General features: G+C 55.4%; 60 protein-coding genes and 3 tRNA genes (2 of these 63 running past the window's edge). 24 read left to right on the top strand and 39 right to left on the bottom strand.

The window, feature by feature from the left end; translation table 11 throughout:
• The 6 genes from HII27_RS01080 to HII27_RS01105 form a co-directional block, all read left to right on the top strand.
• Positions 1–181 carry the 3' end of a multidrug effflux MFS transporter gene (locus HII27_RS01080; RefSeq protein ID WP_185666127.1) on the top strand. The gene continues 1,046 nt to the left of window position 1, outside the view, so the window shows 181 of its 1,227 coding nt (coding positions 1,047–1,227); its start codon lies off the left edge, out of view; it ends in the stop codon at positions 179–181.
• A 176-nt stretch (positions 182–357) separates the two neighbouring features.
• Positions 358–1,113: a hypothetical protein gene (locus HII27_RS01085; RefSeq protein WP_185666128.1), complete on the top strand. Its 756-nt coding sequence runs from the start codon at positions 358–360 to the stop codon at positions 1,111–1,113.
• Positions 1,114–1,206: 93 nt separating this feature from the next.
• On the top strand, positions 1,207–2,247 hold the full coding sequence (gene hflK / locus HII27_RS01090; RefSeq protein WP_185666129.1) for a protease modulator HflK: 1,041 nt from the start codon (positions 1,207–1,209) through the stop codon (positions 2,245–2,247).
• A complete protein-coding gene (gene hflC / locus HII27_RS01095) occupies positions 2,244–3,245 on the top strand; it encodes a protease modulator HflC (RefSeq protein WP_185666130.1) in 1,002 nt (333 codons plus the stop codon). The genes hflK and hflC overlap by 4 nt, the downstream gene beginning before the upstream one ends.
• A gap of 116 nt (positions 3,246–3,361) precedes the next feature.
• Positions 3,362–4,312, top strand: a complete 951-nt coding sequence (locus tag HII27_RS01100) for an SPFH domain-containing protein (protein ID WP_317983830.1) — start codon at positions 3,362–3,364, stop codon at positions 4,310–4,312.
• A complete protein-coding gene (locus HII27_RS01105; RefSeq protein WP_185666131.1) occupies positions 4,309–6,216 on the top strand; it encodes a heavy metal translocating P-type ATPase in 1,908 nt (635 codons plus the stop codon). The genes HII27_RS01100 and HII27_RS01105 overlap by 4 nt, the downstream gene beginning before the upstream one ends.
• Before the next feature lie 41 nt (positions 6,217–6,257).
• On the opposite strand, the gene HII27_RS01110 is transcribed toward HII27_RS01105, so the two are convergent.
• From HII27_RS01110 to HII27_RS01130, 5 genes are all read right to left on the bottom strand, one after another.
• Positions 6,258–6,935: an anti-sigma factor gene (locus HII27_RS01110; protein ID WP_185666132.1), complete on the bottom strand. Its 678-nt coding sequence runs from the start codon at positions 6,933–6,935 to the stop codon at positions 6,258–6,260.
• Positions 6,932–7,480 carry an RNA polymerase sigma factor gene (locus HII27_RS01115; protein ID WP_185666133.1) on the bottom strand — a complete coding sequence of 183 codons (549 nt, stop codon included), beginning with the start codon at positions 7,478–7,480 and terminating at the stop codon, positions 6,932–6,934. Before HII27_RS01115 ends, HII27_RS01110 begins: the two co-directional genes overlap by 4 nt.
• Before the next feature lie 59 nt (positions 7,481–7,539).
• On the bottom strand, positions 7,540–8,100 hold the full coding sequence (locus HII27_RS01120; protein ID WP_185666134.1) for a fasciclin domain-containing protein: 561 nt from the start codon (positions 8,098–8,100) through the stop codon (positions 7,540–7,542).
• A 93-nt stretch (positions 8,101–8,193) separates the two neighbouring features.
• Positions 8,194–8,712 (bottom strand): phosphoribosyltransferase, encoded by a 519-nt coding sequence (locus HII27_RS01125; protein WP_185666135.1) that lies wholly within the window; start codon positions 8,710–8,712, stop codon positions 8,194–8,196.
• A gap of 87 nt (positions 8,713–8,799) precedes the next feature.
• Complete coding sequence (locus HII27_RS01130) at positions 8,800–9,213, bottom strand: hypothetical protein (protein ID WP_185666136.1); 414 nt, start codon at positions 9,211–9,213, stop codon at positions 8,800–8,802.
• A 74-nt stretch (positions 9,214–9,287) separates the two neighbouring features.
• Between HII27_RS01130 and HII27_RS01135 the strand changes: the two genes are divergently transcribed.
• Positions 9,288–10,085 (top strand): DeoR/GlpR family DNA-binding transcription regulator, encoded by a 798-nt coding sequence (locus HII27_RS01135; protein WP_317983828.1) that lies wholly within the window; start codon positions 9,288–9,290, stop codon positions 10,083–10,085.
• A gap of 121 nt (positions 10,086–10,206) precedes the next feature.
• Here the strand turns inward: HII27_RS01135 and HII27_RS01140 are convergent.
• The 3 genes from HII27_RS01140 to HII27_RS01150 all read right to left on the bottom strand — a co-directional run bounded on the left by HII27_RS01140 (position 10,207) and on the right by HII27_RS01150 (position 10,446).
• Positions 10,207–10,283, bottom strand: a tRNA-Val gene (locus tag HII27_RS01140).
• 4 nt (positions 10,284–10,287) lie between these two features.
• Positions 10,288–10,364: transfer RNA gene (locus HII27_RS01145), tRNA-Val, on the bottom strand.
• 5 nt (positions 10,365–10,369) lie between these two features.
• Positions 10,370–10,446: transfer RNA gene (locus tag HII27_RS01150), tRNA-Val, on the bottom strand.
• Positions 10,447–10,714: 268 nt separating this feature from the next.
• On the opposite strand from HII27_RS01150, the gene zinT reads away from it, so the two are divergent.
• Complete coding sequence (gene zinT / locus HII27_RS01155) at positions 10,715–11,362, top strand: metal-binding protein ZinT (protein WP_185666137.1); 648 nt, start codon at positions 10,715–10,717, stop codon at positions 11,360–11,362.
• Between the two features lie 59 nt (positions 11,363–11,421).
• Here zinT and mdtK read toward each other — a convergent pair whose 3' ends face one another.
• On the bottom strand, positions 11,422–12,795 hold the full coding sequence (gene mdtK / locus HII27_RS01160; protein ID WP_185666138.1) for an MdtK family multidrug efflux MATE transporter: 1,374 nt from the start codon (positions 12,793–12,795) through the stop codon (positions 11,422–11,424).
• 251 nt (positions 12,796–13,046) lie between these two features.
• Here mdtK and HII27_RS01165 point away from each other — a divergent pair, with 251 nt between their 5' ends.
• On the top strand, positions 13,047–13,685 hold the full coding sequence (locus HII27_RS01165) for a riboflavin synthase subunit alpha (RefSeq protein WP_185666139.1): 639 nt from the start codon (positions 13,047–13,049) through the stop codon (positions 13,683–13,685).
• Between the two features lie 42 nt (positions 13,686–13,727).
• Here HII27_RS01165 and HII27_RS01170 read toward each other — a convergent pair whose 3' ends face one another.
• Together HII27_RS01170 and HII27_RS01175 are read right to left on the bottom strand one after the other, a co-directional pair.
• On the bottom strand, positions 13,728–15,683 hold the full coding sequence (locus HII27_RS01170; protein WP_191091954.1) for an NAD(P)/FAD-dependent oxidoreductase: 1,956 nt from the start codon (positions 15,681–15,683) through the stop codon (positions 13,728–13,730).
• A gap of 17 nt (positions 15,684–15,700) precedes the next feature.
• Positions 15,701–16,942 (bottom strand): L-lactate MFS transporter, encoded by a 1,242-nt coding sequence (locus HII27_RS01175; protein WP_185666140.1) that lies wholly within the window; start codon positions 16,940–16,942, stop codon positions 15,701–15,703.
• Positions 16,943–17,148: 206 nt separating this feature from the next.
• On the opposite strand from HII27_RS01175, the gene HII27_RS01180 reads away from it, so the two are divergent.
• Entirely contained in the window at positions 17,149–17,697 is a 549-nt protein-coding gene (locus HII27_RS01180; protein WP_185666141.1) for a PadR family transcriptional regulator, read from the top strand.
• A 36-nt stretch (positions 17,698–17,733) separates the two neighbouring features.
• Here HII27_RS01180 and cfa read toward each other — a convergent pair whose 3' ends face one another.
• Both cfa and punC read right to left on the bottom strand, forming a co-directional pair.
• Positions 17,734–18,882, bottom strand: coding sequence for a cyclopropane fatty acyl phospholipid synthase (cfa, locus tag HII27_RS01185; protein WP_185666142.1), 1,149 nt, complete (start codon positions 18,880–18,882; stop codon positions 17,734–17,736).
• 297 nt (positions 18,883–19,179) lie between these two features.
• Complete coding sequence (gene punC / locus HII27_RS01190; RefSeq protein WP_185666143.1) at positions 19,180–20,373, bottom strand: purine nucleoside transporter PunC; 1,194 nt, start codon at positions 20,371–20,373, stop codon at positions 19,180–19,182.
• A gap of 113 nt (positions 20,374–20,486) precedes the next feature.
• On the opposite strand from punC, the gene punR reads away from it, so the two are divergent.
• Positions 20,487–21,398, top strand: coding sequence for a DNA-binding transcriptional activator PunR (punR, locus tag HII27_RS01195; protein ID WP_185666144.1), 912 nt, complete (start codon positions 20,487–20,489; stop codon positions 21,396–21,398).
• Between the two features lie 17 nt (positions 21,399–21,415).
• Here the strand turns inward: punR and purR are convergent, their stop codons facing one another.
• Entirely contained in the window at positions 21,416–22,441 is a 1,026-nt protein-coding gene (gene purR, locus HII27_RS01200) for an HTH-type transcriptional repressor PurR (RefSeq protein WP_185666145.1), read from the bottom strand.
• A 294-nt stretch (positions 22,442–22,735) separates the two neighbouring features.
• On the opposite strand from purR, the gene cydH reads away from it, so the two are divergent.
• The gene (gene cydH / locus HII27_RS01205) at positions 22,736–22,825 is read left to right on the top strand and encodes a cytochrome bd-I oxidase subunit CydH (protein WP_185666146.1); all 90 of its coding nucleotides are present in this window, start codon (positions 22,736–22,738) and stop codon (positions 22,823–22,825) included.
• A gap of 160 nt (positions 22,826–22,985) precedes the next feature.
• Entirely contained in the window at positions 22,986–24,152 is a 1,167-nt protein-coding gene (locus HII27_RS01210; protein WP_185666147.1) for an MFS transporter, read from the top strand.
• An 80-nt stretch (positions 24,153–24,232) separates the two neighbouring features.
• Here HII27_RS01210 and sodB read toward each other — a convergent pair whose 3' ends face one another.
• The gene (sodB, locus tag HII27_RS01215; protein ID WP_185666148.1) at positions 24,233–24,814 is read right to left on the bottom strand and encodes a superoxide dismutase [Fe]; all 582 of its coding nucleotides are present in this window, start codon (positions 24,812–24,814) and stop codon (positions 24,233–24,235) included.
• A 123-nt stretch (positions 24,815–24,937) separates the two neighbouring features.
• Positions 24,938–25,759 (bottom strand): C40 family peptidase, encoded by an 822-nt coding sequence (locus HII27_RS01220; RefSeq protein WP_185666149.1) that lies wholly within the window; start codon positions 25,757–25,759, stop codon positions 24,938–24,940.
• Between the two features lie 343 nt (positions 25,760–26,102).
• On the opposite strand from HII27_RS01220, the gene HII27_RS01225 reads away from it, so the two are divergent.
• On the top strand, positions 26,103–26,447 hold the full coding sequence (locus HII27_RS01225; protein WP_035896299.1) for a Grx4 family monothiol glutaredoxin: 345 nt from the start codon (positions 26,103–26,105) through the stop codon (positions 26,445–26,447).
• 65 nt (positions 26,448–26,512) lie between these two features.
• On the opposite strand, the gene rnt is transcribed toward HII27_RS01225, so the two are convergent.
• From rnt to HII27_RS01245, 4 genes are all read right to left on the bottom strand, one after another.
• Positions 26,513–27,160 (bottom strand): ribonuclease T, encoded by a 648-nt coding sequence (rnt, locus tag HII27_RS01230; RefSeq protein ID WP_185666150.1) that lies wholly within the window; start codon positions 27,158–27,160, stop codon positions 26,513–26,515.
• A gap of 104 nt (positions 27,161–27,264) precedes the next feature.
• Positions 27,265–27,672, bottom strand: a complete 408-nt coding sequence (gene gloA, locus HII27_RS01235) for a lactoylglutathione lyase (protein ID WP_185666151.1) — start codon at positions 27,670–27,672, stop codon at positions 27,265–27,267.
• A gap of 76 nt (positions 27,673–27,748) precedes the next feature.
• Positions 27,749–28,846: an alkene reductase gene (nemA, locus tag HII27_RS01240; protein ID WP_185666152.1), complete on the bottom strand. Its 1,098-nt coding sequence runs from the start codon at positions 28,844–28,846 to the stop codon at positions 27,749–27,751.
• A gap of 55 nt (positions 28,847–28,901) precedes the next feature.
• Complete coding sequence (locus HII27_RS01245; protein WP_185666153.1) at positions 28,902–29,498, bottom strand: TetR/AcrR family transcriptional regulator; 597 nt, start codon at positions 29,496–29,498, stop codon at positions 28,902–28,904.
• Between the two features lie 142 nt (positions 29,499–29,640).
• Between HII27_RS01245 and HII27_RS01250 the strand changes: the two genes are divergently transcribed.
• Together HII27_RS01250 and HII27_RS01255 are read left to right on the top strand one after the other, a co-directional pair.
• A complete protein-coding gene (locus HII27_RS01250) occupies positions 29,641–29,880 on the top strand; it encodes a DUF1289 domain-containing protein (protein ID WP_185666154.1) in 240 nt (79 codons plus the stop codon).
• A gap of 50 nt (positions 29,881–29,930) precedes the next feature.
• Positions 29,931–30,827, top strand: a complete 897-nt coding sequence (locus tag HII27_RS01255) for an aldo/keto reductase (protein WP_185666155.1) — start codon at positions 29,931–29,933, stop codon at positions 30,825–30,827.
• Positions 30,828–30,869: 42 nt separating this feature from the next.
• Here HII27_RS01255 and HII27_RS01260 read toward each other — a convergent pair whose 3' ends face one another.
• From HII27_RS01260 to HII27_RS01270, 3 genes are read right to left on the bottom strand one after another with little or no spacing between them, the layout of a single operon-like run.
• Positions 30,870–32,894, bottom strand: a complete 2,025-nt coding sequence (locus tag HII27_RS01260; protein WP_185666156.1) for an FUSC family protein — start codon at positions 32,892–32,894, stop codon at positions 30,870–30,872.
• Positions 32,891–33,751: an efflux RND transporter periplasmic adaptor subunit gene (locus HII27_RS01265; protein WP_185666157.1), complete on the bottom strand. Its 861-nt coding sequence runs from the start codon at positions 33,749–33,751 to the stop codon at positions 32,891–32,893. Before HII27_RS01265 ends, HII27_RS01260 begins: the two co-directional genes overlap by 4 nt.
• 9 nt (positions 33,752–33,760) lie before the next feature.
• Positions 33,761–33,997, bottom strand: a complete 237-nt coding sequence (locus HII27_RS01270) for a DUF1656 domain-containing protein (RefSeq protein WP_185666158.1) — start codon at positions 33,995–33,997, stop codon at positions 33,761–33,763.
• A gap of 195 nt (positions 33,998–34,192) precedes the next feature.
• Here HII27_RS01270 and slyA point away from each other — a divergent pair, with 195 nt between their 5' ends.
• Positions 34,193–34,633, top strand: a complete 441-nt coding sequence (gene slyA, locus HII27_RS01275; protein WP_185666159.1) for a transcriptional regulator SlyA — start codon at positions 34,193–34,195, stop codon at positions 34,631–34,633.
• Between the two features lie 55 nt (positions 34,634–34,688).
• On the opposite strand, the gene HII27_RS01280 is transcribed toward slyA, so the two are convergent.
• On the bottom strand, positions 34,689–36,047 hold the full coding sequence (locus tag HII27_RS01280) for a sensor domain-containing diguanylate cyclase (RefSeq protein WP_185666160.1): 1,359 nt from the start codon (positions 36,045–36,047) through the stop codon (positions 34,689–34,691).
• Between the two features lie 233 nt (positions 36,048–36,280).
• A complete protein-coding gene (gene slyB / locus HII27_RS01285) occupies positions 36,281–36,748 on the bottom strand; it encodes an outer membrane lipoprotein SlyB (protein WP_185666161.1) in 468 nt (155 codons plus the stop codon).
• A gap of 262 nt (positions 36,749–37,010) precedes the next feature.
• Here slyB and anmK point away from each other — a divergent pair, with 262 nt between their 5' ends.
• From anmK to pdxY, 5 genes are all read left to right on the top strand, one after another.
• Entirely contained in the window at positions 37,011–38,135 is a 1,125-nt protein-coding gene (gene anmK / locus HII27_RS01290; RefSeq protein ID WP_185666162.1) for an anhydro-N-acetylmuramic acid kinase, read from the top strand.
• A 93-nt stretch (positions 38,136–38,228) separates the two neighbouring features.
• Positions 38,229–38,552: a C-type lysozyme inhibitor gene (mliC, locus tag HII27_RS01295; protein WP_185666163.1), complete on the top strand. Its 324-nt coding sequence runs from the start codon at positions 38,229–38,231 to the stop codon at positions 38,550–38,552.
• A 57-nt stretch (positions 38,553–38,609) separates the two neighbouring features.
• Complete coding sequence (gene pdxH, locus HII27_RS01300; RefSeq protein WP_035897054.1) at positions 38,610–39,266, top strand: pyridoxamine 5'-phosphate oxidase; 657 nt, start codon at positions 38,610–38,612, stop codon at positions 39,264–39,266.
• 125 nt (positions 39,267–39,391) lie between these two features.
• The gene (gene tyrS, locus HII27_RS01305; protein WP_185666164.1) at positions 39,392–40,666 is read left to right on the top strand and encodes a tyrosine--tRNA ligase; all 1,275 of its coding nucleotides are present in this window, start codon (positions 39,392–39,394) and stop codon (positions 40,664–40,666) included.
• Positions 40,667–40,730: 64 nt separating this feature from the next.
• Positions 40,731–41,591: a pyridoxal kinase PdxY gene (gene pdxY, locus HII27_RS01310; protein WP_185666165.1), complete on the top strand. Its 861-nt coding sequence runs from the start codon at positions 40,731–40,733 to the stop codon at positions 41,589–41,591.
• 94 nt (positions 41,592–41,685) lie between these two features.
• Here pdxY and gstA read toward each other — a convergent pair whose 3' ends face one another.
• The 13 genes from gstA to blr form a co-directional block, all read right to left on the bottom strand.
• Complete coding sequence (gene gstA, locus HII27_RS01315) at positions 41,686–42,291, bottom strand: glutathione transferase GstA (RefSeq protein WP_185666166.1); 606 nt, start codon at positions 42,289–42,291, stop codon at positions 41,686–41,688.
• Between the two features lie 148 nt (positions 42,292–42,439).
• Entirely contained in the window at positions 42,440–43,945 is a 1,506-nt protein-coding gene (gene dtpA, locus HII27_RS01320) for a dipeptide/tripeptide permease DtpA (RefSeq protein ID WP_185666167.1), read from the bottom strand.
• Positions 43,946–44,536: 591 nt separating this feature from the next.
• Positions 44,537–45,172: an endonuclease III gene (nth, locus tag HII27_RS01325; RefSeq protein WP_185666168.1), complete on the bottom strand. Its 636-nt coding sequence runs from the start codon at positions 45,170–45,172 to the stop codon at positions 44,537–44,539.
• Entirely contained in the window at positions 45,172–45,870 is a 699-nt protein-coding gene (locus HII27_RS01330; protein WP_185666169.1) for an electron transport complex subunit E, read from the bottom strand. The genes nth and HII27_RS01330 overlap by 1 nt, the downstream gene beginning before the upstream one ends.
• A 3-nt stretch (positions 45,871–45,873) precedes the next feature.
• Positions 45,874–46,494: an electron transport complex subunit RsxG gene (rsxG, locus tag HII27_RS01335; RefSeq protein WP_185666170.1), complete on the bottom strand. Its 621-nt coding sequence runs from the start codon at positions 46,492–46,494 to the stop codon at positions 45,874–45,876.
• An 8-nt stretch (positions 46,495–46,502) separates the two neighbouring features.
• Positions 46,503–47,555 carry an electron transport complex subunit RsxD gene (gene rsxD / locus HII27_RS01340; protein WP_185666171.1) on the bottom strand — a complete coding sequence of 351 codons (1,053 nt, stop codon included), beginning with the start codon at positions 47,553–47,555 and terminating at the stop codon, positions 46,503–46,505.
• Positions 47,556–49,688: an electron transport complex subunit RsxC gene (gene rsxC, locus HII27_RS01345; RefSeq protein WP_185666172.1), complete on the bottom strand. Its 2,133-nt coding sequence runs from the start codon at positions 49,686–49,688 to the stop codon at positions 47,556–47,558.
• Complete coding sequence (gene rsxB, locus HII27_RS01350) at positions 49,681–50,256, bottom strand: electron transport complex subunit RsxB (RefSeq protein WP_185666173.1); 576 nt, start codon at positions 50,254–50,256, stop codon at positions 49,681–49,683. Before rsxB ends, rsxC begins: the two co-directional genes overlap by 8 nt.
• The gene (gene rsxA / locus HII27_RS01355) at positions 50,256–50,837 is read right to left on the bottom strand and encodes an electron transport complex subunit RsxA (RefSeq protein ID WP_185666174.1); all 582 of its coding nucleotides are present in this window, start codon (positions 50,835–50,837) and stop codon (positions 50,256–50,258) included. Before rsxA ends, rsxB begins: the two co-directional genes overlap by 1 nt.
• A 77-nt stretch (positions 50,838–50,914) precedes the next feature.
• Positions 50,915–51,355, bottom strand: a complete 441-nt coding sequence (locus HII27_RS01360) for a DUF2569 domain-containing protein (protein WP_185666175.1) — start codon at positions 51,353–51,355, stop codon at positions 50,915–50,917.
• Between the two features lie 83 nt (positions 51,356–51,438).
• Positions 51,439–51,654 (bottom strand): transcription modulator YdgT, encoded by a 216-nt coding sequence (ydgT, locus tag HII27_RS01365; protein WP_185666176.1) that lies wholly within the window; start codon positions 51,652–51,654, stop codon positions 51,439–51,441.
• 286 nt (positions 51,655–51,940) lie between these two features.
• Positions 51,941–53,311 (bottom strand): GH1 family beta-glucosidase, encoded by a 1,371-nt coding sequence (locus HII27_RS01370; RefSeq protein ID WP_185666177.1) that lies wholly within the window; start codon positions 53,309–53,311, stop codon positions 51,941–51,943.
• A 103-nt stretch (positions 53,312–53,414) separates the two neighbouring features.
• Positions 53,415–53,570, bottom strand: coding sequence for a division septum protein Blr (gene blr, locus HII27_RS01375; RefSeq protein WP_185666178.1), 156 nt, complete (start codon positions 53,568–53,570; stop codon positions 53,415–53,417).
• 238 nt (positions 53,571–53,808) lie between these two features.
• On the opposite strand from blr, the gene HII27_RS01380 reads away from it, so the two are divergent.
• Positions 53,809–54,849: an oxidoreductase gene (locus HII27_RS01380; protein ID WP_185666179.1), complete on the top strand. Its 1,041-nt coding sequence runs from the start codon at positions 53,809–53,811 to the stop codon at positions 54,847–54,849.
• Positions 54,850–54,897: 48 nt separating this feature from the next.
• Here HII27_RS01380 and add read toward each other — a convergent pair whose 3' ends face one another.
• The gene (gene add, locus HII27_RS01385; RefSeq protein ID WP_185666180.1) at positions 54,898–55,899 is read right to left on the bottom strand and encodes an adenosine deaminase; all 1,002 of its coding nucleotides are present in this window, start codon (positions 55,897–55,899) and stop codon (positions 54,898–54,900) included.
• Between the two features lie 293 nt (positions 55,900–56,192).
• On the opposite strand from add, the gene HII27_RS01390 reads away from it, so the two are divergent.
• Positions 56,193–56,443: the 5' portion of a hypothetical protein gene (locus HII27_RS01390; RefSeq protein WP_185666181.1), read on the top strand. 199 nt of this gene lie beyond the right edge of the window; the window shows 251 of its 450 coding nt (coding positions 1–251); its start codon is at positions 56,193–56,195; the stop codon falls past the right edge of the window.

A 56,443-nucleotide genomic window follows, 5' to 3' on the forward strand; every position in this document is an offset into this window, starting at 1 on the left:
CTCGGCGCTGATAGGCTCGTTGCAGTACGGCAGCGGGATCGTCTCATCGCTGCTGCTGTCGGTGTTTAGCGACGGCACGCCATGGGCGATGGCCTGGATCATGATGGCCTTTACGCTGCTGTGCTTTGTGATGGTAATGAAAGGCAAAGGCGGAGAGCACCGCACGTTGGCGCAGGAATAAGCCTACGGAATATCCGGTTACATATTGATACGAAAATGGTTGCGGCGGCTTATTATATTCTGTTTTGTATATGATAATGATGTTATATCGTAACGCCAAAATCCGCATCCGTTTGCCATTCCTGCTATTACCAGATGTGTTGCAGCCGGGTAGGCGAAACCATTGGGAGCATCAGGGTGTCATTACCACCGCTATTGCAGAATAAGGCGCCGCATCCGCGCCTGTTTTTGCGTCTTACCATTGCTAGATTTTCCCTCTACGGCGTACTGCTGCTGGTCGGCCTGATTTACGCGTTCCTGCTGTTAATCGCAGGAACCGGCCTCTGGCTACCCACGTTCCGACTGCTGCTGGCTATCGTGCTGGTGGCGCTGGCGTTTGTTGATAACGCCATACGCTATGAGAGCCCAGCCCCTGCGGCGCAAAGCGATGAAGCCCCCCCAGCGAGGCCGCGTCAGTTACTCCCTCCTGCCATACAGAGCTGGCTTAACTATTTCCAAAACCACCTGGCGCTGACCGCGGTGCTGTCGCTGCTGGCGATCTTTTTCGCCGTTTCCGGCCTCGCGGACCGCAGCCCCGCCAGTGAAGCCGACACGGCGATAAGCCGGGTCATCCCCGGCATTCTACTGGTCATCAGTTTCGGCCTGCTGGTTATCGAACGCACCATTGGTTTTAAGACCATCCGCCACTGGCGCTACCAGCAGGAATATGTCGGGCTGACGCGCGTCATGCTGAGCCTGTTGCTCCTGCTGTCCGGGTCGCTACTGCTGGTCACCTACTCGCCGATGCTGACGCTGTGGCTTATCAAACTGGGCTGCCTGCTGGTGCTGCTGGTGGCATTGGAATATTTCCTGCGCGTGCTGATGGTGATGGCCACGCCGTTGCCGCAGGACACCGATCCCCGTTTCCTGACCCGTAGCCTGCTTGCCGCTTAGTATCGCTGGCCGCTACGCCCGCTGGCTTTCGTTCTCGACACGCTGGAACAACGCTTTGGCATCGATCTACGCCAGGTTCAGGCATTTCGTCTGATGGGCAAAACCATCGTCCCGGTGGTTTGTGGGCTGGCGGTGCTTGGCTGGTTGCTGAGCGGATTGACGCAGGTGCCGCTGCATCAGCGGGGCATTTATGAGCGCTTTGGTCGCCCGATGGCGGTGCTCTCGCCGGGGCTGCACGCCGGTCTGCCCTGGCCGTTTGGCCGGGTTCGCGCCGTGGAGTTCGGCGCGGTGCATGAGCTGCGCCTGAGCGATGAGCCGGAGCAGAAGGCGCGTAACGACGTGCCGGACAGCGCAGAAGGCCCGGCGCCGCAGAATAGCTGGCGTTTGTGGGACAGCAGCCATCTGACCGACCAGTCGCAGGTGATTGCCAGCCAGGCCGCCGATAAGCAGAGTTTCCAGATAGTGAACATGGATATCCGCCTTATCTGGCGCGTCGGGCTGAACAATGAAGATGCCCTCAACAGCCAGTATCAGGCGGAAGATTTGCCGGTGCTGATCCGCAGTATTGCCCGTCAGGTGCTGGTGGCGCAGTTTGCCAGCAAACAGCTCGATGAACTGCTCAACGAGCAGCGCGCCAGCCTATCGACGACGCTCAATCAGCAAATCCAGCAGCGCTTAACCGCGCTGGATACCGGCGTTGAGCTGCTCTCTACCCGTATCGAAGCCATCCATCCGCCAGCCGGGGCCGCCGACGCCTATCACGGCGTGCAGGCTGCGCAAATTGCTGCCAGCGCACGGGTGGCACGCGAGCGGGGCTATGCCGCGACGGTGACCAACGGAGCGCGACAAAACGCCGAAACCCGCGAGAACGACGCGCAGGCGTTTGCGGCGGAAAATCTCTCCCGCGCCCAGGCCGCCGCGGCGCAGTTTGCCGCCGACAGCCAGGCCTGGCAGCAGGCCGGTCAGGCCTTTATTCTTGAGCGCCGTTACCACATTCTGAGCCAGACGCTGGCCCATACGCCGCTTCTCATCCTGGATAGTCATCTTCAGGGCACCAATGAACCCGTTCTGGATATGCGCCAGTATCCTGCGCTCTCCGATAGCACTGCACCACAGAAGGCCAGCAAACCATGAAGATCCATTCAATCGTTCCTCCGCAACGTACGGAAAAAGTGGGCGTGCGTCAGACCGTCTCTCCCACGCCGCTGCGTAATAAGCGGGCGCTGCGGCTCGGTATTGCGGCCTTTTTACTGACGCTGGCGGTGCTAACGGCCTGTCTGCTTAACGTCAGCGCGGGCAGCGCGACGGTGGTGACCCGTTTTGGCAACCCGGAGCGCGTGCTGCTTTCACCGGGGCTGGCGTGGCGTTTACCGGCGCCGTTTGAAACGCCAATCAACGTTGACCTGCGCGTGCGTTCTACCTCCAGCGGTTTGCAGGATGTGGGGACACGTGACGGCCTGCGGGTGCTGGTGCAGGCGTGGGTTATCTGGAAGGTGAAACCGGACGACGGCAACGTGCTGCGTTTTATCCGCGCGGTACAGAACCAGCCGGATGAAGCGGCGCGCCAGATTCGTACCTTTATCGGCTCGGCGCTGGAAACCACCACCAGTAACTATGCGCTGGCGGATATCGTCAACGTCGACAGCAGCAAGGTGAAAATCGCCCAGCTGGAGCAGGCGCTTCAGTCGCAGCTAAAAGCACAGTTGCTCAATAGCTACGGTATTGAAGTTATTCAGACCGGCATTGAACGACTGACGCTACCGGCGGTGACCCTCAATGCCACCGTTGACCGTATGCGCGCCGAGCGTGAAACCATCGCGGCGGAGCGTACGGCGGAAGGTAAACGTCTGGCGGCGGAGATTCATTCCCAGGCCGATCGTGATGGGCGCATTGTGGAGGCCGATGCTTCCGTCAAGGCGGCGACGATTGTGGCGAACGCCCAGCGCGATGCGGCAACGATTTACGGCAAAGCCTGGGCCAGCGACCCGCAGCTGTATAACTTGCTGCGCTCGCTGGATACGCTGAGCACCATCGTCAATGGTAATACCCGTATGGTGCTGCGCACCGATGCAGAGCCGTTCCGGGCGCTGGTGCAGGGGCCGGATGATCTCAAAGAGACGGCGAAACCATGATGCGTGATGCGCAGATATCCACGCCGTGGGGGCAGTCGTACCGCCTGGCCTTTTTTGCGCTCTACGCGGCGGCGATTATCGCCGCCTGAGCGTGGCTGTTTTCCAGCATCTACCAGATAGCCCCGGACAGCCGGGCGGTGGTCTACCGCTTCGGTAAACCGGTGCGAGTGGAAGGTGCAGGGCTGCTGTTTGCCTGGCCGTACCCGATTGAACGGGTTGAGCGGGTGCCGGGCTCGGAGCGCATTCTTGAACGCGACGTTAGGGCGTTGCAGCGGGAGCAGCAGCTAAGCCAGATTAACAGCTGGGACCGCGATAACGACGCCGGCGCTGGTGCGGGATACTTGCTGACCGGCGATGCGGGCGTGGTGCAGCTTAACGTGCGGGTGTTCTGGCGGGTCGACGACCCGGTGCAGTTTGCGCTGCAGCGCACGCATATTGAACCCTTGATTGACCGTCTGGCAGAACGCGCGGCGGCGGTGGTGTGCGTGGGCCGCGATCTGGACTCGATTCTGGTGACCCGCCCTGAAACGCTGCAAAACGACAGTCGTGCGGCGCAGCAGCGTATTCAGCTGCGCAGTGATTTTAAGCAGGCGATGGCGCAAAGCCTGACGCGGTTGGCCGCCGGAGGCAACGATCCGGGCATTCGTATTGAGCGTGTGGATATCACCTCTTCATTGCCGGAGAACGCCGTGGCGGCGTTTAACGCCGTGCTGGCTGCCGGACAGCAAGCGGAGCAAGCGGTGGCCAGCGCCCGCACGGCGGCGGCGCTGCGTACCCAACAGGCGCAGCAGCAGGCCGACCGCACGCTGGGCCAGGCGCAGGCACGTGGCCAGGAAATTGTGGCGCAGGCCAACGTGGACACCCGCACCATTGTCCAGCTGGCTCAGGCACGTCATGACGGCACCGATGGCGGGCTGCTCCAGCGCGTCTGGCGTGACAAAGTGGCTCATATTCTGGCGCAGGCGGGGCAGGTGATTACCGTCGCACCGGGTGACGACAGCCGTCTTATCCTGCAAGGCTTGCCGTCGCAGCCGGCTGCGCCAACCAATAGCGAGACAAAACCATGAGCCATCAGTGTAGCCACGGCCATATTCACTTTAGCGGCAATCTACAAACGCCCGCCGAACAGCGGCGTATGCAGCGCCAGTTGACGCTAACCATGGTTACCATCGGCCTGCTGTTGCTGAGCCTGCTCTGGCGGGGCATCGCCCCGGATCAGCCCGGCATTAGCGATATTCTTGCGGGTGTCGCCTGGTTGCTGGTGGCGGTACCGGTATTTCGCGCCGCGTGGCACAGCCTGCTGCACCCGGACCTGCACGGCGTGACCGACCTGCTGGTGGTGCTGGCCATGCTCGGTGCCTGGGCGCTGGGGGATTTAATGACCGCCGCGCTGCTGCCGGTGATCATGATTTTTGGCCATATCCTCGAAGAGCGTAGCGTGATGGGGACCCGTCAGGCGATCGCCGGGCTGAGCAAGCTGACGCTCAGCCAGGCACGACGCGTGCGCGCCAACGGTGAACTGGAGTCCGTTGACAGCCAGCATCTGCAAGCCGGAGATATGGTCGAGGTGCGGCCGGGCGACCGGGTTCCCGCCGATGGGCGAATTCTTTCCGGCCAGGCCAGTCTTGATGTGGCGCACATTACCGGTGAGTCTGTACCGGTTGAAGCGACAACTGGCATGAACGTTTTTGCGGGTAGCATCAACCTGAACGGCCTGCTGCGCGTTGAAGTCAGTCATACCGGCGACCAGTCGACGCTTGGCAAAGTGATCGCGCTGATGAAGGATGCCGAACAGGCAAAACCGCCAATCACCCGTATGCTCGAGCGCTACGCGGGCCACTACCTTATTCTGGTGCTGCTGATTGCGGCGACCACCTGGTTTTTAACCTACAACAGCCAGGCCATGCTGGCGGTGCTGGTCGCGGCGTGTCCTTGCGCACTGGTGCTTTCGGCTCCGGCCACCGCGATGGCGGGTATTGCCGTCGCGGCGCGGCACGGCATTCTGATTCGTAATGCAGCTTTTCTTGAGGAACTGGCGGATGTCGATGCGCTGATCGTCGATAAAACCGGAACGTTGACCCAGGGGCGTTTGAGCTTTGTGGAAGCTGTGTTAGCGACGGATCTCCCACGTGAACGAGTACTTGAACTGGCGGCTGCGCTGGGTGCCACCAGTAACCACCCGGTGAGCCGGGTGCTGGCGGAGACCGTGGCCGCGCCGGGTAACATCGGGTTGCGTGAGGTCGAAGAGATTCAGGGCGTCGGTATTACGGCGACCACCGATGACGGCGTTGCGCTACTCGGACGGCAGGCGCTGTTTACCCGGCATCACGTGCCGGTATCGCCATTACCTGAGCATGAAGGCCCGGTAGTCGGGTTGGCGCTCGATGGCGTTTTCCTCGGCTGGTTCCTGCTGGAAGATACTCTACGCCCGGAAGCGCCTGCGGTGATGGCTGAACTGCAATCGCTGGGCGTTAACCGTGTACAGCTGCTGACCGGCGATCGGCTGGCGGTTGCCGAGCGCGTGGCACAGCAAGCGGGCATTAATGAATTGGCCGCTGAAGCGCTACCGGCGGAAAAATTGCGTCAGGTGCAGGAGATGGTGGATGACGGCTGGCGGCCAATGGTCGTTGGCGATGGCATCAACGATGCGCTGGCATTAAAAGCGGGTGCGGTGGGCATCGCGATGGGCGGCAGCGGTGCGGATATCGCGCTGGCGTCGGCGGACGTAGTGCTGGCGGGCGGTGATTTGCGCCGCTTGCCGAGCGCTATCCGCCTGAGTCGTAAATGCCGTGCGACGCTGCAGGTCAACGTCTTTATTGGGCTAGGCTGGACAATTCTTATCGTCGCCGCGGCGGCGATGGGATTGCTGGGTTCGGCTGGTGCGCTGATTGCGGCGGTGCTGCATAATCTCAGCACGCTGCTGGTGCTGCTCAACACCGGGCGCTTGCTGCAGTTCGATGAGACCCACTAAACCGCGCGTGGCAACACCGCGTTGCCACGCGCGTTCTTGCGCTACAGCGCTCTGACGCTGCCCTGATACACCACCGGGCCGGATGGTCCAGGCAGCGGAGAGCCACCTGGCGGTTCCAGGCTGATGGCCAGTACGGTTTGATTATCCAGCGCCTCGGCGGGGAGCTTGAAGGTATTACCGTCACGCTGGGTGATAAGCCCGAGTGAGCGCGGTGGTGCGCTGCCTTTTATCATCCACAGTTGTAGCGTTTTGTCGTGCGGCAAGGTGACATCCAGCGCCGAGACCTGAAGCGTGGAAACCGATTTATCCAGCATCACCACGAACTGCCGTTCGGACTGCTTGTCGTTAAGAATAGCAATGGTCTGCAGGGCAGGCGCAGCGTCTGGTTTTATCACCTGAGTGAAGATAACAACGCCGCCCAGCGCCGCGGCAAGCGCCCAGCCTAGCCAGAACAGAGAACGGTTTCGCACCGTTGACGCGGCGTGAGTGGTCTGAGGTGGCACCAGATCGCGCGCGATGAGCTGCCAAAGCCCAGGCGAAGGCGCAACCTCGCGGCTGGTGACGTCAATAGCGCTAAACGCCTTCTGCCAGCGCGTGACTTCGGCGGCAAAATCGGCGTCTTCATCCAGACGTTTATCTAGCTGCCGTCGCTTCAGCGGGTCGATTAACCCCAGCACGTAGGTGGCGGCTGACAGTGTTTCTTTCTCTTCCGTGCTCATAGGCCAATACACTCCCTGAGGTGCGTCAACGCGCGGCGGATCCAGCTTTTCACCGTGCCTTCCGGCTGGTTCATCGACAGAGCAATCTCGGTTTGCGACAGGCCGCGATAATAGGCCAGCGCGATACTTTGGCGTTGCTCGGCGGGTAAATGGTCCATGCAGTGATGAAGCCGACGCGCCTCCTGATGCACGTCATCGCCGGGCGGTGGCGCCTGGAAGCTGTCTTCGGCCTCGCTTATCTCCTCAACCGAACAACAGCGATGTTCATGCTTGCGCAAATAATCAATCGCGCGATTCCTGGCGATATGGCAGAGCCAGATTTGCGGTTCGCTGCGCTGCTCGTCGTAATAGATGGCCGATTGCCAGATTTGAATAAAGGTATCGTGGAGGATCTCTTCGGCCCAGTCACGACGTCTGACCATGCGCAGAATGATGCCTAGCAGCTTGGGAGAGAGGAGGTGGTAGAGCTGCGCCAGGGCATCTTTATCGCCGCAGGCTATCTGGTTCATTAATCCGGCATGAATATGAGGCGCATTAGCTGTCATCGGATTCCCTTAAAGGTGCAGCCACACCAAGAGTGGCTGCACACAGTATAGGCAATGCTTTACGGCATCAGCACAGTATCGATAACGTCGATCACACCGTTACTCTGATTGACATCATAAGTGGTGATATTAGCGATATTGCCGCGCACGTCTTTAATCTGAATATTGTGCGGCCCGTTTGCCATCACCCACAACGATTCACCGTTAACGGTTTTCAGCTCAGCCTTCCCGCCGCCGGCTTTAATTTTTTTCTCCAGCGCTTTCATATCGAGCTTCCCTGAAACCACATGATAGGTGAGCACGCTGGTGAGTTTTTGTTTGTTTTCGGGTTTAAGCAGCGAGTCGACGGTACCTGCTGGCAGTTTTTCAAACGCCGTATTGGTTGGGGCAAATACGGTAAACGGCCCCGTGCCTTCCAGCGTTGGCACCAGCCCTGCGGCTTTGACTGCCGCGACCAGCGTGGTGTGATCTTTGGAGTTCACGGCATTCTGCACGATATTTTTAGAAGGGTACATGGCAGCACCGCCGACCATCACCGTGCTGTTGTCCATCATCGCTGCCTGAGCAGCACCGTTGACGATCAGGGTAGAAAAAAGCATCGTTTTAAGAAATTGTTTCATTTTCACTTCCCTCATTGGTTGTTTTAGGAAGGGTTGATGTGCCCTCATCTGTTAATACGAATGAAGAAAGGAAACGGATGCACAAAAAATGAATTATTTTATCAGCCGAGCCACATTGGGCCGATTACGGTATTTGTTTTCCCACGGCATGCCATAGCCCACCAGCAGATCGTCATTCTCCATCTCCCACGCATAGTACTGTTTTACCGGGATTTCCACGCGACCCGGCTTCACGAACAGTACCGCGACCGACACAGAGGCGGGGCGATAGTTTTCCGCCAGGTGCGCAACCAGACGTTTCATGGTGCCGCCGGATTCAATCGCGTCGTCAATCACGATGACGTGCCGGTTGGTGATATCTATATTCTGGTGATAGACGATGGTCGAGCCGTTATGGCGATCGCCCGGCGTATGGGGGCAGGAGATATAATCCATGCTGATATCAAAATCTAACTGCCGGGTCAGGTCGGCGGTGAAGAGGATCCCGCCGGGCACCACGGTAATGAACACGGCATCGCGAAAATCGCGGTTTAACTGCGCTGCTACGTTGCGAACGCCTGTCGCAATCGCTGCTTCATCAAGGATAATTTCGCCGATACGGTGATTGCTCATGTTAACTCCTGGTGTGAATCCATCACAATCGAGCATGATGGCTATGAATAAACGTCACGCTATTGCCCGGAAAATGTCGGCCGACGTTTAGCCGACGGAGATTACCGTATCTTGTAAGATCCCGGCGATGATATCGCGCGCTTCACGGGGCTCGGGAAGCTCGCGGTGTTGCCCGCTGTGGTACTGCGAAAGCCAGTAGGTCAGCATCCCAAGAACCAGACGTACGGCGCGCCCTGGCGCAGGAAAGGTCGCTGAGGCCGCGCGGGTCAGGCAGTCGGTAATGGCTGGTTGAATGGCGATTTGCTGGTCACTGGCATGCTGAATGAGCGCGGCGTACAGCGGTTTCAGACTGCCGCGACGGGATTCGGCGTAATACTTAAGGAACAGATCTTCCGCGCAAGCGACCGGCTGAGCGCTAAACCAGGCGTGGGTCCGCTGCTCAAGCTGCTGTAGATGAGCGCTCAGACCCTGAGGTAAGGTGATGCACACACGATGCTCCATGATGTCGGGAGAGTCCTGCCTGACGGCAACAGTGGGCTAACAGATAGCGCCACTATGATACATTGTGATAGATTGTGCAATATATTGATCGTTTGTGGGAGATTGCCTTGATTGATTATGATGCTTTACCCGATCAGCGACAGGCGTTTATTCACCAACTGCTGGTGAGAACCGGCCGGGTGATTGGGGCCGATGTGGCGCGACAGCTTGGGGTCTCAGAACATACGATCCGCCGTGACCTGCAGGAACTGGCGCGTCAGGGGCTGTGCAAGAAAGTCTACGGCGGTGCCGTCAGTCAGCTGATTGCCTCCAGTTCTCTCGCCTCGCGCATTGAACAAAACGTCTCTGAGAAGTCGCTGGTGGGGCGCAAATGCGCCGAGCTGCTGAAGCCAGAATCCTGCGTTTTTATTGATTCCGGCTCGACCTACCTGGCGATGGCGGCGTTTATCCCTGAGGATATGGAGCTGACGATTGTCACCAACTGCCCGCAAATTGCCGCGGCATTAGGCGCCAGAACCCACGGTGAACTGATTCTTTTGGGCGGCAAAGTGAATCCGAAAACGGGGAGCACGCTCAGCTCAGACACGGTGAATCAGGTGCGGGAGATGGTTTTTGATCAGGCGTTTGTCGGCGTCTGTGGCCTGGATCTGCAGGCGGGGTTGAGCGCGGTCTATTATGAAGATGCCTGTTTTAAGAAGCAGGTTATCGCGCAGAGCAATGAGGTGATTACCGCCGTCACAGCAGAAAAAATCGCCCAGGTAGCCCGTTATAAAGTGGTTTCCTGCGAAGAAATTGACGTGATGGTGGTGAGCCCTGATACCCCGACGGCGGATTTCGATCACGGTAATATCCGCATCGAAAGGGCGGAATAGCGTTTCTTCTGGGAGGGTGAAAACCTTCCCATTTCGCTACACGATAGGCGCGTACGGAATGACGATGGCGTGATGGTTTTTAATGAATGCTTTAGAGGGGTATTGCAGAGTTACAGCAGAATGGTGCGTCTGAATGGACTCGAACCATCGACCCCCACCATGTCAAGGTGGTGCTCTAACCAACTGAGCTACAGACGCATAATGGTGCGTTTAATTGGACTCGAACCAACGACCCCCACCATGTCAAGGTGGTGCTCTAACCAACTGAGCTATAAACGCATTAATGGTGCGTCTGAATGGACTCGAACCATCGACCCCCACCATGTCAAGGTGGTGCTCTAACCAACTGAGCTACAGACGCATTGTTGCTTGCGGCAACGGGGACGAATATTAGCGGCAGCGGCGGTCGGTGGCAAGCGGAAAATGTGTGATTTCACCCGACTGGAGAACTTTTGCCCATATTGCGCGCGTTTTAGCGCGCCTGCTGAAAATCCGTTGATCTCGCAGCATTTTATTTATCCAGCGCTCGCATGTAGGCGATGGAAAATCAGGACGGTCTGTGTGGTTGAGATATGAATTGTTATAATATAACATCTCATTTTTCTCGCATCAGTTAAGGATAAATAATCATGAAACTTCTGGGTAAAGTGACGCTGGCAGTGGGGGCGCTGGTGATGGCAGGGCAGGCATTCGCGCATGGCCATCACGATCACGGACAGCCGTTAACCGCGGTGGAGCAAAAGGCCGCCGAGGGGGTATTCAACGATAGCGACGTCAAGGATCGCGAACTGAAAGACTGGGAGGGTATGTGGGAGTCGGTGAACGCTTTGTTGCTGTCCGGTGACCTGGACCCGGTATTCCAGCAAAAAGCCGATAAAGATAAGCGCAAAACTTTCGCCCAGATTAAAGCGTATTACCGTAAAGGCTATGCCACCGATGTGAATATGATTGGCATCGAAAACGGCACGATGGAGTTCCATTCGGGCGACAAGGTGAGTTCATGCCAGTACCGCTACGCGGGACACAAAATTCTGACCTATACCTCCGGTAAGAAGGGCGTGCGTTATCTGTTTGAATGTCAGGATGCTAACAGCGCTGCGCCGAAGTTCGTCCAGTTCAGCGACCATATTATTGGCCCGCGCAAGTCCAGCCATTTCCACATTTTTATGGGGAATCAGTCTCAGGACGCGCTGTTGGCAGAAATGGATAACTGGCCGACCTATTATCCGTATCAGTTGACCAAAAAACAGGTGGTTGATGAGATGCTGCACCACTAAGTGACAAGGCCGGGCTACATTTGAGTGTAGCCCGGCCAGGCGAAGCGCCGCCGGGATGGTTAACGCGAGGCGCGCTGAAGAATCACCACATCTGGTTGGCGCTGCAGGAAACGCATTCTCAGCATCATCAGCACCGCCGCCGACGTCAGACCAATAATAAAGCCCCACCAGAAGCCCGCCGGGCCCATTCGCGGAACCACGATATCGGTCAGCGCCAGCACGTAGCCGCACGGCAGCCCCAGCACCCAGTAAGCGATAAAGGTAATAAAGAAGATCGAACGGGTATCTTTATAACCACGCAGAATACCGCTGCCGATAACCTGCACCGAGTCAGAAATCTGATACAGCGCCGCTAGTAACATCAATTGGGCGGCAAGCGTCACCACTTCTGGATTATCGTTGTACAGCAGCGCGATATGCGTACGCATCAGGGTGGTAAAAATGGCCGTACACATCGCCATGCACACGCCGACGCCGAGCCCGGTACGCGCAGAAACCTGCGCATCCGGCGTAGAACCCTGCCCAAGACGGAAGCCCACGCGGATGGTCACCGCCGCCGCCAACGACATTGGCAGTACGAACATCAGCGAGCTAAAGTTCAGCGCAATTTGGTGACCAGCAACGTCGACGATCCCCAGTGGGGAGACCAGCAGCGCTACCACGGCGAACAGCGTGACTTCAAAGAACAGCGCCAGCGCGATGGGCAATCCCAGAGAAACCAGACGTTTCAGGATGGCCGTATCCGGGCGGGAAAAACGCTCTTTATTGCGGATATCGCGCATTGAGCCCGCATGGCGGACGTAGTAGAACATGCTGAAGAACATCACCCAGTAGACCGAGGCAGTGGCAACGCCGCAGCCCACGCCGCCAAGTTCCGGCATGCCGAAGTGGCCGTAGATAAAGATATAGTTGACCGGAATGTTAACCAGCAGACCAATAAAGCCCATCACCATGCCGGGCTTGGTTTTCGCCAGCCCTTCACACTGGTTACGCGCCACCTGGAAGCACAGGTAGCCAGGGGCTCCCCATAACAGGGCGCGCAGGTAGCCGACCGCTTTATCCGCCAGCGCTGGGTCAATGTTATGCATTGAGCGGATGATATACCCCGCGTTCCACAGCACGACCATGATTAATACGGAGACAAGCCCAGCCAGCCAGAAGCCCTGACGAACCTGCTGCGCGATACGGTCTCGGCGACCAGAGCCGTTGAGCTGGGCAATCACCGGGGTGAGGGCCAGCAGTAAGCCGTGACCAAAGAGGATCGCTGGCAGCCAGATAGAGGTACCGATGGCGACGGCGGCCATGTCGGTGGCGCTGTAGCCGCCCGCCATAACCGTATCGACAAAGCCCATCGAGGTTTGAGCAACCTGCGCGAGGATAACCGGGATAGCCAGCGCTAATAACTGCCGCGCTTCACTAAAGTACTTCTGCACGTGAACACCTGTATTGTTGTTATTTATTCTCGCCGTACGCCGGGTACGGGAGACAGAAAAGCCGCCTTAACCGGCAGCAAGAAGAATAAATAGAGGATTTGCTCCATTATTGTAGCGAGGATTTGCTTTTAATCTAGTCAAAAAATAGGTGGAGCGCCGGGGAAGGTAGCAACCTGTTTTCTCAACTGCTATTGTGCGTAGCAGACGAATCGGTAGACGTACCGTAATGATTATCAACAGGAGTTAACTGCATGTTCACTGGTATTGTGCAGGGCACGGCAAAAATCGTGTCCATTGATGAGAAACCGAACTTCCGTACCCACGTTGTGGCGCTGCCGGAACACATGCTGGCTGGCCTTGAGACGGGCGCATCGGTTGCACACAACGGCTGCTGCTTAACGGTCACGGAAATTAACGGCGACCAGATCAGTTTCGACCTGATGAAAGAGACCCTGCGTATTACCAATCTGGGCGATGTGAAAGAGGGCGACCTGGTCAACGTTGAGCGTGCGGCGAAGTTCAGCGATGAGATTGGCGGTCATTTAATGTCGGGTCATATTATGACCACGGCGGAAGTGTCTAAAATCCTGACCTCCGAAAACAATAAGCAGATCTGGTTTAAAATCCAGGACCCGACGCTGATGAAGTATGTCCTGTATAAGGGTTTCATCGGTATCGACGGTATCAGCCTGACGGTCGGTGAAGTGACGGCCACGCGTTTCTGCGTCCACCTGATCCCGGAAACGCTGGAGCGCACCACGCTGGGTAAAAAACGCCTGGGCGACCGCGTGAACATCGAAATCGACCCGCAAACGCAGGCGGTAGTGGATACCGTTGAGCGCGTGATGGCGGCAAAAGAAGCGGCAGCGCAGCAGGCTGCGGCGGAATAATCCAAAAATCTGCCCGGCGCAGTTCGCGCCGGGCGTTTTCATCTATACGTCCATCGCCGCATGATGCCCTTGATAGATGGCCGTCGTAATCGTCGATACCTTCACGCAGTCACCAACCTGAGCAACCCACGGCGCGCAGTCGCGCAGTGCTTCAATCACCTCATGGCGTGAACGCTGCCCCAGCGCACAAATCACCGATTTCCCGCTAATGTTCACCTGCTCACCTCGCGCGTTCTCACAGCGTACGCCGTCATCATTAATCGCCAGCGCGCGATGTTCGGTATAGACCGCGATCCCTGATTTTTCGATTTCAGCCAGCAGCAGCGGGCGATGGCGAATGTTGGCATCGGGCGACAGTTGAGCATTCATTTCAACCAGCTTAACCCGCTTATGCTGACGCGCCAGGTGAATCGCCACCTCGCATCCTGCTAGCCCGCCGCCGAGAACCACGACGTCATCGTCGATCTCATCTTGATGGTGGTGGTAATCGTTAATCAGCACCACGTTACGATGATGGATACCCGCAATTGGCGGTACGTTGGCCTCTGAGCCAGCGGCAATAATCAGCGCATCGGGGTGAATGCTGTCGGCAAGTTCCGGCGTCACCGGCGTATTCAGGCGAATATCCACCCCGGCATCGGCGCACAGTTTGCCGAGCGTTTGGCCAAGCTGGTACATCTCGTATTTAAAGTCGATGGCCTGCTCACCGATAAGAATGCCGCCCACTTCGTGGTTCTTCTCACACAGCACCACCTCGTGACCACGGCGCGCGGCGGTCCATGCCGCCTGCAGGCCGCCGGGACCTGCGCCAACGACCAGCACTTTTTTGCGCTGGGGCGCGCGAGGGATCTCAAGGCCGTCGCGTTCGCGGCCAATCAGTGGGTTAACGGTGCAGCGGCGGGTTGAGGTTTCAGCACGTTCGGCCATACAGGTAAAACAGCGCAGGCAGCGAATAATGGTGTCGTCCTGGTTGGCCATCACTTTATTCGGCAGCGCCGGGTCGGCGAGCAGGGCACGCGCCATCTCGACGATATCGGCCTGCCCGGAGGCGATAATCTCCTCCATCATCTGCGGATCGTTAAGGCCGCCGACCGTAGCGACCGGCACGCTGACGTGTTTTTTAATTTCCGCTGCCAGATAGACGTTGCTGCCGTGTGGCAGGAACATTGACGGGTGAGTGAGTCCAAATCCACGCTGATAGGTACCCGCGGAGACGTGCAGGATATCGACATGGCGCTCCAGCAGTTTGGCGATTTCAATCCCTTCCGCCAGGTCGTAACCCCCGTCGAAAAGCTCAGACCCGCTCATGCGAAACTCGATAGGAAAACCGTCGCCCACCGCGCGTCGCACGCTTTGCAGGACTTCAATGGCAAAGCGCACGCGATTCTCCCGCGAGCCACCGTAACCGTCGGTGCGTTTATTAAACCACGGCGAAAGGAACTGGTTGATAAGCCAGCCGTGGCCGCCATGTACCATCACCATCTCGAATCCGGCACGCTTAGCCAACGCCGCTTTCTCACCGTAGGCTTCGACAATCTCAGCAATTAACGCTTCGGTCAGCTCGTGCACCTCGCGTCCATCAGGGCGCGTGCCCTGGCTTGGCCCCCATTGATAAAGACCCTCTTTCTGATTTTTATCCGTCAGATAGGTACCCGCATACTGGCCCGAATGTGAAAGCTCCACGCTGGCAATCGCGCCGTGGCGGCGAATAGCGTCGGCGGTGTAGGTAAAGCTGGCGAGCGAGCCCGGCGTTTGCAGATCCAGATGAAACATATGCGAGCCTTCGGTTTTCGGATGCACCACCAGTTCGCTGACGGTGACGTTCGCCACGCCGCCTTTGGCACGGTTTTCGTAGAAGGCGGTGGAGGCCGGGCCGATGGTGCAGTCGGCAGTGATGTCGGTGCCGCCCATCGGTGCGCCGAACATCCGGTTACGGAAATAGACGTTGCCAATTTTAATGGGCTGGCAGAGGTGTGGGTATTTGCGGGTGATAGACATAGTGTGTTCTCCAGAACTTACTGAAACTGTGCGTGTTTATTGGTCGCGCGGAAGATAAGCGCCAGCAGCAGCGCGGCGACGCTAAAGGCCATGCCGATGGGGAATGCGGCTTTGTAGCTGTGGCTGCTTGCGAAGGTGGCGCTCATGATGGTCGGGCCGACGTAGCCGGCGATGGCGAAGCCGCAAAACATGATGCCGAAATTGACGCTGTTGAAGCGCGCGCCGAATTGATCGGCGGTAAAACCGGGAAAGACGCCCATAAACGCGCCGAAGCACAGGCCGATGATTGAGATACCAACATAAAACAGTAGGTTGTCGCCGGGGCCTGCTAGATAGAGCAAGTAGAGGCCGGGCAGGGAAAGGATGCAGGCCAGCATCAGCGTATTGATGCGGCCAATTTTGTCGGAAACGACTCCGGCGAGCACCCGCCCCAGCACGTTAAACAGAGCCAGTACGGAGACGGCGAGCGTGGCGGCGGCGGTTGACATCCCTATCATCAACCTGGCCAGCGGTGACGCGAGTGAAATGCACATCAGCCCGGCCACGGCGCCGCAGGTCAGCATGACCAGCATCAGATAGAAGTTGGGAGTGCACAGCATCTTCCGCCAGTTTTTGTCGGGGGAGACACCGCCCAGCTTTGTGCCCTGCGCTGCTTGCCAGCCTGCCGGCGTAAAGCCGTCCGGGCATTTTTCCATCACGAAAGCGCAGGCGCAGACGATGACCGCGAAGGTCAGGCCAATAATTTTAAAGGCGGCGAGAATACCCGCCTCAGCGGTAATCCACGCGGCAATGGGGGGGATAATAACCGAACTGATACCAAACAGCGCGGTGGTGATGCCGCCAACGAAGCCGCGTTTATCTGGGAAAAACTTGATTGAGGTACTGATGGTCGCCCCATAGACCATACCGAGGCCCAGGCCGGTGAGGATGCCATAGGCCCACACCAGATGGCTGACTTCGGTGGCATAACCGCAGAGGATCATGCCGCCGCCAAACATCAGACCGCCGATGAAAATCACCAGTTTCGGACCCAGCGTGTCGTTGATTTTACCGCCGGTAATCATGGTGATGGGGCCGACCGAGTTACAGACTACGAACACAATCGCCAGGTTTGCCGAACTGATTGTGCTGCCGTGCAGCCCGGAAAGGTACTCCGCCATCGGGGAGGCGAAAATGCTCCAGGCGTACATCGACCCGACGCAGAGGTTGATAAAGCAGCTGGCGGTGAGGATCCACCACCGTTTCCTTGAGTAATCCATTTTTCATCCTTAACCGTAATTTTGGTGTTCATTAACTAAATCAATATTTTATTAACAAGCTGACACGTTAAAGCAAACTGCTAACGACGCTAATCCACACTAATAAACATGTCAATGTTTACATGTTTGTTTTGACATGTTGATCAAAGCGGATATGACGGCGCGGCGTGGTATACTCAGCGGGGAAAAACATCAGGTAGGGCACAATGAAAGTTTTAACCTATGCCATTCTTGGCTTGTTAAACCGGACGGCGATGACCGGATATGACATCAGCAAAGCGTTTAACCATGAGTTAGCCAAATTCTGGCATGCCAAACACAGCCAGATTTATGGCGAGCTGAAGAGCATGTTTAACGAGGGGCTGGTGACTTACGATATTGAGATCAGCGGCGATATTCTGGAGAAGAAGAAGTACAGCATCACCGAGGCCGGGCATCAGGCGCTGATGCAGTGGCTGCATAAAGATGAGCCAATTGAGAAAACGGCAAAGGACGTGTTTCGGGTGCGGATGTACTTTTCCAGTTATCTGGATCTCACTACCCGTATCCATCTGCTGGAAAATCAGCGGATGCAGCACCTGGAGCGGCTTCACGTGCTGCAAAAAACCATGGAACAGTATCCGCAGGTGCCGCCGCTGGATAGCGATCGTTTTGGCGATTTTATCGTGCTGGAAGGGGCGATTGAACGTCAGGAAGGGATGCTGCGCTGGATAGACCGCTGCATTGGCTATTGCCGAAGCGGCGAAAGGGGATAAAAGCGTCTGCGCCAGTGCGGCGCAGACGTGAAGTGACTAGCGGGCGACGCGCAAACCGCTCTCGACGCCGCGGGAGAACATCACCTGCCAGAGCTGAATATCTCGCGCGCGGAAAGCACCCGCGCAGGCATTGAGATAGTAGCTAAACATGCGTTTGAATCGTTCAGAATAGTTGTCCGCGATTTCCGGCCAGCATTCGAGGAAGCGTTCATGCCATGCCATCAACGTCGTATCGTAGTCAGCGCCAAAGTTGTGCCAGTCTTCCATCACAAAGTGAGGTTCGCTGGCGTGCGCAATCTGGCGTACTGAGGGTAAACAGCCATTCGGAAAGATGTATTTGTTGATCCAGGGATCGACATTATTGTCTGTTTTCTTCGAGCCGATAGTGTGCAGTAAAAACAGTCCGTCGGGTTTCAGATTTTTGTCGACGACGGAAAAATAGGTGTCATAGTTTTTCGGACCAACGTGCTCGAACATCCCGACGGAAACAATGCGGTCAAACTGGTCGTTAAGGTCGCGGTAATCCTGCAGCAGGATCTCGACGTCCAGCCCCTCGCAGCGGGCCTGGGCCATTTTCTGCTGTTCCGCTGAAATGGTCACGCCCTTGACGGTGACGTCGTAGTTTCTGGCCATAAACGCTGCCAGACCGCCCCAGCCGCAGCCGATGTCCAGCACGCGCATTCCGGGTTTTAGCTGCAGTTTTTGGCAGATGAGATCAAGCTTAGCCTGCTGCGCCTCTTCCAGCGTCTGGGCATCTTTCCAGTAACCGCAGGAGTATTGCATATAGGGGTCGAGCATGCGGCTGAAGAGATCGTTGCCCAGGTCGTAATGTTCTTTACCGACCTGCCAGGCACGACGACGGCTTTGCAGATTAAACAGACGCGCGCCGGCAATGCGAAGCGTGTCTTTAATATGGTGAGGGAGTTGCGTTTCTAATCCGGCGCGCAGCACCTTGTCGAAGAAGATATCCAGACGATCGCATTCCCACCAACCGTCCATATAACTTTCGCCAAGACCCAGCGAACCTTCTTGTAACACGCGTTTAAACAACCGAGGATTTCTGACTTGTATATCGCAGGGAGCATTGCCGTTTACTTCAATGCCTGCGCGGCCTAGCAGCTCGCTGACAATACGATACCAGTCGTCATCCGGTACACTAACTTCTTCTATACACGATGAGCTCATAGCTTCTCCATCCCGACCTGATGATCAGAACCTTAAAACAGCGTAGACGCTTTTTTTGGGTTTGTGAGAAATCTCACGAAATTCGTGAGCCTGCTATCCGACGTAGCACAGAGGAAGGGAAGAATCCCTTGCCGAAAGCCAATCCATGGTTCAACGGGAAGCTATCCTGCTCCCGCTTAATAAGTTCAATCTATATTATTTATGTGATGCGGATCCAGTATAGGACGCTAAGTTTGTTGATTCAACTAAAAATCTTAGCGCCCTAATCATTTTCTGGGATATTGATATGAGTGATGTTTAGGCGTGAGAAGTGGCGTGTTCTATTTCACGTTCAGCGCGACGAGCGGCGAGTTGCATCCAGTAGCCGACGCCTGCGAGCAGCACGGTCACCAGCATCACGCTGGTGGTGGTCAGCAGCGGCGTGGCAATCAATGTGGATACCGCAAGGCTTGCCAGGAAACAGAGCCCTAACTGCAGCGTGTTTTGTAATGCAGCAGCACGGCCTGTTGCCTGTGGGAAAGGCTTCAGCGCCTGAGCGACGACGATCGGATAAATCGCGCCGTTGGCAATGGCCATCACGCAGAACGGAATCAGCAGGGCGGTCAACGAGGCGTTTTCTGCCAGACCCACGGCCCAGGTACCCACCACGCTCAGCGCGTAGATAACCAGCAGCCACGGCAGCATCTGGGCACCACGCCATTTTTGCAGCGCGGCGCGACAGCCGTAGCCGCCAATCAGGAAGGCGATGGTTTGCGGCACATAGCTCAGGCCAATGACCGTCGGGCTGTAGCCCATCTCATGTAAGATGAACGGTGAACCGGTCAGCCAGGCGAAGAAGCTCGCCGAACAGGCGGCGTAAATCAGCACGTTGCCGCGATAGTCTTTACTGCGCAGCAGGCGCATAAAGGTCAGCTTTTCTTCGCTAGTGGCATTTTTTTTGTGCGCAGGCTTGAGGCGGAACGCCGGGAGCATCAGTACCAGGGTGATAATAAACAGCGTGGCGAAGATGGCCTGCCAGTCAAAGTGCGCCAGCAGCCAGCTACCCAGCAGCGGGGCGAGCGCCGGAGAGAGCCCAACCAGCGGCATGATGGTGGCAAAAATGCGGTTGGTGCGCTGAGCGGGATAGTAGTCGGTGACCATCGCCTGCCAGGTCACCGCCGCAGCGCAAACGCCGACGGCCTGTACAAAACGCAGGACCAGCAGCGTGGTGCCATCGCGCACCCACAGCATGCCAATGCAGCCGATAGCGAAAATGGCTAACCCGGACAGCAGAATCGGCTTACGACCGTAGCGGTCTGACAGCGGCCCCCAGAGGAGCTGCGCGACGGCAAAACCGGCCAGAAACAGACTAAGACTCGCGCTGACGGCTGACGCCGGCGTTTGCAGGTCTTCCTGAATGGCGGCAAAGGCAGGGAGATACATATCGGTAGCCAGAAAGCCCAATACGCTCAGCCCCGCGAGCCAGACTAAAAATCCTTTCCCAGGTTGCATTAATTTCGCCCTTTTTATCATGAATAAACGATGTCGCTGAGTGTAGAGAGTGCATAACGGCTTGTGAAACGCTAATATTTGCGTCATGCATTCAAAAATTTTGCAGGCAGAAAATGTGGTCTGAATATTCACTGGAAGTGGTTGATGCGGTGGCGCGCAACGGTAGCTTTAGCGCCGCTGCTCAGGAACTGCACCGCGTGCCTTCTGCGGTCAGCTATACGGTACGCCAGCTGGAAGAGTGGCTGGCGGTGCCCCTGTTCGAACGGCGCCATCGCGACGTTGAGCTTACTCCCGCTGGCGTATGGTTTTTGAAGGAGGGGCGGTCTGTTATCAAAAAAATGCAGATCACTCGCCAACAGTGCCAGCAAATTGCTAACGGCTGGCGAGGGCAGTTGGCGATTGCCGTCGATAATATCGTGAAACCGCAGCGAACCCGGCAGTTGATTGTCGATTTCTATCGTCACTTTAGCGACGTGGAGCTGATTGTTTATCAGGAGGTGTTCAACGGCGTCTGGGATGCACTGGCCGATGGTCGCGTGGAGCTGGCAATTGGTGCCACCCAGGCGATTCCGGTTGGTGGCCGTTTCGCGTTTCGTGATATGGGGATGCTCAACTGGCACTGCGTAGTGGCGAGTACCCATCCACTGGCGCAGATGGAGGGCCCGCTCAGCGATGATGTGTTGCGCAACTGGCCGTCGCTGGTGCGTGAAGATACCTCGCGATCGCTGCCAAAGCGAACAACCTGGCTGCTTGATAACCAGAAGCGCGTGGTGGTGCCGGATTGGGCCTCATCGGAAACCTGTATCTCGGCGGGGCTTTGCGCGGCGATGGTGCCGGGACATCTGGCGCAACCGTGGTTGGAAAACGGGGAGTGGGTGGCGCTACAGCTTGAAAACCCGTTCCCGGATGCCGCCTGTTGCCTGACCTGGCAGCAAAGCGAAGCATCTCCGGCATTAAGCTGGCTGCTGGAATATCTGGGGGATAGCGAGACGCTGAATGAAGAGTGGCTGCGGACACCCGAGTAGGGTGTCCGTGGGAACGCTTAGCGGCGGTAGTCGCGGAACGGGCCGTCGGCCACGGAGCGACGTTCGATAAGACGCGGATGCACCTCAATCGACTGCGAGGTCTCGCGTTTGCTGACGATACGGTCCATCAGCATGTTAAACGCCGTCTCACCAAGCGAATCTTTCGGCTGGTGAATGGTCGTCAACGCCGGGGTGAAGAAACGCGAGTTGCGCACGTTATCATAACCGATCAGCGAAATGTCCTGCGGCACGCGCAGACCCATTTCATCTGCGGCGCACAGTGCGCCCATCGCCATGATGTCACCACCGCAGAAGATAGCAGTAGGGCGCGGCTGCTGCGACAGGATCTGCTGCATTGCGCGATAACCAGATTCGGGCTCGAAGTCACCCTGCACAATCCAGTTCTTCGGTACGTTGATCTGCGCTTCTTCCATCGCTTTCATAAAGCCTGCCAGACGACCCGCACCGGTGTTGCGCTCCAGTGGACCTGGGATCACACCGATATCGCGATGACCACGCTCAATCAGGTAACGACCGGCGGTATAGCCGCCTTCAAAGGCGTTATCAATGACCGAGTCGGTGAAGTCCGCTTTGGCTTCGCCCCAGTCCATTACCACCATTGGAATGTGACGGTACTCTTCGAGCATCGTCAGCAGGGATTCCGGATACTCGGAGCACATGACCAGCAGGCCATCTACGCGCTTTTGCGCCATCATCGACAGGTAGGCGCGCTGTTTTTCCAGGTTATTCCAGGCGTTGCCCAGAATCAGGGTATAACCTTTCTCAAAGCAGTTTTTCTCAACGGCTTCGATAATTTCGGCAAAGTAGGCCGCTTCGCTGCTGGTTGCCAGCAAACCAATCGATTTGGTGTGGTTCACCTTCAGGCTGCGGGCAACGGCGCTCGGAGAGTAGTGCAACTCTTTGATCGCCGCCCAAACGGCTTCACGCGTCTCCTCGGCGACAAAACGCGTTTTGTTAATTACATGTGATACGGTTGTAGTGGAAACGTTTGCGCGCTTCGCTACATCTTTAATAGTTGCCATTCCATCTCACTCCAGACCCTGGCCTGCCCCTGATAAAATCGAAAGGAAAACGTTTGCCTTCACACACCCTGACGCAATTTTGTGGATTGCGATTCGCCGGGAAAACGATACAGGACGACAGGAGGGGGTCAATGGCCGGTACGCTTATAAATAAGCGTCGAATTTTGACTTATCCTGACGCAAAGTGGAAGAGTAAAAACCAACATCCTGCTAAATCTGTGAAGATTTTTGCGCAATACTGTGCAAAAATGAGTTAGCTCAGTTTTGCTGTAGCGATAAAAAGGAGAAAAGTTGATGAGTACCGAACTTAAGATGTCACTCACCACCACCGTCATTACCCTTGCGCTGATCGTTGCCGCAAGTTTGACTGCTGTACTGCATTAATTCCTCTGCGAGGGGGCGCCCGCTCCCTCCTGTCTGATTGTTACCCGTTTAGCAATAATCTTTTGCTGTTTTGTACACTTCTGTTTTTATGTGATTGATGTCATGCTTTTGCCCATTATCGACATGCCGCGTCTGTCGTGCGGCCAACCGGAGCATTTGCATGAAAATTAACTTTCCCTTACTGGCGTTAGCCATCGGGGCCTTTGGCATCGGGACTACCGAATTCTCGCCAATGGGGCTCCTGCCGGTGATCGCAAAAGGCGTGGACGTCTCCATTCCCGCAGCCGGGATGCTGATCAGCGCCTATGCCGTAGGGGTGATGGTTGGTGCGCCGCTGATGACGCTGCTGCTTTCACATCGTGCCCGCCGTAACGCCCTGATCTTCCTGATGGCGATTTTTACCCTCGGCAACGTATTGTCGGCGATGGCGCCGGACTACACCACGCTGATGCTGTCGCGGATTATTACCAGCCTTAACCACGGCGCGTTCTTCGGCCTGGGTTCCGTTGTCGCTGCCAGCGTGGTGCCGAAGCATAAGCAGGCCAGCGCTGTGGCGACCATGTTTATGGGCTTGACGATTGCCAATATCGGCGGCGTGCCGGCGGCAACCTGGCTTGGTGAAACCATCGGCTGGCGGATGTCGTTCCTGGCAACGGCAGGCCTTGGCATTATTGCCATCCTGGGGCTGTGGTTCTCTCTGCCGAAGGGCGGGGCGGGTGAAAAACCGGACGTGAAACGCGAACTGTCGGTGCTGGTGCGTCCGCAGGTGCTGTCGGCGCTGCTGACTACCGTGCTGGGGGCGGGAGCGATGTTTACGCTCTATACCTATATTTCACCGGTGCTGCGGACGATAACTCACGCCACGCCAGCGTTTATTACGCTGATGCTGGTGTTGATTGGCGTCGGCTTCTCAATCGGTAACTATCTCGGCGGCAAATTCGCCGACCGTTCGGTGAGCGGAACGCTGAAGGGCTTCCTGCTACTGCTGATGGCAATCATGCTGGCGATTCCTTTCCTTGCGCAAACGCAGGTGGGCGCGGCGTTCAGTATGGTGGTGTGGGGGGCTGCAACCTTCGCGGTGGTGCCACCGCTGCAGATGCGCGTGATGCGCGTGGCACACGAAGCTCCGGGCCTTTCTTCCTCGGTGAATATCGGGGCGTTCAACCTGGGTAACGCACTGGGTGCGGTTGCGGGCGGGGCGGTGATCTCCGGTGGTCTGGGTTACAGCTTTGTACCGGTGATGGGGGCGATTGTTGCCGCGCTGGCGCTGCTGGTGGTATTCCTGAGCGGCCGTTCACGCGGTGAAGAGGCGCTGGCCAGCCAGTAAAAACAAAAACGCAGAAGGGAAACCTTCTGCGTGATACGAGATAACCCGGCGGAGCATGGCGATGCCGGGTTATTTTTTGCTTACGCCGCCAGATTTTCAGCCACAAACGCCCAGTTCACCAGAGCCCAGAAGTGCTCCAGATAGTTTGGACGCGCATTGCGGTAGTCGATGTAGTAAGCGTGTTCCCACACGTCAACGGTCAGCAGTGGTTTCGCATCGGTGGTCAGCGGGGTTGCCGCGTTAGACGTTGAAACGATAGCCAGGGAACCATCCGCCTTCTTCACAAGCCAGGTCCAGCCCGCACCGAAGTTTTTCACTGCGGCATCGGTGAACTGTGCTTTGAATTCAGCGAAGGAACCAAAGGATTTAGCGATCGCATCAGCGACGGCACCGGTTGGTTCGCCACCGGCATTAGGTGCCAGGCAGTTCCAGTAGAAGGTGTGGTTCCAGACCTGCGCTGCGTTGTTGAACACGCCGCCTTCAGAGGTACGGACGATCTCTTCCAGCGTTTTGCCTTCAAACGCCGTACCTTTGATCAGGTTGTTCAGGTTAGTGACATAGGTCTGGTGGTGTTTGCCGTAATGATACTCCAGGGTTTCCACGGAAATGTGCGGAACAAGAGCGTCTTTGGCATATGGTAATGCAGGTAATTCGAACGACATTGCTACTCTCCTTTATTATATTTGTACACTCAATAACCATGTATTAAGTAGGGATAGAGTAACAAATTAAAAGGTGAGATAAAAGATAAGCTTACCCCGTTTATTAACAAACGGGGTAAGTGATTAACGAATTGTCTTTGGTGTCACAACGCGGCGGGCGCCGACGTAGTGACGGACCCAATAGTCTTCGCTCAGTGACGTTATCTGGATGTCCTGGCCGGTGCGCGGAGACTGAATAAATTTACCGTTACCGACGTACACGCCAACGTGATCGGCGGTGCCGCGGCCCTGAGTACGGAAGAAGACCAGATCGCCGCTTTCCAGCTCGCCACGTTCAACCGGGCGGGCATCGCGCAGGTGATACATTTCGTTGGCAGTACGGGGAATACGGATGTTGACCAGATCTTTGTAAGCGTAATAGACCAGACCGCTGCAGTCGAAACCGGTACGAGGGGAGTTACCACCCCAGCGATAAGGTTTTCCTAATTGGCCCATCAGCTTATTCATCGCGGTCTTCTGTACTTTCTGTACGCGAACTTTGTGCGCAGCGGCGATGGTCATCGGTTTGGATTCTACAGAACTGGTGGTGCAGACCTTCTTGTGACCTTTGCGAACCTTGCAGGTCGTGGTGACGCTGGCGGTTTTGACCGCGCTGCTTTTCGCGTGGGTTTTAGCGGAGGCTGTTTTCGATTTGCTGGCGGCTGGAGTCGCTTTCTTCGCTACGGCTGGCGTGGTTTTCTTCTTAGCGGCAACCGGAGTGGATTTTTTCTTAGCGTTAGATTTATTGTCCGCGTTCTTTTTCTTGCGTTCACTGCTTTTTACAGGAAGCGACTTTTGCGCCGTTGGGGTTTTGGCATGCCCTGTAGCATGCGCCAACGGCGTGAAGGATAACGATGTAAACAGCAATGCACAGAGCGTGAACGACCATTTTTTTATCTGCGCCACTGAACAACCCTCTGAGTAAGATGCAGGCCAAATGTCCTTGCCTGGGTATGGTTTACAAAACCCAACGATTCTAATCCATAAAAACACGAAATGTTAATAGTGTTTTTAAGGATAAAACGTTGTTTCGTTAGCAACTGCAAAAAAAAACATCATTTGATACATAATGAGTCAAATAATGAGCAAGCTTTTCATCAGCCTGCCGATAAACTCATATTTATAAAGCAACTTAACGGTTCAGACGATAAAATAGTAATGCGTGAACAAAATGTTATTTTCTGTTCAGGGTCTGAAACGTTACAATGTCAGACTACTGCCGTAAAAAGAAGTTTGAGGAAGCAAGATAATGAGCGAGACAATTGAAAAAATTCAGCGCCAGATCGCTGAAAACCCAATCCTGCTGTACATGAAAGGTTCCCCGAAACTGCCTAGCTGCGGTTTCTCTGCACAGGCCGTTCAGGCACTGTCTGCCTGCGGTGAGCGCTTTGCTTATGTCGACATCCTGCAGAACCCGGACATTCGTGCCGAGCTGCCGAAATATGCAAACTGGCCGACCTTCCCACAGCTGTGGGTAGACGGTGAGTTGGTTGGCGGCTGTGACATCATCATTGAAATGTACCAGCGCGGTGAACTGCAGCCTCTGATTAAAGAGACTGCGGCGAAATACGCTGAAGAGCCGAAAGCAGAATAATCGGTTTGCCCGGACATTGGGCATAGAAATAAAAAAGCGACCTTCAGGTCGCTTTTTTTATGCCGCTATTCTTCAGTCGATATCGGCAGCGGCCAGCCGCCGAGGCGTTTCCAGCGGTTGACGATTTCGCAGAATAGAATGGCGGTCTGTTCAGTGTCATACAGCGCCGAGTGCGCCTGGCTGCTGTCGAAATCCATGCCCGCCGCGGTACAGGCTTTTGACAGCACGGTTTGCCCTAATGCCAGCCCGCTCAGTGCGGCGGTGTCGAAGGTGACGAACGGGTGGAACGGATTACGTTTGAGCGACGCACGATCGGCGGCAGCCATCATAAAGCTGTGGTCGAAGGTGGCGTTATGCGCCACCATAATGGCACGATTGCAGTCGCTATCTTTCATGCCTTTGCGCACCATCTTAAAGATGGCGTGCAGTGCGTCATACTCGCTGACCGCGCCGCGCAGCGGGTTGTTCGGATCGATACCGTTGAACGCCAGCGCTTCCGGCTCGAGGTTAGCGCCTTCAAATGGTTCAACGTGGAAATGCAACGTCGTGTCCGGCATCAGCCAGCCTTGCTCATCCATTTTCAACGTAATTGCCGCTATTTCGAGCAGGGCATCCGTTTTGGCATTGAATCCCGCAGTTTCCACATCAATCACTACCGGATAAAACCCACGAAAACGGTCGCATAGACCATTAAGTTGCACATTGTCGGACATCAGAATCTCTTCACTTAGAAAAAGTAGCGCGCATTATGGCAAATTTTGCCGCGGCTTGGAAAGGCGGGGTAAAAAAACGGGCGCCTTAGGCACCCGTGGAGGAGTTAGTTGCCAAGGCCTTTGCCGGCATCTTTCTCTTCGATCAGTTCGATTTTATAGCCGTCCGGGTCTTCAACAAACGCGATCACCGTGGTGCCGCCTTTAACCGGGCCTGCTTCACGAGTGACGTTGCCGCCGTTCTGGCGAATGCGGTCACAGGCTTCTGCGGCGTTGTCCACGCTCAGGGCGATATGGCCGTAGGCGGTGCCCAGCTCGTATTTATCCACGCCCCAGTTGTAGGTCAGCTCAATCACCGCTTCATCGCTCTCTTCGCCGTAGCCGACGAAAGCCAGAGAGTACTTATATTCGGTGTTTTCGCTGGTGCGCAGCAGCTTCATGCCCAGCACGTTGGTGTAGAAATCAATGGAGCGTTGCAGGTCGCCGACGCGCAGCATGGTATGCAGTAAACGCATGTTATCCCTCGTCCTTACTTATGAATAATCTGGCTAGTATAGCGGCGGAAGGCCGCCGCTATCAATCAACGTGGGATTACAGCGCAGGGTAGTCGGTGTAACCTTCCGCGCCGCCGCCATAGAAGCTTTCCGGACGCTGCGGGTTCAGCTCGGCTTTATGCAGCAGACGAGCGACCAGATCCGGGTTGGCGATGTAGTCGCGACCAAAGGCCACGGCATCGATTAAGCCTTTCTCAATCAGCGCTTCCGCTTTTTCCGGGGTGTAGGCGCCTGCACCGATAATCGGGCCGTGGAAACGAGCGCGTACTTTTTCGCGGAAGGCTTCGCTGTATGGCTGACCGCCGGCCCAGTCTGGTTCAGACATGTGCAGGTAGGCGATACCGCGTTTGCCTAGCTCTTCAATTAAGTAGAGCGCATCGGCTTCTTCGTTCGGGCCGTTGTCGACGTTCTGGAAAGTACCAATTGGCGACACGCGGATACCGATACGGTCTGCACCCCATTCTTTGATCCCTGCATCAACCACTTCCAGCACCAGACGTGCGCGATTTTCGACGCTGCCGCCGTACTGGTCGGTACGATGGTTAGAGGATGGCGACAGGAACTGGTGCAGCAGATAACCGTGCGCGGAGTGCAGTTCAACCAGGTCGAAACCGGCTTCACGAGCGTTAGCAATCGCCTGACGGAAATCGTTGACGATGCCAGGGATCTCTTCGGTTTCCAGCGCACGCGGCATGGAGGTATCAACGCGAGTGGCGTGACCGTTCTCATCGCGCAGCGACGTACGGGTGTTCGCGCTCAGCGCGGAAGGGGCAACCGGCGCTTCACCGTTTGGCTGCAGGCTGGAGTGGGAGATACGCCCGGTGTGCCACAGCTGAACGGCGATGCGACCATCTTCGGCGTGAACGCCAGCGGTGATTTTCTGCCATGCGGCAATCTGTTCAGGGCTGTGCAGGCCAGGAGCGCCCTGGTAGCCTTTCGCCTGAGCGGAGATTTGGGTCGCTTCGGAGATGATAAGACCGGAGCTGGCACGTTGGCGATAGTACTCGGCCATCAGCGGGGTAGGAATGTCACCCGGAACGATGCTGCGCAGACGCGTCAGCGGGGCCATAAACACGCGGTTCGGGGCAGTAACCGCACCCACTTTCAGTGGGGTAAACAGTTTTTCTTGCGACATGGTGACTCCTGAGTAGACCGGTCGTCTAGTGATTAACGAAATAAAAACGCCGGGTTTAGTCCGGCGCGGCAATCAGATTCCTGACGTGCGTCAGCGCGCTTTCAAGCGGCGTTGAACTGCGGGCCATTTTCGCCTGCAGATTTGCGCCCAACCACAGCGAGTAGAGTACCTGCGCCGTGGCTTCGGCTTCGCCACTGAATTTAAGGCAACCTTCACGGCGGCCATTTTCCAGCGCTTGCGCCAGCAGAGCCATAATCTGGCTGGCACCTTTGTTCATTTCTGTGCGCATATCTTCGGAAAGATCGCACACTTCGGCAGAGAGTTTAACGGTCAGACAACCGCTGATAAGACCCTGCTGGCAAAACTGGGTGAGCGTGTGCTGGTAATAGTCCAGCAGGCGGTCACGGTAGTTGCCTGCGCCCTGGGTAAAATGCTGCACCAGGCGCTGGTGATAATCGGCAAAGTGCCGTTCCAGCATCGCGACGCCAAACGCCTCTTTTGAACGGAAATAGTGATAAAACGACCCCTTCGGCACTTCCGCCGTCTTCAGGAGTTCGCTAAGCCCCATTCCGGTAAACCCCCGGTGCATGCAAAGACGCTCGCCGGTAGCCAGAATGTGTTCACGGGTATCATGTTCAATCAATTTGCTCATGCGATGCACTGTAATAGACCGATTGGTCTAATGCAAATGAATTTTTGAAAATGCAGGTTCACCCGCACGATGTGGGAGAAAAGTTGCGCCCCGGTGATTAAACGTCTTCAATGAGAGTATGACGTGGTAAAAGGGGGCTAACGTGGCGGAGCAACTGGAGTTTTTCCCGGTTCAAAGTCCGTGCCGGGGAATTTGTCAGTCGGATGAGCGCGGATTTTGCCGTGGCTGTTTTCGCAGCCGCGATGAACGCTTCAATTGGCAAAAAATGAACGATGCGCAAAAACAGGAGGTGCTGCGGCTCTGTCGTCAGCGTCTGCTGCGTAAATTACGCGCGGGTAAAGCGACGAATACGGAAGATCCTCAGCAGCCCTCACTGTTTTAAGCGCAAAAGTGCGTATACTCAATTCAATTTTTTTTGTTGAGGAAGTGGTTATGGTTCAACGTATTACCCTGGCACCACAAGGGCCAGAATTTTCCCGTTTCGTGATGGGCTACTGGCGTCTGATGGAGTGGAACATGACGCCACGTCAGCTGGTGAGCTTTATTGAAGAGCATCTCGACCTTGGGGTGACGACCGTTGACCACGCCGATATTTATGGTGGCTACGCCTGTGAAGCTGCGTTCGGTGAAGCGCTGAAGCTGGCGCCGCATCTGCGTGAACGAATGGAGATTGTCACCAAGTGCGGGATCGCCACCACGGCGAAGCCGGAACACGCGCTCGGTCACTATATTACCGACCGCAATCACATCATTCATAGCGCCGAACAGTCGCTGCGTAACTTGGCTACCGACGTGCTGGATCTGCTGCTGATCCACCGCCCGGATCCGTTAATGGATGCCGATGAAGTGGCGCAGGCGTTTACCGCGCTGCATCAGAGTGGAAAAGTGCGCCATTTCGGCGTCTCCAACTTTACCCCGGCGCAGTTTGCGCTGTTGCAGTCGCGTCTGCCGTTCACTCTGGCCACGAACCAGGTGGAGATATCGCCAATTCACCAGCCGACCATTCTTGACGGCACGCTGGATCAGCTGCAGCAGTTGCGTATTCGCCCGATGGCCTGGTCCTGCCTCGGCGGCGGTCGCCTGTTTAATGACGATGAGTTCCAGCCGCTGCGCGATGAGCTGGCGAAGGTGGCGAATGAACTGAACGCAGGCAGCATTGAGCAGGTGGTGTATGCGTGGGTGATGCGTTTACCGTCGCAGCCGCTGCCGATTATCGGCTCTGGCAAAATCGAACGCGTGCGCTCTGCCATTGTCGCCCAGTCTCTGGATATGACGCGTCAGCAGTGGTTCCGCATTCGTAAAGCGGCATTAGGTTACGACGTTCCGTAATGTCATTTATGCAGGCGGTTTTTGCCGCCTGCATCCTTTCTTTTACGCCGGCTGTTCGGTCAGCGTGCCGGGCGGCGGTGCCGTTTCCAGCTGTGAAAGCGAACAGTACAGACGCCACAGAATCGAGGCCAGCTCGCGGGCGGCCGGTTGATGGTGGTGGGCCAGGGTGTTACAAATTCGCTGCAGCTCTTCGAGCGTAGTGGCCAGCGGGCGCTGTTGAACCCCGCGTTCACTCATCACATCCCTCAGCAGACTAATACACATATCGCGTACCTGCGACAGCGGGTCCGAACGGGCTTCCCAGGCGCGAAGCTGCCAGACTACGTGCGAACAGTTCAGCAGTACCACGCCCCAGCGTAACAGCCAGCGGCGTGCTGGTTCATCCTGGCTGCTGCTGAGCTGGCTAACATGATGATAAACCAGCGATTCAAATTCATGCTCGCTGTTTGCCGGGTGTCGGCTAAGCTGATCAACAAAGTGACGCCGTAACGCCCGAATATGACGGCGGCTTTTGCGCGCATCTGAACCGGGAGTCAGCACGGCAAAAGCCAGCCATGCCAGACCAACGCCGATGATTTTGGCCAGGTTATCGTTAAGGAAATCGCCAAAATTGTAGACTGGCGGATTGGTCACCGCGATAAATGAACCCATAAAGACGATAAGCGACCCCCACAGCCTTGCCTGTTTGGGCATCTGCAGTTTCAACAGTTGCATGGTTAGCAACAGCGGGAAGAGAAACAGCATGAACTGCCAGAGATCGCTGATTTGCACCATCAGGCCGAATTTGACGCCAAAGCTGAATATCGACAGCAGGATCAAGGTACGCATCAGCAGCGTGAGCGAACTGAACGGTGACGGTACGTTGGAGTAGAGTACACAGCAGATAGCTGCCAGGGTTAAGGCCGCTGCACCCGATTCCCACTGGGTGCTGATGCTTAGCGCGCCAACGCTGACCAGTGCGAAGAAGGTACGGATGCCGCTCCATGCTGCTTCGGCATGGTCGGTATGGCGCATCAAGGCGGGGGCGGCTGGCACGGTAAACTCGGTCACCGCGGTCGCGTTTTCCAGCCGCTGGAGCCAGTGGCTGGTGGTGAGATAGAGGCGGCAGAAGTAGCGTAAACGGTGCCAGAACGCGTGGTGGCGATAATCCTGCGGGTTGCTCGGCGCCAGCGGAGCGATAATTCGCGCGACGGTATAGGCATCGCAGTCGGGTTTCGCCAGCGCCAGCAACAGTTCTTCCAGCACCGGGCGGATGGTTTGCGGCGCCTCCGGCCAGTTCAGCAGCAGTCGACGTAAGCTTGAGATTACGCTAGTCAGTCGTAGCTGTTGGTGCAGTAAATAGTTGAGCAGCGTGTTCTGTCGTCGCAGGCGATAGTGGCTCCAGAAGGCCTGAATGCGCAGCAGATTCATCGTCAGAATTTGGCTGATCACGCTCTGGTGCGCAGTGCGGATGGCATCGGTGGTGACCGGTTGCCAGAGCATGTTGGCGTGTTCAAGTAACCGGGCGTGCATATTTTTAAGCGCCGTCAGCAGGGTACTGCCGTCAGAGGTGCTGGGCAGGATCATCATCATCACCCCGCCGCACAGAATCCCGACAATCACTTCACACACGCGCGCCTGAGCAATGTCCCAGAGTCGGGTGGCATCCACCACATTGATAATAGGAAACGCGATAATGGCACAGGTGTAGCCCGCCAGCTGAAAGGCGTAGGCGACGTTGTTGGTGTACATCGCGCAGGCCCAGGTACAGAAAGCCAGCCAGCCGGACATAGCAAACAGGAACAGCCAGGGGTCGGTCAGGGTATGCCCGGCTATCAACAGCGCCGCGCAGGCGCCGAGCATACTCCCGGCAACACGCCCGAGGCTTTTACTGATAACACCGCCAACGGTCGGAAAGCTGACCACTGCAGCGGAGGTCATCGCCCAGTAAGGTTCATCAAGGTTGAGCCAGTAGGCGATGCTAAGCGCGAGACACATGGCAATGGCGTTGCGCATGGCATAGCGCCATTGCGGCACGGTCGCTTTAACCCAGGGCAATGACCGCCATGTTAAAGCGGGAAAGATCATTGCTTCCCACCGGCTATAGAGACGGTGCAGGTGGTACCGGCAACCAGCACGGTATCTGCTGGCAGCGCGTCTAATTCAATGCGTACCGGCACACGCTGTGCCAGACGCACCCATGGGATGGTCGGCTTGATATCGGCAACGAGCTTGCCGTCTGTTGCCAGACTCTGGTCGTGAATGGCACGGCCGATGCTGGATACGTGACCCTGTAACTTTTTATCGTCACTGTAGAGGACGACATCGGCGCGGTCGCCTTCGCGGATGTGGCGCAGTTTGGTCTCTTCGAAGTAGCCGACCACGTAGAAGGAGTGGCTGTCGATCAGCGCAAAGACCGGCTGTCCGACGGCGGCATAGTTGCCGATGCGGGTTGAGAGGTTGGTGACCCAACCGTCGACCGGTGCTTTTACGTTGGTTTGAGCCAGCTGCCAGCGGGCATGTTCGCGCTCGGCTTTGGCGGCATCAAAGTTGGCCTGCGCTGCTTTCAGCGTCATGTTGGCCGTGTCGAGGTCTTCGGCGGAGATAAAGTTCTGCGATAGCCCCCGGCGACGCTCCACTTCATGGCTGGCGCGCGAGAGGTCGGACTGAGCCTTAGCAAGCTTCGCATCGGCATTCATCTCGGCAATTTTCCACGGCGTTGGGTCAATCTGGAACAGCACGTCACCGGCGTGGACAAACTGGTTGTCCTTTACGTTGAGGGTCAGAATACTGCCAGAAACCTGTGGGGTAATATCAACCTGTTCGGCGCGAATTTTGCCGTCGCGCGTCCACGGCGACTGCATGTAGTAGTTCCAGACCAGCCAGCAGGCGATGATAGCCAGGGCCGCGATGAACAGCGTTGAGAAGTATTTTAATTTTTTCATTGAGTTACATCACCACCAAACCAGTATCATCAGCGCCATACACACTGAAAGCGCAAAGAAAGAGAGATCCATCAATAGCGGGTGCCAGATATCACCGGCATACATCCAATCGCGCAATAAACGGTGAATTATTAACCAGAACAGGAAGCCCAGCAGGACGGCTTTAAATACAGGGGGAAAATAAATAGAAGCACCAACCACAAGGTCTTGCAGCGGGACTCCTGGAATGTGGAAAATAGACTTCACAAGCAAAAATCCTTTGCAATTGAAGAGTTATGGCTCGATAGTGTGTCGTGTTTTGACATACATTCACATCATTTGAAACAGTGTAACTCACGGATCTGGTTTGCGTGCACGTGGCAATTCATTTGTTTTGCTAATTTAAATACTGCACACTATTCTAAAATCAGTATAATAACTTAGCAAGCTAATTATAAGGAGATGAAATTGGAATCGCCATTAGGTTCTGATCTGGCACGGTTGGTGCGCATTTGGCGTGCTTTGATTGACCATCGCCTCAAACCTCTGGAACTCACGCAGACTCACTGGGTCACGCTGCATAATATTCATCAGCTGCCGCCCGAACAGTCGCAAATCCAACTGGCAAAGGCGATCGGCATCGAGCAGCCGTCTTTAGTTCGTACTCTGGATCAGCTGGAAGAGAAGGGACTGATCTCTCGCCAGACCTGTGCGAATGACCGCCGTGCTAAACGCATTAAGTTGACTGAGAAAGCAGAACCGCTGATCCAGGAGATGGAAGCGGTCATCAGCCACACGCGCGGTGATATCCTGTCGGGGATCTCCGCCGAGGAGCTGGGGATATTGACCACGCTGATCCGCAAACTGGAGCAGAATATCATTGAGCTGCAATCGCGCGATTGATACTCATTGATACTCAAAAAAACCCGCGATAGTCGCGGGTTTTTTTTCACCTCTCTTATTCCCAGACCATTACGCGGTTTCTGCCCGCCGCTTTGGCGCGGTACATCGCTTCATCCGCACGTCTGACGCACTCTTCTACCGGCACCGATAAATCGACGGCGGTGAAAACGCCCATGCTGATGGTGATAGACTCTGGCAGCTGCGCATGGCTGCTTTCGGCATTATGCTGGCTGATTGCCAGACGAATACGCTCGGCAATCGTTCGCGCCACCTCGGGAGAGGTGTTAACCAGCAGCAGAGCAAATTCTTCGCCACCGATGCGGGCGGCAACGTCGTTTTGCCGCACCGAATCCTGCAGGACTTTCGCCACGAACTGAATCACCTTGTCGCCCTGCAGGTGCCCATATTTGTCATTGATACGCTTAAAGTGGTCCAGATCGCTGACAATCACCGATACCGGTTGACCATCGGCAATAGTAGGCAACAGTGCGGTAAACGAGTCGTAGAAATAGCTGCGATTGTACAGTCGTGTTAATGGATCGCGGATAGAGTTCTGGTATGAGTCATGGTATTTCGCATTGGACTGGCGATAGAGCGTGAACACGTCGCAAAACAGCACAAAGATAAGGAACAGAGTGGAGATGGTTTCGAACAGGCGCGCCTGATACCAGCTGTAGCTGGCGGTCTCCTGGCCGGTCATCAGGACAAACAGCGTGAAGATATAGCAGGCGCAGAAGAAGGCCCCGCTGTACCAGAATATATTGCGCAGTTGCGTTGTAATCAGAATGGTGAAAAGCGTTATCCCCCAAAGACCAAACAATATCCAGCTGATAATTCCTTGCCAGACGTCAGTATATTTAAAGGTAAGATTATCAATAAAGGCAACGCTGAGTAACGGATCGTTGCTGGAATATAGCCAGGCCAATTCCATAATGCAGGCGCAGAAAATAACGATGCCGCTGAGAATGAAAAAATGAATTTTGCGGGTGTGCATCTCACGCAGTTTAAATGCGTAGAGAATGACGGCGGTCATAAAGAGTAGCGCCATTAATATATTACGGAATACGTAAAAGATCAGGGCATCATTATAATTTGCGATATTCACGCCGCCGCAGAGGAACCAATCCGGATAACTCTTCAGCGTTCCCAGCATCAGCAATGCAGAGCTAGCAAAGGCGCAGGCGATGGGCATAAGGTAGAGACGACGTTTATCACACAAATACTTCATGACCATGAACACGGCGATCATGGTGTGAAAAACCATGAGAAAAATCGTCAGCGTTGGGAACAATATCGGCGCAATAGACGGAACGTTGCTGATAAACGCGTTCGAGAAATGATTCAGAACAAGCGTGCCAATAAGAGTGATGGTCAGATAAATCAAAAAGCACTGTAGCGGGAATTTTAGCAGCATATATGTGTCCTGTGTACGCAACGCCGGGCATGCAACGGGCATCCAGCCCTATACGCAGGGAGTGTAATAGATAAACTGTCAGTAAATATTGTCCACGCGCAAATAATACATAAGCTAAATGTCAATTATGCATTCATGGTATGAATTAATTGTTTATTTGAAATAAGTATTAGAAATAATACTGAGTGGTGGAAAGGTACGTGGCCGTAGCGGCCACGTACGCAAAGTGAGGTTTAACGCGGGGAAACGGTAACCTGGCTGCCGTTGCTTGCCATCACGACACGCTGGCCAGCTGAGAAGCGGGTATCGCCCTGTTTCTGCACCACCATAATGGTGTTACCGTCATCTTTACGAATTTCCAGCTCAACGCCCTGGGTTTTATTCATCGCACCCTGAACGCCTTGACCTGCTACGCCACCTGCCACGGCACCCGCCGCAGTCGCCAGGGAACGACCGGTGCCGCCACCGATAGTGTTACCCAGGAAGCCACCCAGAACTGCACCGCCGATGGCGCCGATAACGTTGTTATCGTCGCCGCCCTGAATTTGAACAGGGCGTACGTGGACGATGGTACCGTAGGTCACGTTCTGGACCTGTTTCGCTTCGGATGCCGAGTAAACATCGCCTGACAACCCGCTGTTGCTGACACATCCGGCCAGGGATAAACCAATCATTGAAACAGCCAATACGCGTAACATCATTTTATGAATCTCCAGTTCACTCAGAATCGCTCTTGTGAGCATCCGTACTAAACGATTATATGGTATTTGATTCGAGCGGTCATATATTCCGCATTTATTATTAATAAGAATAATCCATAATGGCTTAACCAACGTTAAACGCAAGGGAAACTACCGGGCGGGTCGATGGTAGGTATATTGTTAAAAAGTATTATCAGTTAATAGCATTAAGTGTCACTTTATGATTGAGTGTTGACTTTGCAAAGATGACTAAGGACGGCGTATGAAATCCGGGCGATATATTGGCGTGATGTCGGGAACCAGCCTTGACGGCGTGGACGTAGTGCTCGCGGCCATTGATGAAAGCCGCGTAGCCCAGCTTGCCAGCCTTACCTGGCCAATACCGGTAGCCCTAAAAGAGGCCGTGCTCGCCATCTGCCAGGGGCAGGCGCTGACGCTTTCGCAACTCGGCCAGCTCGACAATCGGCTGGGGACTTTGTTTGCTGAAGCAGTTATCGCGCTAATGTCTCAGGAGCATCTTGAGGCGCACGATATCGTCGCCATCGGCTGCCATGGGCAAACGGTATGGCATGAGCCGACGGGCGCTGCACCGCACACGATGCAGATTGGCGACAACAATATTATCGCCGCCCGCACCGGCGTGAGCGTAGTGGGGGATTTCCGCCGCCGCGACATGGCGCTGGGTGGGCAGGGCGCGCCGCTGGTGCCCGCTTTTCACCAGGCGCTGCTGGCGCATCCTGATGAACGTCGGATGATCCTCAACATCGGCGGTATTGCCAACCTCTCTTTACTGGTTCCTGGCATGCCGGTGCGCGGTTTTGATACCGGCCCGGGTAATATGCTGATGGATGCGTGGATCTGGCGCAGCCAGGGCAAACCATACGACAAAGACGCCGAGTGGGCCAGCGAAGGCAAGGTTATCCTGCCGATGCTGCAGGATATGCTGAGCGACCCATACTTCTCAGCGCCAGCGCCAAAAAGCACCGGGCGGGAGTACTTTAACTACGGCTGGCTGGCGCAGTTCCTGGCGCGCTATCCGGGCCTGCGTCCGCAGGACGTACAAGCGACGCTGACTGAACTGACCGCCGTGACCATCAGCGAACAGGTGATGTTGAGCGGCGGATGCGAACGTCTGCTGGTCTGCGGCGGTGGCAGCCGTAATCCGTTGGTGATGGCGCGTCTGGCCGGCCTGCTTGCCGGAACGGAAGTGGCGAGCACCGATGCTTACGGGATCAGCGGTGACGATATGGAAGCGCTGGCATTTGCCTGGCTTGCCTGGCGAACCGTCGCCGGACTGCCGGGTAACCTACCGTCTGTGACCGGTGCTTCGGAGGCGACCGTGCTAGGGGCTATTTATCCAGCAAATCCGCAGCATAATCAGAGTTAACTGACATCTTCTTTTACAGTGGGCCGGTAGACTTAACTTGAACGGGAGTGTGAGAATCACTCCTTGACCAGGAATGTCGGAAGGCCCAAAACAATGAAAAAGCTACTTATCGCTGTTCTCCCTTTTATGCTCGCTGGCTGCAGTGCGTACAATCAGTTTATGGAACGCATGCAGACCGACACGCTGGAATACCAGTGTGAGGAAAAACCGCTGACCGTGCATCTTAACAATCAGCGCCAACAGGTGAATTTTATCTATGACAACCAGCAGCTGAATCTCCAGCAGGGGATCTCCGCGTCGGGCGCTCGCTATACCGACGGGATCTACGTGTTCTGGTCTAAGGGTAACGAAGCAACCGTCTACAAACGCGATCACATCGTGTTGAATAACTGCCAGTTACAAAACCCCAAGCGTTGAGATTTTCAGGCGGGCGGCGCACAATAACGCCACCCGTTGACTACTCTCTTAAACGCCATGTCTGATAACGACGATCTGCAACAAATCGCGCATCTGCGCCGTGAGTACACCCGTGGCGGTCTGCGTCGCCACGACCTTCCTGCTGAACCGCTGCCCTTGTTCGAACGTTGGTTACGCCAGGCATGTGATGCCAGACTGGCCGACCCTACGGCGATGGTGGTTGCCACGGTTGATGAAAACGGTCAGCCGTATCAGCGTATCGTTCTGCTCAAGCACTATGATGAGAAAGGGCTGGTCTTCTATACCAACCTGGGTAGCCGTAAGGCGCATCAGCTGGAGAACAATCCGCGCATCAGCCTGCTGTTCCCGTGGCATATGCTGGAGCGGCAGGTGATGGTTATCGGCAAGGCTGAACGTCTGTCGACCCTCGAAGTGGTGAAGTATTTCCACAGCCGCCCGCGCGACAGCCAAATTGGCGCTTGGGTATCTAAGCAGTCCAGCCGCATCTCCGCGCGCGGTATCCTCGAAAGCAAGTTCATGGAACTGAAACAGAAATTCCAGCAGGGTGAAGTCCCGCTGCCAAGTTTCTGGGGCGGTTTCCGCGTTTCTATTGAGCAGATGGAGTTCTGGCAGGGCGGTGAACATCGTCTGCACGATCGTTTTTTATACCAGCGCGACGCGGATGCCTGGAAAATCGACCGTCTGGCACCGTAATCCCTGAAATTTGTTGTGTTAAGCGCTAGCGCTGAGTGCGCCAGCGCTTTATTCTATAGAGCTTTCGCGTCTGGCGAAAAGTCGTGTACCGGCAAAGGTGCAGTCGTATATAGATGGAGAATTTGATGGCAAGCAGTAACTTGATTAAACAACTGCAAGAGCGGGGGCTAGTCGCCCAGGTAACGGACGAGGTAGCGTTAGCAGAGCGACTGGCGCAAGGCCCGATCGCGCTCTATTGCGGCTTCGACCCTACCGCCGACAGCTTGCATTTGGGGCATCTTGTTCCTTTGTTATGCCTGAAACGCTTCCAGGAGGCAGGGCATAAGCCTGTTGCACTGGTCGGTGGCGCAACCGGTCTGATTGGCGACCCAAGCTTTAAAGCGGCCGAGCGTAAACTGAATACCGAAGATACCGTGCAGGAGTGGGTGGATAAAATCCGCAAACAGGTGGCACCGTTCCTCGATTTCGACTGCGGCGACAATTCGGCTATCGCGGCCAACAACTATGATTGGTTCGGCGGCATGAACGTGCTGACCTTCCTGCGTGATATCGGTAAACACTTCTCTGTTAACCAGATGATTAACAAAGAAGCGGTGAAACAGCGTCTTAACCGTGACGATCAGGGCATCTCTTTCACCGAGTTTTCCTACAACCTGCTGCAGGGCTATGACTTTGCCTGCCTGAACAAACTGCACGGCGTTGCGCTGCAGATTGGTGGTTCCGACCAGTGGGGTAACATTACCTCCGGTATCGACCTGACCCGTCGTCTGCACCAGAACCAGGTATTCGGCCTGACCGTTCCGCTGATCACCAAAGCGGATGGCACCAAATTCGGTAAGACCGAAGGCGGTGCAGTCTGGCTGGATCCGAAGAAAACCAGCCCGTACAAATTCTACCAGTTCTGGATCAACACCGCGGATGCCGACGTTTATCGCTTCCTGAAGTTCTTCACCTTTATGGACATTGAAGAGATCAATGCGCTGGAAGAAGAAGATAAGAACAGCGGTAAAGCTCCTCGCGCCCAGTACGTACTGGCCGAGCAGGTGACCCGTCTGGTGCACGGTGAAGAAGGTCTGGTGGCGGCAAAACGCATCACCGATAGCCTGTTCAGCGGTTCACTGAGCGCGCTGAGCGAAGAAGACTTCGAGCAGCTGGCGCAGGACGGTGTGCCGATGGTTGAGATGGATAAAGGGGCTGACCTGATGCAGGCGCTGGTGGACTCCGAGCTGCAGCCGTCTCGCGGCCAGGCGCGTAAAACCATCGCCTCCAACGCGGTCACCATCAACGGTGAAAAACAGGCTGACCCGGAATATTTCTTCCAGGAAAGCGATATTCTCTTCGGTCGTTACACCCTGTTACGCCGTGGTAAGAAAAATTACTGTTTGATCTGCTGGAAGTAATATTCCGAAACGAGGGGGCGTGGGAAACTACGCCCCCTTCTTTTTTGTCGTCTGAGTAGAGCTAATGAACAACATCCTCGCCATTCAATCTCACGTCGTTTTTGGGCATGCGGGCAATAGCGCCGCCGAGTTTCCTATGCGTCGCCTTGGTGCGAACGTCTGGCCGCTGAACACGGTGCAGTTTTCCAACCATACCCAATATGGTCAGTGGACGGGCTGCGTGATGCCGCCAGCGCATCTGACAGAGATTGTGCAGGGCATTGCGGCTATCGACCAGTTGAAGCGCTGTGACGCGGTGCTGAGCGGCTATCTGGGCTCTGCGGAGCAGGGCGAGCATATTCTTGGCATCGTGCGTCAGGTGAAAGCGGCGAACCCGCAGGCGAAATTTTTCTGCGACCCGGTTATGGGGCACCCAGAAAAGGGCTGCATCGTGGCGCCAGGCGTGGCGGAATTCCATAAGCGCTATGCCATGCCGGCAAGTGACATCATCGCGCCGAACCTGATTGAGCTCGAAATTCTCGCCGGCCGTGACGTGAAGGATGTGAACGATGCGGTGCTGGCTGCGCGTGAGCTGATTGCTCAGGGGCCGGAGATCGTGCTGGTGAAGCATCTGGCCCGTGCAGGATACAGTCAGGATCGCTTTGAGATGCTGTTGGTGACGGCGGATGAAGCCTGGCATATCAGCCGTCCACTGATCGACTTTGGCGCGCGTCACCCGGTGGGCGTGGGCGATGTGACCAGCGGTCTGCTGCTGGTTAAGCTGCTGCAAGGGGCTAGCCTTCGCGACGCGCTGGAGCATGTGACTGCGGCGGTGTACGAGATTATGGTCACCACCAAAGAGATGGGCGAGTATGAGTTGCAGGTAGTGGCGGCGCAGGATCGTATTGCGAAGCCAGTTCACTGTTTTAGCGCCACTCAGCTGTAAATATTCCCGGCGTCGCGAAGCTCTGCCGGGCTACACTAGCCTGTAGCCCGGACGAGGTGCGAAGCGCCGACTCCGGGGAGCCAGCACAGCAATATTACTTCAGACCTTCAGCCGCCATGGCTGCCGCCACCGCAGGACGCGCCGCGACGCGCTCCATATAGGCCGCAATATTTTTGTATCCAGCCATTTCCAGCTTCACGGCAAACGCCCAGCGCAGCACGGTAAACAGATAGGCATCGGCAATAGTGAAACGTGAACCGCTGATCCACTGCGCGTTCGCCAGCGATTCATCGATGTAGGCCAGTTTCTTATCCAGCAGCGCGCGCGCCGTTGGTTTGTAATCTTCCGGGGTATCCGGGCGGAACAGTGGCGTAAAGCCTTTGTGCAGCTCGGTCGCGATATAGTTCAGCCATTCCAGCGTTCTGTAACGATTGATGGTACCAACCGGTGCCAGCAGCTGGCGATCCGCAACGCTATCGGCGATGTACTGCATGATAGCCACGCCTTCCGTCAGCAGGGTGTTGTCGTCCAGCAGCAGCGCAGGAACCTGGCCTTTCGGGTTGACCTTCAGGAAATCGTCACCGTTTTCCATACGTTTGTGCATCAGGTCGACGCCGATAAGCGTAAAGTCCTTTCCGCTCTCCCTCAACGTGATGTGCGATGCAAGGGAACAGGCGCCGGGTTTGTAGAACAATTTCATGGGTAACTCCTTCAGACTTGGTTATTTTTGTTTTCCCTCAGCCGAAGGGCAGCCGAGAGATATGGAGGTATGTTAGTGCCTGAAGCGATAAAAAAAAAGCCGCTAACAGAAGTTAGCGGCCTAAATATTTATTCGTTTCCCGATGACGTTATGCGGAAGCGACTTTACCGTCAGCAGCAGGTTTTGCGTCGTCCTGAGTCATACGGTTCAGTTTCGGAGCGGTCAGCAGCATCAGCACGGCGATAATGGCCGTAGCAACACCAATCTGCAGGAATACGTGGCCATAAATGTTCAGAGACATCAGCGGATCAGTCACGTTTTCCGGAACCGCCATCATGCCAGCAACGTAGCCACCGATGATGTTCGCACCCGCGGTAGTCAGGAACCAGCTACCCATGATGAAGCCCATCAGGCGCTGTGGAACCAGCTGTGCCACCATCGCCAGACCCAGACCAGAAATCATCAGTTCACCGATACTCTGCAGGCCGTAGCTGATGATCAGCCAGTTAACGGAAACGATACCCGCGTCGGAAGCGAACTTCGCGCCCAGCGGCAGCACCAGGAAGGCACCGGAGCACAGCACCATACCAATCGCGAACTTAGTCGGCATTGGCAGGTTGTCGCCCATCTTGTTATAGATAGCGGCCAGAATTGGGCTACCAATAATGATCCAGAACGGGTTCAGCGCCTGATACTGTTCCGGTTCGAACGCGATGCCCAGAATGGAGTGCTCAACGTTACGAATCGCGAAGAAGTTCAGAGAGGTTGGCATCTGGCTGTACAGCACGAAGAAGATAATCGCTTCGAGCATCAGAATGAACGCCACGATCATCTTACGACGCGGCGCACCGCTCATTGCGAAGGTTTCTTTACCGAAGATAAAGATGATGCCCAGTGCAATCACGCCCAGAACCATACGTGCGATGCCCTGGTTGTGCAGCAGCCAGGTGGCGACAGCGACCAGAATCACCACGCCGACAATGGTCAGCAGCAGGTTGCGGTAGTTGATTGGCTCGAAGTCAGGCTTGGAACCGTACTGTTTAACCCAACGCTGGCAGAAAGCGAAGTTAACCACGGTGATCAGCATACCCACGACGCTCAGCGCGAACGCAGTGCTCCAGCCGTATTTTGCGGCCAGCCATGGCGTTGCCAGCATGGAGAAGAACGAACCGATGTTCACGGACATATAGTACATGGTGAATGCACCGTCCAGACGCGGGTCGTCTTTGGCATAGCAGGTAGAGAGCAGGGAAGACGGGTTGGCTTTAAACAGGCCATTACCTACAGCGATAGCCGCCATACCCATATAGACGATGCCTGCATCGTGACCAGACCATGCGACCAGCGCATAGCCGATAGCCAGCACCACGGCACCCAGCATAATCACGCGTTTTGTACCCAGTACTTTGTCGCCCAGCCAGCCGCCGATAGCAACCAGACCGTACACTAATGCACTAAAGGAAGAGAACAGCGTGATGGAATCTGCTTCTGACATACCCAGCTGTTTAACCAGGTAAACGGCCATAATGCCTTGCAGGCCGTAGAAACCAAAACGCTCCCATAACTCGATAGAGAAGATGAGATAGAACGCTTTAGGTTGTTTGAAGGCGTTTAAACTTACGCTTTCAGTTGGTTTATTGTTTGCAGTAGACACATATACCTCTTATTTACATCCCATTCTAATGGGGGGTGTACTGGGCGGGTGCTCATTGGCATCCACCTTATAGTTATTCTGGAGGGAAACGGGAAGTAATGTTCACTATCCTGCGCTTTCAGACAAGACCTTTGTAATACTCCGTTACAAATAAAAAGAGTGGAATAATTAACCAGACATATAAATGTTATTTAGCGTTAAATTTCACGCTTTAAATTTAAGCGGTTTTTTATTCTGAAATAGTGGGGCAAAAACGGCAATTTAACGATATCTTCTGCTGATCTCGCTTTCGTATAGTGATATAGGCTGGATTCTGAAAAATAACTGGATGATCATATTGTGCGTTACGGAGGATTCATCCTAATGATGTAAGCGAATTGCTCGTAAAGAAACATAAATGCAACATCATGTTGTGGTGATGTTCTGGTCAGTTTTTGTATAGAAAATTTCGTTAGTGATGGCCCGTTTAATCTGTAAAAGCGTTATATAGGCGTTGGATGTGCCAAAAAATGAATAATTAGATGGGATTAAACGCGGTCTAGTCACTCGGAAGGGGGCGGCGGGCCGACTTGCCACGCCGCGAAAAATGGACTACAGCTCCACTTTCTCTTTAAATTCACACAGGTCTTCAATGATACAGGAACCGCAGCGAGGCTTACGGGCGATGCAGGTGTAACGGCCGTGCAGAATGAGCCAGTGGTGGCAGTCGACCTTAAACTCGGCGGGAACCACTTTCAGCAGCTTCTCCTCCACCTGTTCGACGTTCTTGCCAGGCGCAAACTGCGTGCGGTTACAGACGCGGAAGATGTGCGTATCGACGGCGATGGTGGGCCAGCCAAAAGCAGTGTTTAACACCACGTTCGCCGTTTTACGTCCAACCCCCGGTAATGCTTCCAGCGCCGCCCGGTCTTCCGGAACTTCACCACCGTGCAGTTCCAGCAGCATGCGGCAGGTCTTGATGACGTTCTCCGCTTTACTGTTGAACAGGCCAATCGTCTTGATGTACTCCTTCACGCCATTGACGCCCAAATCAAGCATCGCCTGCGGCGTGTTTGCCACTGGGTAAAGTTTGGCGGTCGCTTTGTTGACGCTCACGTCCGTCGCCTGTGCGGAGAGCAGAACCGCAATCAGCAATTCGAACGGTGAAGTGAAGTTGAGTTCGGTGGTCGGGTGCGGGTTGTTGTCGCGCAGCCGAGTCAATATTTCAAGACGCTTGCTTTTGTTCATCAGGCTTTCTCTGCCCCATCCACGTTCACGCTATCGGCGGCAATAACCTGCTGAGCATGACGTTTCTTAGTCCGTTCATCGATAAGATATTTGATAGCCAGCAGCATTCCCAGGCCGATAAATGCGCCCGGTGGCAGCATCGCCAGCAGGAAAGGGGTATCGGTATGGAAGACTTCAATGCGCAGCGCCTTCGCCCAGCTACCCAATAGGCCATCCGCGCCGTCGAACAGCGTGCCGTTACCGAGCAGTTCACGGATGGAACCCAGTACAAACATGGTGCAGGTGGCGCCCATGCCGATAGCAAAACCGTCCAGCGCCGACAGCGCCGGGCCTTTTTTGGCCGCAAACGCTTCTGCGCGACCTACGACGATACAGTTGGTCACGATAAGCGGGATAAAGATCCCCAGCGACTGGTACAGGCCGAACGCATAGGCGTTGATCAGCATCTGCACGGCGCTAACCACCGACGCAATAATCATCACGTAGATGGGGATACGAATTTCCGCTGGCGTCCAGCGACGCAGGCTGGAGATGGCCAGGTTGGTGAGCGTCAATACCAGGGTAGTGGCAAGACCTAAACCTAAGGCGTTGGTGGCGGTTGAGGTGACCGCCAGCAGCGGGCACATGCCTAAAAGCTGAACCAGCGCGGAGTTATTCTTCCACAGCCCCTGGACAATAACCTCTTTGACTTCGCTCATTGTTTATCCTCCACAGGCTTGCAGTTGTGACAGTTGGTCGGGCAGCGTTTGGGCATACAGCCCTGCGCGTTTTACCGCATTGACTACCGCACGAGGGGTAATGGTCGCCCCGGTGAACTGGTCGAACTGGCCGCCGTCTTTCTTCACTGCCCACTGGCTATCGTTCGCACCGTCGATTTTTTTACCGGCGAAGAAGGTTATCCAGTCAGACAGGCGAAGCTCTATTTTATCACCCAGCCCCGGCGTTTCGTGGTGCTCGGTCACGCGGGTACCAAGCACGGTACCGTTAAAATCGGCACCGACCAACAGCTGAATAGCGCCGGAATAGCCGTCCGGCGCGGTGGCTTCGAGTACGGCGGCGACCGGCTTATCGTCCTGACGGGCGATATAAACCTTATGCGCGCCTTTGCCGAGCGCCGGGGCTTCCACCACAAAGCAACTCTTCAACAGGTCATTATTATAGCTTCCTGCCGGAATGACCTGCTGGAACAGGGCGTTTTGCTGCTTCTCGGCCTGGTCGTCGATGGTGTGCTTGGTCAACTGGTTGATTGCCGCCGTCAGCCCGGTAGAACCGGCTGCGAACAGTGCCAGCGTGACACCGTGTTTACGCATGGTCTTTAACATGTGAATCCTCAGCGGTGTCCGTAAACGCGCGGGCGCGTATAGTAATCAATCAGTGGGACGGTGATGTTAGCTAACAGCACGGCAAACGCCACGCCGTCCGGGTAGCCGCCGAAGCTGCGAATAAGCCAGACCAGCAGGCCCGCTAGCGCACCAAAGATAAGACGACCTCGGTTGGTCGTGGAGGCGGTGACCGGGTCAGTAAGAATAAAGAACGCACCCAGCATGGTCGCGCCAGAAAGTAGATGCATCTGCGGCGAGGCGACGCTTTCCGGGTGGAACAGCCAGCCGAGCGTTGAGCAGACAGCCAGGCTCACCAGGAAACTCACCGGAATATGCCAGCGAATTGCTTTTTGCCACAGCAGGAACAGGCCGCCGACCAGATAGGCTACGTTGACCCACTGCCATCCCGCACCGGCTAGCGCACCGTGATAAATCGAGGATTTGAGGATCTCATCCACCGGATGTCCGGCATGAAGCGACGTTTTGAACGTATCGAGCGGCGTTGCCTGGCTTATGCCATCGACTCCCATCTTCAACGCCGTCATGTCCTGACCTGCAGCGGTATGACCGCTGAAAATCACCTGCAGCGCGTCCATAAAGCCCGGCACGTTGGCGGCGATATCGTGCGGCGGCAGCCAGGAGGTCATCTGAACCGGGAAGGAGATCAGCAGTACCACGTAGCCAATCATCGCTGGGTTAAACGGGTTCTGACCCAGGCCGCCGTAGAGTTGCTTAGCAATAATCACGGCAAACACGGTACCGAGTACCACCATCCACCACGGAGCAAACGGCGGAATACTGATGGCCAGCAGCAGGCCGGTCAGCAGCGCAGAGTTATCGGCGAGCGTCTGACCGATGTTCTGCTTGCGCAGGCGAAGCACCAGCGACTCGGCAAGCCAGGCGGTAAGAATAGCGAGAACCAGTTGAATGACGGTTCCCCAGCCAAAAAACCAGCTCTGGACCACAATGCCGGGCAGTGCGGCAATGACCACCAGCATCATAATACGCGATGTCTGGCGATGGTTGTGGGTATAAGGGGAACTTGCGATTTTGAAAACCATTTAATCCTCGTTAACGGCCTGAGCGGCTTTCCTGGCTTGAACACGGGCAATAGCGGCAGCAACGGCGGCTTTGCGTGGGTCGTCGTTGGCGGCAGGTTCATTCATTTCTGTCGTAGCGGCCTTGCGCGCTTTGGCTCGCGCGATGGCGGCTTCGACGGCAGCTTTACGCGGGTCAACCGCTGTCTCTTCAACGGTAACGGCTGGTGCTTCAACTGATTGTGCCGCTTTACGAGCTTTGGCACGCGCGATGGCGGCTTCAACGGCAGCTTTGCGTGGATCAACCGCGTCGGCGACAGTAGCGGGTTCTTCCGGCATTGGTTGCGATGCTTTGCGTGCTTTAGCACGGGCAATAGCCGCTTCAACGGCGGCCTTGCGCGGGTCGATGGCTCCATCAACGGCAGCAGGTTCTGCTGCTTCAGTAGGGGCCGCTTTACGTGCTTTGGCGCGAGCAATAGCGGCTTCAACTGCGGCTTTACGCGGGTCGATAGCTTCAGTCGTTGCCTGCTGTTTTTCAGCCTGCGCGGCGCGAGCCTGAGCTTTACGTGCTTCACGGGCGGCAGCCACAGCGCTGTTATCCGGCACGGCACCAGTCTGAATCACAATCGGCTGCGCGGCCTGCTGCTGTTTTTCTCGTACGCGAGCCAGTGCCGCATGAATCGCATCCTGATCTTTGGCAGCAGGCTGAACGGCCGCTTTTTTATGGCGCTCTTCACGGGCGGCTTTCTCGCGTTCCAGACGCTGCTGACGCGCTTCGAAGCGAGCTTTGGCTTCTGCGGCGCGCTGTTCTTCCTGGCGAATGGCGTTGATTTCGGCCTTTTCCTGACGGAAGTACTGCACCAGCGGAATGCTGCTTGGGCAGACCCACGCGCAGGCACCACATTCAATGCAGTCGGAAAGGTTGTGTGCCGTGGCTTTATCATGCTGCTGGCCTTTGCTGAACCAGTACAACTGCTGCGGCAGCAGATCGGCCGGGCAGGCATCGGCGCAGGCGCTACAGCGAATGCAGCCTTTTTCCTCTTCCGGCTCGCCCATTTCAGCGGCAGAAGGGGCCAGCAGACAGTTGGTGATTTTGACCACCGGTACATCAAGCCAGGGCAGGGTAAAGCCCATCAACGGGCCACCCATGATCACCATCTGGTCGCTGGTCGGGCAAAAATCGGCATGTTTGAGCAGATGCTGTACCGGCGTGCCCAGACGCGCCCAGACGTTACCAGGTTGGCCAACCGATTCACCGGTCAGCGTGACGACGCGCTCGGTCAACGGTTCGCCGTCGATGACCGCGCGCTTTACCGCATAGGCGGTGCCGACGTTCTGCATCAATACGCCAATATCCGACGAACGGCCGCCGTGCGGAACCTGTTTACCGGTCAGAATTTGCGTCAGCTGCTTTGCGCCGCCGGAAGGGTATTTGGTTGGGATCACGCGCAGACTAATACCGTGACAGCCCGCGAGCACCGCGCGCATCATCGAAATCGCCTGCGGTTTATTATCTTCGATGCCGATAAGCACCTGCTGCGGCTGCAGGATATGCGCGAGGATCTGAATACCTTCGACAATCTGCGCTGCGCAGTCCTGCATCAGGCGATCGTCAGCGGTGATGTACGGCTCGCACTCGGCGGCGTTAATAATCAGCGTGGTGATTTTATCGCCGCCGCCGCGCAGTTTGTTGCCCGTCGGGAAACCTGCTCCGCCTAAACCGGCAACGCCAAACTGGTGGATACGTTCAATCAGTGCGTCGCGACTATGGTTTTTGTAATCATTCCAGCCGTCGCGAGCTATCCAGCGGTCTTCGCCGTCGGCGTCAATAATGACGCTCATTTCTGGCAGCGCGGAAGGGTGGGCGGTAGCATGAGGTTCAATCGCCACGACCGTCCCGGAAGTGGGGGCGTGGACCGGCAGCATGCGTCCCCAACCGCGCGTTAACGGCTGGCCACGGAGCACGTGATCACCAGGTTTCACGCTGAGTTCACCTTCTGCGCCAATATGTTGCTTCAACGGGATAACAAAACGCTGGGCTAGGGGAACCTGGCGCAGCGGCGTGCCGTTTGACTGGGTTTTCATTTCAGGCGGATGAATGCCCCCGTCGAAATCCCAGATTTTGTCTTTTCTGAAGGCGGAGAATAGCTTAAGCATGGTGTTCCACAGGAATGTTTCGTACCGGGATAGTGTGCAGATCCCACTTCCAGCTGTCGGTTGTCGTTTCGACAGGGCGTAACTCGATACACTGCGTTGGGCAAGGGGCCACGCACAGGTTACAGCCGGTGCACAGGTCGCTGACCACCGTATGCATGGCGCGGGTCGCGCCAATAATGGCGTCTACCGGGCAAGCCTGAATGCACTTGGTACAACCGATACAGTTATTTTCATCAATGATGGCGAGCATGCGCGCTGGCTCGGCGGCCGCTTCGTCACCGCCGATCGGCTGCGGGTCCACGTTCAACAGCGTGGCAATTTTCAGCATCACGGCTTCGCCACCGGGCGCGCAGCAGTTAATTTTTTCACCGTTGCTGACCGCTTCTGCATAAGGGCGGCAGCCGGGGTAACCGCACTGGCCACACTGGCTCTGCGGCAGCAGTTCATCAATTTTTTCAACTACCGGGTCATCCTCAACGGCAAAACGGCGTGAGGCGTAACCCAAAATGACGCCAAAAATCAACCCTAACAGGCTGATCGCAGCGACAGCAATCCAGAAGGTCATCATTACAACTTCACCAGCCCACTAAAGCCCATAAAGGCTAATGACATTAAACCAGCGGTAATCAGCGCAATGGCGTTGCCGCGAAACGGCGCAGGAACGTCGGAGACCACCAGACGTTCGCGAATAGAGGCGAACAGCACCATAACCAGCGAGAAGCCGACGGCGGCTGAAAAGCCGTACAGCGCCGACTGCAGGAAATTGTGGCCGAGGTTGATGTTAAGCAGCGCCACGCCGAGTACGGCGCAGTTGGTGGTGATAAGCGGCAGGAAAATGCCCAGCAGGCGATAGAGCGCCGGGCTGGTTTTACGCACCACCATTTCGGTGAACTGAACGACAACGGCGATGACCAGAATAAACGCCAGCGTGCGCAGGTAAACCAAATCCAGCGGGATCAGAATCCAGGTGTCGATAAGCCAGGCGCAGATAGAGGCCAGCGTCATCACGAAGGTGGTCGCCAGGCCCATCCCCATAGCCGTTTCCAGCTTTTTGGAAACGCCCATAAACGGGCAGAGCCCCAGGAACTTCACCAGGACGAAGTTATTTACCAGCACGGTACCGATAAAGAGCAATAAATAGTCAGACATCATTCGACCTGTAACAAAAAAAGCCACCTATTATCTGACAAAGTGTCTCGAGCGACAACAGGCTAAGTGTGGGGTTATTACGCGTGAGTAAAGGTGCGTTTTACCCGCTGCGAACGCTTGAAGTACGGCACAATCAGCGCGGCGGCCAACAGCGGAAGCAGCAGCTGTCGCACGGCAAGGTCGTCCGAAATCGGCGAGAAGGCGAAGGCTTTCACCGCCAGCAGGACGCCAATCATCAACCAGATAATGTAGTGCTTTGGTACGTTATGGCGGCGCTTGAAGAAGGCAATAGTCAGCCACAGCGTGTAATAACACATGGCGATGAATGACAAGAAGGAGAGCGCGAGCAGGGCGATATTGGCCGCCCCCATCTCTTTAATCAGACTCAGGGTGTTCGGCGTCAGCAGGACGTAGCCAAATTTAACTAACGTGATGCAGATGCTTATTAACTGAACAATCAGCCAGGCCAGCGGGCCAAGCAGCCATCCGCCGATACGTTCCGCAGAATTATCCGACATTGTGTCTCCTGAAAATCAGCGCCAGTGAAGAGGAAAAAATACAAGCCGAGGAGTATAAGCAACTGGCGCTCTGGAAAAAACTACTATTGCACGAATCGCCAAACGGATTTTGGCACCTGGCCGACATCGAACAGTCGCCCGCCGGAAACCAGCTCCGCGCGACGATGGTCGGCAGCGCGATACATATTGATAATTTCTTCGGTGTTGGTCAGCGAATAGTTCAGGTGATCGTAGAGTTTTTCAAGATTGTCCAGCGAACTGACTTTGCGGAATTTTAATAAATAATCCAGAACGGTCATTTAAGGGTATCCATTTTATAATGTTAGGGCTCACCGTACAGCGTGTTTCAGTCCGTGAGAAAGAACTGAATGACAAAGCGGGTAAAGGGGTGCGCAGCCAATAGGTGTATCGACATCCGTTTTTATAGAGAGTTCAGCGCATACGACTAAACCTCAGCAGGACGGCCTGGATTATTTGGCTTATAGGCAGGAATTACAATAACAGAAAATGTGCTTATTGATTTCGATACAAAAAATGTGATTTTTTAGGCAGTCAGGGCGCTTGGCACGCCCTGACAAAGTGAAATTAACGATTCTCGCCGCGACTGGCAATTACATCCTTATACCAGAAGAAGCTTTTTTTACGCTTGCGCATCAGATTTTGCTTATGGTCGACATAAACAAAACCGTACTGTTTTTTGTAACCATTCAGCCAACTTAGCAGATCGATAAACGACCACGGATAATAACCACGGACGTCAGCACCAAGCGCAATGGCTTTTTCCAGAGCATCAATATGAACGCGTAGGAAATCGATACGCGGTGTATCCACCACTTCACCATCGACGATAGGGTCAACGGCACCCAGGCCGTTTTCGGTAATATAGATAGGAATATCACCGTAACGCTCTTTGATCATCATGATGCCGTCGGTTAACCCCTGAGGCCAAATCTCCCAGCCCCATTCGGTGTAGACGCTTTCCGGATTACGGACGAAATAGAACAGCCCTTCAACGCCTTGTTCACCGCTGACTTTTTCTTTCGGCGGCGTCGCGGAAACGGTTTCACGACGATAGTAGTTCAGGCCGATAAAATCGCAGCGGTTTTTGCGCAGCAGTTCATCGTCTCCCGGCGCAAAGCGCGGTACGCCCCACAGCGCCTGAGATTGTGCCAGCAGTTCATCAGGATAGCGGCCTTTCAGCACCGGATCGTAGAACCAGTGGGTATGGATAGCGTCTGCCAGATCGGTAGCGGCTTGGTCTTCCGGGCTATCGGTCAGCGCAGAGTGGGGTTGCAGCACGTTGACGAAGCCAATTTCACCGTTGATTTGCATCCCACGAAACGCTTTAACCGCCATGGCATGGGCAATAAAGACGTGGTGACAGGCCTGAATAGCGCGTGCCGGGTTACGCACGGAAGGGGGATGGCTACCGGTAATGTAACCGTGACCAATAAAGACGATGGTTTCGTTAAAGGTGGCCCATTTCTTCACGCGGGACCCAAAACGGGCATAGCACAGGCGCGCATACTCTTCGAAAGCTTCCGCCGTGGAGCGGGCTTCCCAGCCGCCTTCGTCCTGAAGCGCCTGTGGGAGATCCCAATGATAGAGGGTAATCATGGGTTCAATATTATGTGCTAACAGGTCATCAATCAGATCGCTGTAAAACTTCACCCCAGCTTCGTTGATCTCGCCGCGGCCGTTCGGCAGCAGGCGGGGCCATGAGATGGAGAAGCGGTAGCTTTGCAACCCCATTTCCGCCATTAACTGGACGTCTTCTTTTACGCGATGGTAGTGATCGACGGCAACGTCGCCGTTTGTACCCTGATAGGTTGTCCCTGGCTGGTGGGAGAAAATATCCCAGATAGACGGGCCTTTACCGTCTTCATTATGTGCACCTTCAACCTGGTACGCTGCCGTGGCAGCTCCCCAGAGAAAATTTGGGGGAAAAGCAGACATATAACACTCCTTACCTGTGTGATAACACGAGTGTAAGGAGTGCTTTTAAGTGGAGCAACCGGTTTCTGAAACCGGTTCCATTGATGAGATCTGAATCACTCTTTTACGATGACGGCGGGACATTTTTTTGCAGCGTTGCGGTAGCGGGCTCCGGCGGCTGGTAGTTATCGATGTGATGCGCGACAAACAGAAGCAGAACGGAAAAACCCAGAATAATCCAACCAATTAATTCAACAATACGCGTCATTACGGAAGTCATGAAATTTTACTTACAGTCCATTGATAAAAGAGAGCCAGGGCAAGATCTTAGCGTGCCTGCGTCACAACGCAAGTTTTCAGCCGAATCGTTTCGACAGGTGGTGGTTATTTCACCAATTGACGGGGCAATGGACCATAATGTTATTAAACTGTTGTATGAACGCTTCAGATGAGTTCAAATAAAGAAATCGATTACAAAATCAGTTCAAAGCACACCAAATAGAGAAGTGAGGCGACATATGAGTGACCAAATCCGTGTGGGATTAGTGGGTTATGGCTATGCCAGTAAGACATTTCACGCGCCGCTCATCAGCGGCACGCCGGGTATGGCGCTTGCCGTCGTCTCCAGTAGCGATGCCAGTAAAGTTCATGCAGATTGGCCAGCGGTGCAGGTCGTCTCCGACCCGACGGCGCTATTTACCAATCCTGATATCGACCTGATCGTTATCCCGACGCCAAACGATACCCACTTCCCGTTAGCGAAAGCGGCGCTGGAAGCGGGTAAAAACGTGGTGGTGGATAAACCATTCACCGTGACACTGTCACAGGCGCGTGAACTGGATACGCTGGCTAAACAGCAGGGCAAACTGCTGTCGGTGTTCCATAACCGCCGCTGGGATAGCGACTTCCTGACGGTGAAAGCGTTGATCAACGAAGGCAAGCTGGGCGATATCGCTCACTTTGAATCACATTTTGACCGCTATCGTCCGCAGGTACGCGCCCGCTGGCGCGAGCAGGCTGGGCTGGGCAGCGGTATATGGTATGACTTAGGCCCGCATCTGCTGGATCAGGTCGTCACCCTGTTTGGTTTACCGCAGAGTATGTATGTTGATCTCGGTCAGCTGCGCCCCGGCGCGCAGTCCACAGACTACTTCCATGCGGTGTTAACCTATCCGCAGCGCCGCGTTGTGCTGCACGGCACGCTTCTGGCGGCGGCGGAAACGGCGCGCTATATCATTCACGGTTCCGAGGCAAGCTATGTGAAGTTTGGCCTCGACCCGCAGGAAGATCGCCTGAAAAGCGGGGAACGTCTACCGCAGGCCGACTGGGGCTACGATATGCGTGACGGCGTGTTAACAACGGTGGACGGTGAAACGCGGGTGGAAACGACGCTGTTGACGCAACCGGGCAACTACCCAGCGTACTACGCGGCAATCCGCGATGCGCTGAACGGCATCGGTGAGAATCCGGTACCGGCCGGTCAGGCGATCCAGATTATGGAACTGATTGAGCTGGGGATGGAATCTGCGAAACACCGTGCGGCGCTGACGTTAGTGTAATCGCCAAGGTATTGAGGAATCCCGGCAGGCGTACCTGCCGGGATTTTTTTATGCCTGTTTAACGCGGGCGGTAAGCGCCTGTTTTTCGGCAGCGGAAAGGAACGCCATTTCCAGACCATTGATCTGCGCCTGACGAATTTGTGCCGGGCTTAAGCCTGCTGCTGGGGCGGCAGTGTGGTACTCGTGCTGAATATCAATCCCCTGAACTGCCGGATCATCGGTATTGATGCTTGCCAGCACGCCGTGTTCAAGGAACGTTTTCAGCGGATGTTGTGCCAGCGATGGCACGGTGCTGGTCTGGATGTTGGAGGTCAGGCAGGATTCAATGCCGATACGTTTTTCCGCGAGGAAATCCATCAGTGCCGGATCCAGAATGGCCTTCACGCCGTGACCGATACGCTCAGCGCCGAGGTCGCGAATGGCCTGCCAGATGCTTTCCGGGCCTGCGGCTTCGCCCGCGTGAACGGTGATACGCCAGCCTGCATCGCGCGCACGGGTAAAGTGGTTCAGGAACAGATGTCCCGGGAAGCCCAGTTCATCACCAGCCAGGTCGAGGGCGGTAATTCCGTCACGGTGGGCCAGCAGGGCATTGAGTTCTTCTTCACAGGCCGCTTCGCCAAAGGTACGGCTCATAATGCCGATAAGACGCGCTTCAACGTTAAAGGTTTTGCAGCCTTCTTTAACGCCAGCGATTACCGCTTCAACCACGCCGTCGACCGGCAGCTGGTGGGTCATCGCCATGTAGCGCGGAGAAAAGCGCAGCTCAACGTAGTGCAGGCCGTTACGGGCCGCATCTTCAATGTTTTCATAGGCGACGCGGCGGACGGCGTCCAGAGAAGCCAGAACCTTCACGCCCCAGTCAAGCTTGCTCAGGAAGCTCACCAGATCGGGTTCATTACTGGTCACTTGTACGTGGGGCAGCAGGGTTTCAAGCGTAGTAGCGGGGAGCGCGAGATTGTACTGGCGGCCGAGATCGAGGATGGTCTGGGCACGGATATTACCGTCAAGGTGGCGGTGGACATCGGTTAAAGGCAGGTTGGTATCAATCATGATCGCACTCATTTTTTAGTTAAAGTGCAAACCATTATACAACATGCCGGTAACCAGTTAAAAGTGTTGAAAAATAGATGCTTTTACAATCGCTTGGGGGGATATGGGGTTATTTTCAGCATTTTTTCGTGTAGTGCAGCGATCGCGTTCTCTAGTGCGGTATATCCAGAAGGACCTGTTTTAAAATTAAAGCCAAAAGATGACAGCCAAAAATAGTAGGAATAATCTTAATATGTTGTTGTTTTTATCCCGATCTGAATAATGCGTATGACAATCCATAAAGGCAACGTTTTATGAAAATTCACGCTGTTACGATCATTGCGCTGCTTTTTCTTCCTTCTCTTGCATATTCAGAACAGCAGGAACGGGAATACAACACCTGGTACTTACGAAATGCCATTCTTTATGACATGACGCAGACCTCAGAGGGGTTTCCCGTCATGCTAAGTATCGCCCAGCCAGGTCGAATCGGAGCCAATATGGTGGTGTCTTACCTGGCTGAGGGGCCGTGCGCGGGTGGTGCTAAAACGTTCAATGTTAATGG

Source organism: Kluyvera sichuanensis (assembly GCF_014218705.1).
GTDB lineage: Bacteria > Pseudomonadota > Gammaproteobacteria > Enterobacterales > Enterobacteriaceae > Kluyvera > Kluyvera sichuanensis.

Coding starts and splice junctions, on each gene's coding strand:
- hflK (WP_185666129.1), top strand. CDS start 1,207: ATGGGCAAAACCATCGTCCCGGTGGTTTGTGGGCTGGCGGTGCTTGGC.
- hflC (WP_185666130.1), top strand. CDS start 2,244: ATGAAGATCCATTCAATCGTTCCTCCGCAACGTACGGAAAAAGTGGGC.
- HII27_RS01105 (WP_185666131.1), top strand. CDS start 4,309: ATGAGCCATCAGTGTAGCCACGGCCATATTCACTTTAGCGGCAATCTA.
- HII27_RS01110 (WP_185666132.1), bottom strand. CDS start 6,935: ATGAGCACGGAAGAGAAAGAAACACTGTCAGCCGCCACCTACGTGCTG.
- HII27_RS01115 (WP_185666133.1), bottom strand. CDS start 7,480: ATGACAGCTAATGCGCCTCATATTCATGCCGGATTAATGAACCAGATA.
- HII27_RS01120 (WP_185666134.1), bottom strand. CDS start 8,100: ATGAAACAATTTCTTAAAACGATGCTTTTTTCTACCCTGATCGTCAAC.
- HII27_RS01125 (WP_185666135.1), bottom strand. CDS start 8,712: ATGAGCAATCACCGTATCGGCGAAATTATCCTTGATGAAGCAGCGATT.
- HII27_RS01130 (WP_185666136.1), bottom strand. CDS start 9,213: ATGGAGCATCGTGTGTGCATCACCTTACCTCAGGGTCTGAGCGCTCAT.
- zinT (WP_185666137.1), top strand. CDS start 10,715: ATGAAACTTCTGGGTAAAGTGACGCTGGCAGTGGGGGCGCTGGTGATG.
- HII27_RS01165 (WP_185666139.1), top strand. CDS start 13,047: ATGTTCACTGGTATTGTGCAGGGCACGGCAAAAATCGTGTCCATTGAT.
- HII27_RS01170 (WP_191091954.1), bottom strand. CDS start 15,683: ATGTCTATCACCCGCAAATACCCACACCTCTGCCAGCCCATTAAAATT.
- HII27_RS01175 (WP_185666140.1), bottom strand. CDS start 16,942: ATGGATTACTCAAGGAAACGGTGGTGGATCCTCACCGCCAGCTGCTTT.
- HII27_RS01180 (WP_185666141.1), top strand. CDS start 17,149: ATGAAAGTTTTAACCTATGCCATTCTTGGCTTGTTAAACCGGACGGCG.
- cfa (WP_185666142.1), bottom strand. CDS start 18,882: ATGAGCTCATCGTGTATAGAAGAAGTTAGTGTACCGGATGACGACTGG.
- punC (WP_185666143.1), bottom strand. CDS start 20,373: ATGCAACCTGGGAAAGGATTTTTAGTCTGGCTCGCGGGGCTGAGCGTA.
- punR (WP_185666144.1), top strand. CDS start 20,487: ATGTGGTCTGAATATTCACTGGAAGTGGTTGATGCGGTGGCGCGCAAC.
- purR (WP_185666145.1), bottom strand. CDS start 22,441: ATGGCAACTATTAAAGATGTAGCGAAGCGCGCAAACGTTTCCACTACA.
- cydH (WP_185666146.1), top strand. CDS start 22,736: ATGAGTACCGAACTTAAGATGTCACTCACCACCACCGTCATTACCCTT.
- HII27_RS01210 (WP_185666147.1), top strand. CDS start 22,986: ATGAAAATTAACTTTCCCTTACTGGCGTTAGCCATCGGGGCCTTTGGC.
- sodB (WP_185666148.1), bottom strand. CDS start 24,814: ATGTCGTTCGAATTACCTGCATTACCATATGCCAAAGACGCTCTTGTT.
- HII27_RS01225 (WP_035896299.1), top strand. CDS start 26,103: ATGAGCGAGACAATTGAAAAAATTCAGCGCCAGATCGCTGAAAACCCA.
- rnt (WP_185666150.1), bottom strand. CDS start 27,160: ATGTCCGACAATGTGCAACTTAATGGTCTATGCGACCGTTTTCGTGGG.
- gloA (WP_185666151.1), bottom strand. CDS start 27,672: ATGCGTTTACTGCATACCATGCTGCGCGTCGGCGACCTGCAACGCTCC.
- nemA (WP_185666152.1), bottom strand. CDS start 28,846: ATGTCGCAAGAAAAACTGTTTACCCCACTGAAAGTGGGTGCGGTTACT.
- HII27_RS01245 (WP_185666153.1), bottom strand. CDS start 29,498: ATGAGCAAATTGATTGAACATGATACCCGTGAACACATTCTGGCTACC.
- HII27_RS01255 (WP_185666155.1), top strand. CDS start 29,931: ATGGTTCAACGTATTACCCTGGCACCACAAGGGCCAGAATTTTCCCGT.
- HII27_RS01260 (WP_185666156.1), bottom strand. CDS start 32,894: ATGATCTTTCCCGCTTTAACATGGCGGTCATTGCCCTGGGTTAAAGCG.
- HII27_RS01265 (WP_185666157.1), bottom strand. CDS start 33,751: ATGAAAAAATTAAAATACTTCTCAACGCTGTTCATCGCGGCCCTGGCT.
- slyA (WP_185666159.1), top strand. CDS start 34,193: ATGAAATTGGAATCGCCATTAGGTTCTGATCTGGCACGGTTGGTGCGC.
- HII27_RS01280 (WP_185666160.1), bottom strand. CDS start 36,047: ATGCTGCTAAAATTCCCGCTACAGTGCTTTTTGATTTATCTGACCATC.
- slyB (WP_185666161.1), bottom strand. CDS start 36,748: ATGATGTTACGCGTATTGGCTGTTTCAATGATTGGTTTATCCCTGGCC.
- anmK (WP_185666162.1), top strand. CDS start 37,011: ATGAAATCCGGGCGATATATTGGCGTGATGTCGGGAACCAGCCTTGAC.
- mliC (WP_185666163.1), top strand. CDS start 38,229: ATGAAAAAGCTACTTATCGCTGTTCTCCCTTTTATGCTCGCTGGCTGC.
- pdxH (WP_035897054.1), top strand. CDS start 38,610: ATGTCTGATAACGACGATCTGCAACAAATCGCGCATCTGCGCCGTGAG.
- tyrS (WP_185666164.1), top strand. CDS start 39,392: ATGGCAAGCAGTAACTTGATTAAACAACTGCAAGAGCGGGGGCTAGTC.
- pdxY (WP_185666165.1), top strand. CDS start 40,731: ATGAACAACATCCTCGCCATTCAATCTCACGTCGTTTTTGGGCATGCG.
- gstA (WP_185666166.1), bottom strand. CDS start 42,291: ATGAAATTGTTCTACAAACCCGGCGCCTGTTCCCTTGCATCGCACATC.
- nth (WP_185666168.1), bottom strand. CDS start 45,172: ATGAACAAAAGCAAGCGTCTTGAAATATTGACTCGGCTGCGCGACAAC.
- HII27_RS01330 (WP_185666169.1), bottom strand. CDS start 45,870: ATGAGCGAAGTCAAAGAGGTTATTGTCCAGGGGCTGTGGAAGAATAAC.
- rsxG (WP_185666170.1), bottom strand. CDS start 46,494: ATGTTAAAGACCATGCGTAAACACGGTGTCACGCTGGCACTGTTCGCA.
- rsxD (WP_185666171.1), bottom strand. CDS start 47,555: ATGGTTTTCAAAATCGCAAGTTCCCCTTATACCCACAACCATCGCCAG.
- rsxC (WP_185666172.1), bottom strand. CDS start 49,688: ATGCTTAAGCTATTCTCCGCCTTCAGAAAAGACAAAATCTGGGATTTC.
- rsxB (WP_185666173.1), bottom strand. CDS start 50,256: ATGATGACCTTCTGGATTGCTGTCGCTGCGATCAGCCTGTTAGGGTTG.
- rsxA (WP_185666174.1), bottom strand. CDS start 50,837: ATGTCTGACTATTTATTGCTCTTTATCGGTACCGTGCTGGTAAATAAC.
- HII27_RS01360 (WP_185666175.1), bottom strand. CDS start 51,355: ATGTCGGATAATTCTGCGGAACGTATCGGCGGATGGCTGCTTGGCCCG.
- ydgT (WP_185666176.1), bottom strand. CDS start 51,654: ATGACCGTTCTGGATTATTTATTAAAATTCCGCAAAGTCAGTTCGCTG.
- HII27_RS01370 (WP_185666177.1), bottom strand. CDS start 53,311: ATGTCTGCTTTTCCCCCAAATTTTCTCTGGGGAGCTGCCACGGCAGCG.
- blr (WP_185666178.1), bottom strand. CDS start 53,570: ATGACTTCCGTAATGACGCGTATTGTTGAATTAATTGGTTGGATTATT.
- HII27_RS01380 (WP_185666179.1), top strand. CDS start 53,809: ATGAGTGACCAAATCCGTGTGGGATTAGTGGGTTATGGCTATGCCAGT.
- add (WP_185666180.1), bottom strand. CDS start 55,899: ATGATTGATACCAACCTGCCTTTAACCGATGTCCACCGCCACCTTGAC.